General features: G+C 48.5%; 46 protein-coding genes, 1 pseudogene and 3 CRISPR repeat arrays (2 of these 50 running past the window's edge). Of the genes and pseudogenes, 14 read left to right on the top strand and 33 right to left on the bottom strand.

Going from position 1 to position 57,671, the window contains the following annotated elements; translation table 11 throughout:
- The 8 genes and pseudogenes from panS to ssb1 form a co-directional block, all read right to left on the bottom strand.
- Positions 1 to 694, bottom strand: the 5' portion of a protein-coding gene (panS, locus tag ACKPVM_RS07005) for a ketopantoate/pantoate/pantothenate transporter PanS (protein ID WP_409308093.1). Its footprint begins 230 nt before the window's first position; only the first 694 of its 924 coding nucleotides appear in the window; its start codon is at positions 692 to 694; the stop codon falls past the left edge of the window.
- A 322-nt stretch (positions 695 to 1,016) separates the two neighbouring features.
- Complete coding sequence (locus tag ACKPVM_RS07000; protein ID WP_409308091.1) at positions 1,017 to 1,775, bottom strand: IclR family transcriptional regulator; 759 nt, start codon at positions 1,773 to 1,775, stop codon at positions 1,017 to 1,019.
- A 526-nt stretch (positions 1,776 to 2,301) separates the two neighbouring features.
- Positions 2,302 to 3,339, bottom strand: a complete 1,038-nt coding sequence (locus ACKPVM_RS06995; RefSeq protein WP_409308089.1) for a hypothetical protein — start codon at positions 3,337 to 3,339, stop codon at positions 2,302 to 2,304.
- A gap of 151 nt (positions 3,340 to 3,490) precedes the next feature.
- Positions 3,491 to 4,189 (bottom strand): hypothetical protein, encoded by a 699-nt coding sequence (locus tag ACKPVM_RS06990; RefSeq protein ID WP_409308088.1) that lies wholly within the window; start codon positions 4,187 to 4,189, stop codon positions 3,491 to 3,493.
- A 191-nt stretch (positions 4,190 to 4,380) separates the two neighbouring features.
- The gene (locus ACKPVM_RS06985) at positions 4,381 to 5,499 is read right to left on the bottom strand and encodes a type IV toxin-antitoxin system AbiEi family antitoxin (protein ID WP_409308086.1); all 1,119 of its coding nucleotides are present in this window, start codon (positions 5,497 to 5,499) and stop codon (positions 4,381 to 4,383) included.
- Between the two features lie 151 nt (positions 5,500 to 5,650).
- Positions 5,651 to 5,803: pseudogene (locus ACKPVM_RS06980) on the bottom strand (IS1 family transposase); the annotation flags it as partial.
- A 6-nt stretch (positions 5,804 to 5,809) separates the two neighbouring features.
- On the bottom strand, positions 5,810 to 5,899 hold the full coding sequence (locus tag ACKPVM_RS06975; RefSeq protein WP_409308084.1) for an IS1 family transposase: 90 nt from the start codon (positions 5,897 to 5,899) through the stop codon (positions 5,810 to 5,812).
- A 258-nt stretch (positions 5,900 to 6,157) separates the two neighbouring features.
- Positions 6,158 to 6,703, bottom strand: coding sequence for a single-stranded DNA-binding protein SSB1 (gene ssb1, locus ACKPVM_RS06970; protein ID WP_409308082.1), 546 nt, complete (start codon positions 6,701 to 6,703; stop codon positions 6,158 to 6,160).
- A 244-nt stretch (positions 6,704 to 6,947) separates the two neighbouring features.
- Between ssb1 and uvrA the strand changes: the two genes are divergently transcribed.
- The 4 genes from uvrA to ACKPVM_RS06950 all read left to right on the top strand — a co-directional run bounded on the left by uvrA (position 6,948) and on the right by ACKPVM_RS06950 (position 14,200).
- On the top strand, positions 6,948 to 9,779 hold the full coding sequence (uvrA, locus tag ACKPVM_RS06965; protein ID WP_409308080.1) for an excinuclease ABC subunit UvrA: 2,832 nt from the start codon (positions 6,948 to 6,950) through the stop codon (positions 9,777 to 9,779).
- Positions 9,780 to 10,580: 801 nt separating this feature from the next.
- A complete protein-coding gene (locus tag ACKPVM_RS06960) occupies positions 10,581 to 12,245 on the top strand; it encodes a methyl-accepting chemotaxis protein (protein WP_409308079.1) in 1,665 nt (554 codons plus the stop codon).
- 205 nt (positions 12,246 to 12,450) lie between these two features.
- A CRISPR array of direct repeats spans positions 12,451 to 13,258; the repeat unit is 28 nt; unit sequence TTTCTAAGCTGCCTATACGGCAGTGAAC.
- A 301-nt stretch (positions 13,259 to 13,559) separates the two neighbouring features.
- A complete protein-coding gene (vapB, locus tag ACKPVM_RS06955) occupies positions 13,560 to 13,787 on the top strand; it encodes a type II toxin-antitoxin system VapB family antitoxin (protein WP_409308078.1) in 228 nt (75 codons plus the stop codon).
- Between the two features lie 11 nt (positions 13,788 to 13,798).
- Positions 13,799 to 14,200 carry a type II toxin-antitoxin system VapC family toxin gene (locus ACKPVM_RS06950; RefSeq protein WP_409308245.1) on the top strand — a complete coding sequence of 134 codons (402 nt, stop codon included), beginning with the start codon at positions 13,799 to 13,801 and terminating at the stop codon, positions 14,198 to 14,200.
- Positions 14,201 to 14,267: 67 nt separating this feature from the next.
- A CRISPR array of direct repeats spans positions 14,268 to 15,978; the repeat unit is 28 nt; unit sequence TTTCTAAGCTGCCTATACGGCAGTGAAC.
- 129 nt (positions 15,979 to 16,107) lie between these two features.
- Here ACKPVM_RS06950 and cas6f read toward each other — a convergent pair.
- The 6 genes from cas6f to cas1f are packed head-to-tail and all read right to left on the bottom strand — an operon-like array spanning position 16,108 to position 24,256.
- On the bottom strand, positions 16,108 to 16,662 hold the full coding sequence (gene cas6f / locus ACKPVM_RS06945) for a type I-F CRISPR-associated endoribonuclease Cas6/Csy4 (protein WP_409308076.1): 555 nt from the start codon (positions 16,660 to 16,662) through the stop codon (positions 16,108 to 16,110).
- Positions 16,663 to 16,671: 9 nt separating this feature from the next.
- Complete coding sequence (csy3, locus tag ACKPVM_RS06940) at positions 16,672 to 17,682, bottom strand: type I-F CRISPR-associated protein Csy3 (protein WP_409308075.1); 1,011 nt, start codon at positions 17,680 to 17,682, stop codon at positions 16,672 to 16,674.
- A 13-nt stretch (positions 17,683 to 17,695) separates the two neighbouring features.
- Positions 17,696 to 18,628 carry a type I-F CRISPR-associated protein Csy2 gene (csy2, locus tag ACKPVM_RS06935; RefSeq protein ID WP_409308073.1) on the bottom strand — a complete coding sequence of 311 codons (933 nt, stop codon included), beginning with the start codon at positions 18,626 to 18,628 and terminating at the stop codon, positions 17,696 to 17,698.
- Positions 18,625 to 19,959 carry a type I-F CRISPR-associated protein Csy1 gene (csy1, locus tag ACKPVM_RS06930; protein ID WP_409308071.1) on the bottom strand — a complete coding sequence of 445 codons (1,335 nt, stop codon included), beginning with the start codon at positions 19,957 to 19,959 and terminating at the stop codon, positions 18,625 to 18,627. Before csy1 ends, csy2 begins: the two co-directional genes overlap by 4 nt.
- Positions 19,960 to 19,982: 23 nt before the next feature.
- Entirely contained in the window at positions 19,983 to 23,279 is a 3,297-nt protein-coding gene (gene cas3f / locus ACKPVM_RS06925) for a type I-F CRISPR-associated helicase Cas3f (protein WP_409308070.1), read from the bottom strand.
- Complete coding sequence (gene cas1f / locus ACKPVM_RS06920; RefSeq protein WP_409308068.1) at positions 23,276 to 24,256, bottom strand: type I-F CRISPR-associated endonuclease Cas1f; 981 nt, start codon at positions 24,254 to 24,256, stop codon at positions 23,276 to 23,278. The genes cas3f and cas1f overlap by 4 nt, the downstream gene beginning before the upstream one ends.
- A 297-nt stretch (positions 24,257 to 24,553) precedes the next feature.
- Positions 24,554 to 25,964: direct repeats of the CRISPR family, unit length 28 nt; unit sequence GTTCACTGCCGTATAGGCAGCTTAGAAA.
- 160 nt (positions 25,965 to 26,124) lie between these two features.
- On the opposite strand from cas1f, the gene ACKPVM_RS06915 reads away from it, so the two are divergent.
- From ACKPVM_RS06915 to ACKPVM_RS06905, 3 genes are all read left to right on the top strand, one after another.
- On the top strand, positions 26,125 to 26,595 hold the full coding sequence (locus tag ACKPVM_RS06915; protein ID WP_409308066.1) for an Lrp/AsnC family transcriptional regulator: 471 nt from the start codon (positions 26,125 to 26,127) through the stop codon (positions 26,593 to 26,595).
- Positions 26,596 to 26,686: 91 nt separating this feature from the next.
- A complete protein-coding gene (locus ACKPVM_RS06910) occupies positions 26,687 to 27,880 on the top strand; it encodes an amino acid aminotransferase (RefSeq protein ID WP_409308064.1) in 1,194 nt (397 codons plus the stop codon).
- Between the two features lie 103 nt (positions 27,881 to 27,983).
- Positions 27,984 to 28,487, top strand: a complete 504-nt coding sequence (locus ACKPVM_RS06905; RefSeq protein WP_409308062.1) for a M48 family metallopeptidase — start codon at positions 27,984 to 27,986, stop codon at positions 28,485 to 28,487.
- A 609-nt stretch (positions 28,488 to 29,096) separates the two neighbouring features.
- On the opposite strand, the gene ACKPVM_RS06900 is transcribed toward ACKPVM_RS06905, so the two are convergent.
- From ACKPVM_RS06900 to dnaB, 3 genes are read right to left on the bottom strand one after another with little or no spacing between them, the layout of a single operon-like run.
- Positions 29,097 to 29,729, bottom strand: a complete 633-nt coding sequence (locus ACKPVM_RS06900) for a hypothetical protein (RefSeq protein WP_409308061.1) — start codon at positions 29,727 to 29,729, stop codon at positions 29,097 to 29,099.
- 29 nt (positions 29,730 to 29,758) lie between these two features.
- Positions 29,759 to 30,844: an alanine racemase gene (gene alr / locus ACKPVM_RS06895; protein WP_409308059.1), complete on the bottom strand. Its 1,086-nt coding sequence runs from the start codon at positions 30,842 to 30,844 to the stop codon at positions 29,759 to 29,761.
- A 33-nt stretch (positions 30,845 to 30,877) separates the two neighbouring features.
- Entirely contained in the window at positions 30,878 to 32,284 is a 1,407-nt protein-coding gene (dnaB, locus tag ACKPVM_RS06890) for a replicative DNA helicase (protein WP_409308057.1), read from the bottom strand.
- 126 nt (positions 32,285 to 32,410) lie between these two features.
- On the opposite strand from dnaB, the gene ACKPVM_RS06885 reads away from it, so the two are divergent.
- Positions 32,411 to 33,400: a quinone oxidoreductase gene (locus ACKPVM_RS06885; RefSeq protein ID WP_409308055.1), complete on the top strand. Its 990-nt coding sequence runs from the start codon at positions 32,411 to 32,413 to the stop codon at positions 33,398 to 33,400.
- A 368-nt stretch (positions 33,401 to 33,768) separates the two neighbouring features.
- Here the strand turns inward: ACKPVM_RS06885 and pspG are convergent, their stop codons facing one another.
- The 5 genes from pspG to ACKPVM_RS06860 form a co-directional block, all read right to left on the bottom strand.
- Positions 33,769 to 34,041: an envelope stress response protein PspG gene (pspG, locus tag ACKPVM_RS06880; RefSeq protein ID WP_409308054.1), complete on the bottom strand. Its 273-nt coding sequence runs from the start codon at positions 34,039 to 34,041 to the stop codon at positions 33,769 to 33,771.
- 211 nt (positions 34,042 to 34,252) lie between these two features.
- On the bottom strand, positions 34,253 to 35,275 hold the full coding sequence (gene dusA / locus ACKPVM_RS06875) for a tRNA dihydrouridine(20/20a) synthase DusA (RefSeq protein WP_409308052.1): 1,023 nt from the start codon (positions 35,273 to 35,275) through the stop codon (positions 34,253 to 34,255).
- 264 nt (positions 35,276 to 35,539) lie between these two features.
- Positions 35,540 to 36,244, bottom strand: a complete 705-nt coding sequence (locus ACKPVM_RS06870; RefSeq protein WP_409308050.1) for a tetratricopeptide repeat protein — start codon at positions 36,242 to 36,244, stop codon at positions 35,540 to 35,542.
- A 255-nt stretch (positions 36,245 to 36,499) separates the two neighbouring features.
- Positions 36,500 to 37,156 carry a DsbA family protein gene (locus ACKPVM_RS06865; RefSeq protein WP_409308048.1) on the bottom strand — a complete coding sequence of 219 codons (657 nt, stop codon included), beginning with the start codon at positions 37,154 to 37,156 and terminating at the stop codon, positions 36,500 to 36,502.
- Positions 37,144 to 38,025: an MBL fold metallo-hydrolase gene (locus tag ACKPVM_RS06860; protein ID WP_409308046.1), complete on the bottom strand. Its 882-nt coding sequence runs from the start codon at positions 38,023 to 38,025 to the stop codon at positions 37,144 to 37,146. The genes ACKPVM_RS06865 and ACKPVM_RS06860 overlap by 13 nt, the downstream gene beginning before the upstream one ends.
- Positions 38,026 to 38,131: 106 nt before the next feature.
- Here ACKPVM_RS06860 and ACKPVM_RS06855 point away from each other — a divergent pair, with 106 nt between their 5' ends.
- Positions 38,132 to 39,040 carry a LysR family transcriptional regulator gene (locus tag ACKPVM_RS06855; protein WP_409308044.1) on the top strand — a complete coding sequence of 303 codons (909 nt, stop codon included), beginning with the start codon at positions 38,132 to 38,134 and terminating at the stop codon, positions 39,038 to 39,040.
- A gap of 37 nt (positions 39,041 to 39,077) precedes the next feature.
- Here ACKPVM_RS06855 and ACKPVM_RS06850 read toward each other — a convergent pair whose 3' ends face one another.
- The 9 genes from ACKPVM_RS06850 to ACKPVM_RS06810 all read right to left on the bottom strand — a co-directional run bounded on the left by ACKPVM_RS06850 (position 39,078) and on the right by ACKPVM_RS06810 (position 49,028).
- On the bottom strand, positions 39,078 to 40,433 hold the full coding sequence (locus tag ACKPVM_RS06850; RefSeq protein WP_409308042.1) for an MFS transporter: 1,356 nt from the start codon (positions 40,431 to 40,433) through the stop codon (positions 39,078 to 39,080).
- A gap of 641 nt (positions 40,434 to 41,074) precedes the next feature.
- The gene (locus ACKPVM_RS06845) at positions 41,075 to 41,833 is read right to left on the bottom strand and encodes a DeoR/GlpR family DNA-binding transcription regulator (protein WP_409308040.1); all 759 of its coding nucleotides are present in this window, start codon (positions 41,831 to 41,833) and stop codon (positions 41,075 to 41,077) included.
- 137 nt (positions 41,834 to 41,970) lie between these two features.
- The gene (ydjG, locus tag ACKPVM_RS06840) at positions 41,971 to 42,951 is read right to left on the bottom strand and encodes an NADH-dependent methylglyoxal reductase (protein WP_409308038.1); all 981 of its coding nucleotides are present in this window, start codon (positions 42,949 to 42,951) and stop codon (positions 41,971 to 41,973) included.
- Positions 42,948 to 43,907, bottom strand: a complete 960-nt coding sequence (locus ACKPVM_RS06835) for a carbohydrate kinase family protein (protein ID WP_409308036.1) — start codon at positions 43,905 to 43,907, stop codon at positions 42,948 to 42,950. The genes ydjG and ACKPVM_RS06835 overlap by 4 nt, the downstream gene beginning before the upstream one ends.
- A 5-nt stretch (positions 43,908 to 43,912) precedes the next feature.
- Positions 43,913 to 44,749 carry a ketose-bisphosphate aldolase gene (locus tag ACKPVM_RS06830; protein WP_409308034.1) on the bottom strand — a complete coding sequence of 279 codons (837 nt, stop codon included), beginning with the start codon at positions 44,747 to 44,749 and terminating at the stop codon, positions 43,913 to 43,915.
- An 18-nt stretch (positions 44,750 to 44,767) separates the two neighbouring features.
- Positions 44,768 to 45,811 (bottom strand): NAD(P)-dependent alcohol dehydrogenase, encoded by a 1,044-nt coding sequence (locus ACKPVM_RS06825; RefSeq protein ID WP_409308032.1) that lies wholly within the window; start codon positions 45,809 to 45,811, stop codon positions 44,768 to 44,770.
- A 16-nt stretch (positions 45,812 to 45,827) separates the two neighbouring features.
- Positions 45,828 to 47,216, bottom strand: coding sequence for an MFS transporter (locus ACKPVM_RS06820; protein WP_409308030.1), 1,389 nt, complete (start codon positions 47,214 to 47,216; stop codon positions 45,828 to 45,830).
- Between the two features lie 28 nt (positions 47,217 to 47,244).
- Complete coding sequence (locus ACKPVM_RS06815; RefSeq protein WP_409308243.1) at positions 47,245 to 47,907, bottom strand: beta/alpha barrel domain-containing protein; 663 nt, start codon at positions 47,905 to 47,907, stop codon at positions 47,245 to 47,247.
- 47 nt (positions 47,908 to 47,954) lie between these two features.
- Complete coding sequence (locus ACKPVM_RS06810) at positions 47,955 to 49,028, bottom strand: zinc-binding dehydrogenase (protein WP_409308029.1); 1,074 nt, start codon at positions 49,026 to 49,028, stop codon at positions 47,955 to 47,957.
- Positions 49,029 to 49,348: 320 nt separating this feature from the next.
- On the opposite strand from ACKPVM_RS06810, the gene ACKPVM_RS06805 reads away from it, so the two are divergent.
- Positions 49,349 to 49,687 (top strand): DMT family transporter, encoded by a 339-nt coding sequence (locus ACKPVM_RS06805; RefSeq protein WP_409308028.1) that lies wholly within the window; start codon positions 49,349 to 49,351, stop codon positions 49,685 to 49,687.
- 41 nt (positions 49,688 to 49,728) lie between these two features.
- Here ACKPVM_RS06805 and ACKPVM_RS06800 read toward each other — a convergent pair whose 3' ends face one another.
- The gene (locus ACKPVM_RS06800) at positions 49,729 to 50,652 is read right to left on the bottom strand and encodes a LysR family transcriptional regulator (protein ID WP_409308026.1); all 924 of its coding nucleotides are present in this window, start codon (positions 50,650 to 50,652) and stop codon (positions 49,729 to 49,731) included.
- A 131-nt stretch (positions 50,653 to 50,783) separates the two neighbouring features.
- Here ACKPVM_RS06800 and lysA point away from each other — a divergent pair, with 131 nt between their 5' ends.
- The gene (gene lysA / locus ACKPVM_RS06795; RefSeq protein ID WP_409308024.1) at positions 50,784 to 52,046 is read left to right on the top strand and encodes a diaminopimelate decarboxylase; all 1,263 of its coding nucleotides are present in this window, start codon (positions 50,784 to 50,786) and stop codon (positions 52,044 to 52,046) included.
- 88 nt (positions 52,047 to 52,134) lie between these two features.
- Complete coding sequence (locus tag ACKPVM_RS06790) at positions 52,135 to 52,608, top strand: GNAT family N-acetyltransferase (RefSeq protein ID WP_409308022.1); 474 nt, start codon at positions 52,135 to 52,137, stop codon at positions 52,606 to 52,608.
- A gap of 98 nt (positions 52,609 to 52,706) precedes the next feature.
- On the opposite strand, the gene ACKPVM_RS06785 is transcribed toward ACKPVM_RS06790, so the two are convergent.
- Positions 52,707 to 54,359: a methyl-accepting chemotaxis protein gene (locus ACKPVM_RS06785; RefSeq protein ID WP_409308020.1), complete on the bottom strand. Its 1,653-nt coding sequence runs from the start codon at positions 54,357 to 54,359 to the stop codon at positions 52,707 to 52,709.
- 1,093 nt (positions 54,360 to 55,452) lie between these two features.
- Here ACKPVM_RS06785 and aas point away from each other — a divergent pair.
- Together aas and lplT are read left to right on the top strand one after the other, a co-directional pair.
- The gene (aas, locus tag ACKPVM_RS06780; protein WP_409308018.1) at positions 55,453 to 57,660 is read left to right on the top strand and encodes a bifunctional acyl-ACP--phospholipid O-acyltransferase/long-chain-fatty-acid--ACP ligase; all 2,208 of its coding nucleotides are present in this window, start codon (positions 55,453 to 55,455) and stop codon (positions 57,658 to 57,660) included.
- A protein-coding gene (gene lplT / locus ACKPVM_RS06775; RefSeq protein ID WP_409308016.1) for a lysophospholipid transporter LplT crosses the window boundary here: on the top strand, positions 57,657 to 57,671 show its 5' portion. 1,197 nt of this gene lie beyond the right edge of the window; the window shows 15 of its 1,212 coding nt (coding positions 1–15); the start codon lies at positions 57,657 to 57,659; the stop codon falls past the right edge of the window. The genes aas and lplT overlap by 4 nt, the downstream gene beginning before the upstream one ends.

Raw genomic sequence — 57,671 nt, 5'->3', positions numbered from 1 at the left:
GTAGGCCGATAGCATTGTGTAAGATGACCGCGATGATGACGACCAGACCAACGGAACCAATAAAGCTCTGGCTACCGGCAACCACAGCACTGATGATCAGCAAAATGCAGAGCATGGAAAATGCGGGTAGATAAGGTTCAATACGTTTTACTACCGAATTCATCGAGTGATGAATAATCAGGCCTAGTCCGATAGGAATCACCACAATTTTCACAATGCTGAGTAGCATACCGACGACATCTACCTGAATCTGCGTATCGACATAGAAGCGTGTCAGAAGCGGTGTCGCAAACACGCCAACCAGCGCTGATACCGATGAAATCGTTACTGATAGCGCGACATCTCCCTTTGCCAAATAGATCATGACGTTAGATGCTGTGCCGCTGGCAACGCTCCCCACTAAGATCATGCCAGCAGAGAGGTCGGGCGGCATCTGGAACAGTTTTGCCAATCCCCAGGCAGCTAATGGCATAACCAAATAGTGCAGAAAGGTACCCGCAATTACCGGCGCAGGTCGAACCAAGACGCGTTTGAAATCGCCAATATTTAATGTGACTCCCATACCAAACATAATGAGCATGAGCAATGAGCTAACCCAAGGGCCAATGCCAATAAAGGTTGTAGGAGAATAGTACGCAGCAACCGACAGTAAGACAGCCCACAGAGGGAACAGTCGGGTCATTTTGGCGAGCATGATCAGGATTCCTTATAACTTTGTTGTGTTTTATTTTGTGTCGCTGCCGATCTCCCGGAACGAGGGCAGACAGCCGACGAAGCATGGTACATGAACCTGATGAGAAAAAAGACCCAACCAGTGAAATTGACAGAGAAATGTATTGGGCGGAGGAAATAAAGAGGAGAGGGTAGAGGCATTTAGGACGATGTCAGGCTATCGATTATGCCAATATCGTGGAAGCACGGGATGAAGCACTTGTTGGCATCCATTCCCCTGTGCTTCTTGCGTTGATCACGATGAATAGGTTATTAGCCCGTTCAGTACAACGTGCCTAGTGATTTCAGCCTTCGTAACCCAGTCGCTGAGATAGTGCTTTGGAGGCGGTTTTCATTAATTCAATGTAATCGTTGAACTCTGTTTCAGAAACGCGATTAGTCAGCGTGGACATACTGATTGCCGCGATGATATGGCCCGCGTGGTTTCTTATCGGAACAGAAATACAGCGCACACCTTGCTCGTTTTCCTGATTATCTAAGGCATAGCCATTCTGACGTACAAACTCAAGTTCTTTCAGGTAGGCTTCTTTATTGAGAATGGTATTGGGTGTTTGTTGGGTGAAATTGTAATCTTGCAATAGCGTGTTAACTTCATTCTCAGGATTGAATGCCAGCAGCACTTTCCCAATGGCCGTTGCGTGAATAGGTAAACGTCGTCCAATGCGTGAGAACGTGATGACAGCCAGCTTGCCTTCCACTTTGTCGACGTACACACCTTCTTTGCCATCAAGGATAGCCAGATGCGTGGTTTGGCCGGTTTGTGAGGCGAGATCCAGCAGATAACTGCGTGCCTTTTCACGAATATCGATGGAGTTAACGACCAGATTACCGCGTTCAACCAACTTCATACCTAATCGGTATTTGCCATTTTCCCGGTTTTGATCGATATAACCCGCAACCTGTAATGTTTTTAGCAACGAATGCAGCGTACTTTTATGTAAACCCATCTGGGTACTAATATCGGTAATTTTGATCTCAACATTGTATTCGTCGAAAAGGTCCAGAATGCGTAAAGCTCGTTCTACCGATTGGATGATTGGCATAAGAAAACCAACTGCTTATGAGGGAAAAGGGAATTTTTGAATGGTACTACGTCAGTCTGGGTAAATCAATTTGCTACTTTTGGGCATTTCAGACCGATCGTGTCATTATCGAAACCGTTTCACGCTAAAATGATTCTATTTACGACACAAATCATTTAACCGTTATTGGTGATGTTTCCCATTATACCTTTCATACTTCAAGTTGCTTGTGCGTTGGCTGCGCTCATTACTCGGCTCATCCATGAGCCTCGCCCCGTTGGGGCCGCTGCAAGCCGCGTTCAAATCTGCTCCCGGCAGATTTGTCACCCGAATCACTTACTCAAGTAAGCTCATCGGGATTAAATGAGAGACATCCTGTCTCTCACCGAAGGCCAGCCAAAGGCTGGTCAAATTCGTTCCCGACGAATTTGTCCCTCACTTGCCGCGTTACAAGGCCATAAATGGGCCTTGCCCTAAAGGGTCAACGCAGAGCGTTGTTCAAAACGCTAACGTTTTGTCATGCAACTCGAATTATTTTGGGTATAGGCTAGGTTATGCGACGTATAATCTTTTCCTGATAATCGTCAGCCCGATGTTTATGCAAATAGTCCGTGACTTCTTGTTCCCAGGATTCACCTTTGCCAAGCACGGCACGACTATAGGTTGGGGCATAAAAATAGCGAGTATCATAGAGATTGATTAGCGTTTGATTGATGCCATCAATATTGCAATCAGGACGGTGTAACTGTTGTCTTTCTAGCGCTTGTAACACCCTTGTTTGATGTTCAGGATCCGATTTGAATGTTTGCTCACTGAACTCGCTGAGTACGAGAAACTGAGGCGGTATTTTCTCTTCAATGGCGGCCTGTAAACGATAGTGACCATCGAGGATAATAAATGATGCCAACCCTGCGATATACCATACTAAAATAGGCGGTAAAGTACCTTCTCTGCATTTTTTACGCCACCACTTCAGTCGTCCTGTTTCCTGTTTAATGGGGTATCGCCCAAGGAGTCGATCTTCACCCCACCACCAATCCACCAACGAAATACGTTCGGGAGTGGTGAGATCGGGAAAATTTTCACCGTAGAGTGTCCAGTTACAGTTGATATTATTTGTACTGGGTGGCGTTTGGAAATGCCAACGTTCGATTGGCTGCTTTTGTTCGAGGGGATATGGTGCAGTCGGCGTGACGGGAAACATGGGGCGTAACAACCAGCGTCTGGCGGACAGTAGCGGGACAGGAGCGTCCAGCAGACGACGAGCAAAATAACGACACCATTCGCTGCTCCATGCTGACGCGCCGCGACGTTGAATCCATTCTACGTCTTGTGATGTCACCGGCGGCAACAGCGCTTGCTGATCTGAATGAGCGTCGTTCATCACCAGCCAGACACCGGAATGATCATTCAGCATTGAGGCCCAGAATAACGGTATTTCACGAATGTACAGTGCCATACGGCCATTATGACCACTGCGCATTTCCATTGCCGATGTTGTTGCAGAATCGGCCTGTTTATACAGTTCTAATCCTTGCCAACGGTTATTTCGATCAAGAAGATCCTTCCACCAGTGGTGTGACATCAACTATTTTTCCTTATAGTTAAACCTGACGCGCTTCATTTTCGCTATCCTTTTTGAGGCCTACATCCATTACTCATTAAGGATGGGTCAGGCTTACGATAGACACACCAACCGTTTATAATTACCACGGGTTTCGTGGTAATTATTTGAGTTAGATTGCCCGTTGCCTCTCAATCTCGGCCAGTAAGCGCTGGACTAACCCTGCAGCAAAACGCTGACGACCAACAAGCTCATCTTCGTCTTCGTCGTCTTTGTCGTGGAAGCGTGCGTAGGCAACAGCCCCCACCTTCTCATAGCCTTCACCATGCTCGTCGTCCCCAAAGCGCCTGCCGAGCGCCGCTAGCCCGTCCTGCAAAGCCTCTGGGTGCTGCCCTGAACGAATACGCTGAACGAATAGAGCTGCGACTTCCTGTACCGAGCCTGAGTATCTGATCACGTGGATTAGGTCAGCAGCATCCTTCCTCTCCTGACGTTGATCCAGAGCTAGCGCTTTCAAAATGACAAATGCTGGTACGTCAGCAAATCTCACGATATCTACTGAGAGACCATCACCATCCAGCAACTGGGCAGAAACTGTCTTCTCCTGATACCAGTCGTGGACGATTCGGGCATGCTTAATTGTGAGTGCCGATACTCTTTCCCCATCGACGCTGATGGTCCGGCCTGGTTCCTCATCACCGGCATCCCGAAGAAGCTCAACAACTACTTCAATATGCTCATTAACCCTACGACGCCAGCGCCAGGATGCGGTATTTCCCTCTTCGCCCCCACGGGTGAAGCCCCGTGCTTTTAGCTGCTGCGCAAGGCTAGCGTATTCATTGCCAACTGCCAGTATTTCAAGGTTTAACACTATGTCTACGTCCGAAGTACCAGCATGCAAAGGAACATCGGGCGGAGTCGCTGGCGTGAGGTACCGAGGTACCAAGCCACCGACAAGTCTTAGCGTTTCCTTCAGATTCCCAAAGGCGCTTAGCAGTGTGAGCAATGTCCTCTCGCATGCCAATGTAACATTTTGATCGTATCCAGCCGCTGTACGAGGCTTCAATCCCGTTGCCATAAAGACTCCAATCGTTCTCTAATATGTTCCGCCAGTTCTTTGTTGCGGCCTCGACCATCCAATAAGTCTAAGTAAAGAATGTAAGGACTTGCGAAAAAGATAGGGTGGTCCGAGTGCATATCTCGGTAAAGCAAGCTCGCAGGTTCGCGCTCGATGAGAGTAATGTTCGCCCCTTTGCTCACTGGCTTCAGGCCTAACACATCAGCCATCCTCTCTGCGTAGCCCTTGGGGACAATGATTTCTGCCCCCTCAGTACTGGTCAGCAATGGGGCGTAAACATTAGCCGCTGCAGCACCTGTGAACGCCCACGGATAATCCACCTTCTGACGATCTATCCGTTCCGCTAGGTGGGCCAGCATATCCTTGGGATTTTCGACAAAGGTGTACCACTTTGACCTTTTTTCTTTGCGCTCCTGCCACTGCTCAGACCAAGCGTCCAAAAGCTTACCAGGGCGAGTGAGCATTCTGCGCTTGCTCGGTCCTCCACCAGTAGACTCCACCCACTCACGCAACGTCAGTTCCTGCAGCACGAGAGAGCAGGTGTATGGTGACGTTTCGGCTTGTTCGGCCAGCTCTGTACCAGTTAACCACCCATGACTATTCATCAAAAGCGCGTGTATTACACTTTCACGGGCCTCAGTGAAAAGATCAATGCCCTGAGTGTTCTTCTTGGTACGGTGAGAAGGCTTTTCGATGTTGATGAGCCAGCCGTCATGCTTTAGGTAAAGGCTGCCTCCCAGCTCGAATGAGGCGATATTCTGTTCCCTAAGCTCCTGCTTAGCCCCGGGACTCAATACGCCTGCAGCGAGCAGTCCAATAATAGCTTCGTGACGATGACGAGTTTCGTCCATGCTTCTGTGGAGCTGGTACACAGCATTCCTTAAGTCTCTTGGGTAGACCTCCCTTTTGACTTCGACGAATACCTGTAGGGTTTTACCCATAGCCTTGATCACGATCATGCCATCAAGCTCAACCCCACGAAGCTCGTGTGAAGCATCGAGCACTGAGGCTTCGGAGCCGAATGCTTCAGCAAGAGCCACCATCAGGGCATCCAGCATCTGCCTTTCGAATTCAAACCCTAAACTATGTGAGTAATACTCCATAATATTAGCCTCCAAATCATTATTAGCTGTACAGAAAATAATGCTATCTTAGCTAATATTAGACATTGTTGCATCATTAGCTGCGCAGCTAATAAACCAATTTAGGCTAATCTTTATATTTCCTACCTTGTATTGACTAGCACGCCTGTATGAATGAGGTGTATGGCTCCTTCCTCCCCTGACCGATAGTAAACGGTGTGAGCAGAGTCAGCAGTTCACGGCAGGTTTCATTGGTACGCGGCCCAAACGTATAAGCCAAAACGCCGCCTGTTTTGGTGTTATAGGCATACCAGCGCCAGGCTTGCGAGCTTCATAGGTATAGATGAGCAGACTGACAACGGGGACAATGGACAGTAACGTTGGCTATGAGAGAACCGAAAAAGCGGGCGTTATACCCCAATTCAACTAATTAGATGCATTACCGAACTATGATTCAACCAATCAGGCTTAACCCTATGGGACTTGCAATGGCTGGCGCAAAGTAGGTTATTTCCCCGCAACCAGCCTTTTCCTGACATGCTACATTCCCCTCCCTCTTTCGAGGTTCAAACCCATTACTGGATAAGGGTAAGTCAGGCTCGCAATAGGCATTCCAACAGCCTATGATTAACTCGATGATTTTAGTTAATTGATTGATTTACAAAACAAAATTTCGAACTTAGAACGGAATGTCGTCATCGAAATCCATCGGCGGCTCATTGCTGGCCGCAGGGGCGTTATTTTGCGCAGGACGAGCCGGCTGCGGTTGCGCGTTTCCGCTGAACTGGTTTCCACCCTGCGGTTGTTGAGGTTGTCCCCAACCGCCTTGTTGCTGACCGCCACCTGCGTTACCGCCTGCTGGTGCGCCGCCACCCTGGCGTCCACCTAACATCTGCATGGTGCCGCCGACGTTAACAACCACTTCGGTGGTGTAACGCTCTACGCCAGACTGATCGGCCCATTTACGGGTTTGCAGCGCACCTTCAATGTAAACCTGGGAACCTTTACGCAGATACTCACCTGCGACTTCAGCCAGTTTGCCGAACAGAACAACACGGTGCCATTCGGTTTTTTCTTTCTGCTCGCCAGTTTGTTTGTCACGCCAGCTATCGGACGTGGCCAGAGTGATGTTGGCAACCGCACCACCGTTCGGCATATAGCGAACTTCTGGGTCTTGCCCCAGATGCCCGACGAGAATCACTTTATTAACGCCTCTGCTGGCCATGCTCGTGTCTCCTGATGAATCAATTTATGACAGTCTAAACGATCGATTTTAGCATGATACACATTTGTCGCATACCTGCGAAATAGCTTGCGTAATGAAAGGAAAGCTTGCAGCGTTTGCAGAATAAATGGATCAAGCACTGTATATTCATTCAGCCTTGTTTGTGCCATAATTGCACGTTTCGTACCGGTTGTCTCCATCAGTGAGATGATGAAAAACTGCATTGATTCCGGGAAATGTGTGAATGGATAAGATCGAAGTTCGTGGTGCCCGTACCCATAATCTTAAGAATATCAATCTGATAATTCCTCGCGATAAGCTCATTGTTATCACCGGCCTATCGGGTTCAGGTAAGTCATCGCTTGCGTTTGACACGCTGTATGCCGAAGGGCAACGGCGCTATGTGGAATCCCTCTCTGCCTATGCCCGTCAGTTCTTGTCACTGATGGAAAAGCCGGACGTCGATCATATCGAAGGGCTATCGCCCGCTATCTCTATCGAGCAGAAATCCACTTCGCATAATCCCCGTTCCACGGTCGGGACGATTACTGAAATTCATGACTATCTGCGTTTGCTGTTTGCACGCGTGGGTGAACCGCGCTGTCCAGAGCATAATGTGCCGCTGGATGCACAGACGGTCAGCCAGATGGTGGACAACGTGCTGGCACAGCCGGAAGGTAAACGCCTGATGCTGCTGGCGCCGATCGTGAAAGATCGCAAAGGCGAACACAGTAAAACGCTGGAAAACCTGGCTTCACAAGGCTATATCCGTGCCCGTATCGATGGCGAAGTGTGCGATCTTTCTGATCCGCCCAAGCTGGAGCTACAGAAAAAGCACACGATTGAAGTTGTCATCGATCGTTTTAAAGTTCGTGACGATCTGGCTCAGCGTCTGGCGGAATCATTTGAGACGGCGCTGGAACTTTCCGGTGGTAGCGCTATTGTCGCCAATATGGACGATCCTACCCAGCCAGAGTTGCTATTTTCGGCGAATTTTGCCTGCCCGATCTGTGGTTACAGCATGCATGAGCTGGAACCTCGTATGTTTTCGTTCAATAACCCGGCTGGCGCGTGCCCAAGCTGCGATGGTCTGGGCGTCCAACAGTTTTTCGATCCCGCTCGCGTGGTTCAGAATGCGGAACTGTCACTCGCGGGAGGAGCAATACGCGGTTGGGATCGTCGTAATTTCTACTACTTTCAGATGCTGCGTTCGCTGGCCGATCATTACAAGTTTGACGTTGATGCGCCGTTTGAAAGCCTGAATTCAGCAGTCCAGAACGTGATTCTGTACGGTTCCGGTAAAGAGAACGTCGAATTCAAATACATCAACGATCGCGGTGACACCTCAGTGCGTCGTCATCCGTTCGAAGGTGTGCTGCACAACATGGAACGCCGTTATAAAGAAACGGAATCCACCGCGGTGCGCGAAGAGCTGGCAAAATTTATTAGCAACCGCTCCTGCGCCAGCTGCGGGGGGACGCGCCTGCGTGAAGAGGCACGTAACGTGTTCGTTGAGCAGACAACGCTGCCGCAGATTTCCGATATGAGTATCGGACATGCGATGACGTTCTTCCAGAATATGAAGCTCAGTGGACAACGTGCCCAAATTGCTGAAAAAGTGCTGAAAGAAATTGGTGATCGACTGAAATTCCTGGTGAATGTCGGGCTGAATTATCTGTCGCTATCACGTTCGGCGGAAACGTTATCCGGTGGCGAGGCACAACGTATTCGTCTGGCTAGCCAGATTGGGGCTGGCTTAGTCGGGGTGATGTATGTGCTGGACGAACCGTCTATCGGGCTACATCAACGTGATAATGAGCGCCTGCTGGAAACATTGATTCATTTGCGCAATCTGGGAAATACCGTGATTGTCGTTGAGCATGATGAAGACGCGATTCGTGCTGCCGACCACGTGATTGATATTGGGCCGGGCGCGGGTGTTCACGGTGGGCAGGTCGTGGCTGAAGGGACGATGGCTCAAATCATGGCGGTCCCTGACTCATTGACCGGACAGTTCCTGAGCGGTAAGCGCAAAATTGACGTTCCTGAGCACCGTGTTCCGGCCGATCCAACTAAAGTACTGAAACTGATTGGCGCGAAAGGCAATAATCTAAAAGATGTGACGCTGACGTTGCCTGTTGGGCTTTTTACTTGCGTGACTGGCGTGTCGGGATCGGGTAAATCTACGCTGATTAATGACACGTTGTTCCCTCTGGCGCAGCGTCAGTTAAATGGCGCAACCTTGGCGGAACCCGCTGCGCACCGTGAAATTCAAGGGCTAGAGCATTTCGATAAGGTCATTGATATCGATCAGAGCCCGATAGGGCGCACGCCACGCTCCAACCCGGCGACCTATACTGGGATTTTTACCCCGATCCGTGAATTGTTCGCGGGCGTACCGGAAGCGCGTTCCCGTGGCTATAACCCTGGGCGTTTCAGCTTTAATGTGCGTGGCGGACGTTGTGAGGCTTGTCAGGGAGATGGTGTAATCAAGGTAGAAATGCACTTTCTGCCTGATATCTATGTTCCGTGCGACCAGTGTAAAGGGAAGCGCTATAACCGCGAAACGCTGGAAATCAAATATAAAGGTAAAGGTATCCATGAAGTCTTGGATATGACTATAGAGGAAGCACGTGAGTTCTTTGATGCGATACCTGCTTTAGCTCGTAAGTTACAAACGCTGATGGATGTCGGTTTGTCATATATTCGGCTTGGGCAGTCGGCCACGACGTTATCTGGCGGTGAAGCACAGCGGGTCAAATTAGCGCGAGAGCTATCGAAACGTGGCACGGGCCAGACACTTTATATTCTTGATGAGCCGACAACCGGTCTACATTTTGCCGACATTCAGCAACTGTTGGAGGTTTTGCATCAATTACGCGATCAGGGAAACACCATTGTCGTCATTGAACACAACCTTGATGTCATAAAAACGGCAGACTGGATTGTCGATCTGGGGCCGGAAGGTGGGAGTGGCGGCGGTGAGATCCTGGTTGCCGGGACGCCGGAAACGGTTGCCGAATGTGAAAAATCACACACTGCACGTTTCCTAAAACCGATGTTGGCACGCAATTAAGGGTGAAAGCACTGTAATTATCTACACCGTGAGCGTTTCGTCTCATGGTGTAGCATTCTTCCTTAGTAATATGGGTTATCCATTATTCTTTCTTCACTTTTTATCTTATTGAATATCTATACTGTGTCACTGGTATGTATATGAAGGAAGTTCTTTCGATTAATATTGGTGGATCGTTCTAATTCAGTCGATGAAAATAGATTCATTTTAGCGAAATGAAGAGCAGATAAGCATTATATTGTAATTTGATTGTTTTTTGATCGATTTAATTGAGTCTTCTTTCCTTTTAGAATAATTCATTATTGGTTGACGTTACTATTTTTGTCGTCATCTTATTTTACCTATAAATAGTGATTTTGCCGATCGATTATTGTTTTTTGATAGTTTTCATCTATTATTTGTTTACTTTTGAATGATTTAAACGATCAATGGTATAAAGCTCTTACTTAGCCTGCCGATAAATACCTAACGATTAGGGGTTGTATCACTGGGAATAGAAAATATTGGCGCCTGATCATTACCGTCAATAGGATAAATAAAAAGAGACCGTACAATCTGGTGGCGCGTTATTTTAGTGCTTACTTGAGTCCGATCTGTACGCTTATAAATATTACGGTAATGTTCAACCATGAATATTATTTCCCGTCTCTGAAAATCCACTGTCTGGAGGTCGGTGTACGTTTGGTCGCGTTTTTTTATCTGGTGAGCATCATGGAAAATATCCTTTTTCTCCGGTTTTTCTATCGGCGGGGTATTTGTTTGGGATTTACATTAAACATGCGGTAAATAAAGGGATCGGTAATGCATATATATAATTTAAAAATTGGCTATCGTTTGGGCTCAGGGTTTGCCTTTTTAGTGTTAATGCTTTTTATCGTCAGCCTGCTTTCCATCAGTAAGTTATCCAGTTTTCAGGATAGCGCCAGTGATATCGTTAACGATGTTTATCCACATACGGTGGATGCCAACCAGTTGATTGATGATGTGAATAGCAGTTTGGTGGCTTACCAGAGGCTCTTACTGGTGACAAATCCCGAACAGATCAACAGTACGCTCGATATGATTAATGCTTTTAGAAAAGATATCAGCACGCTGCTTGATTCATTGAGCAAAGGTTTGAGTGATGAAAAATCACAAAAAGCGCTGGTTGAAGTAACGCGTCATCGTTCTCAATATATTGCTTCCGGTGACAAAATGATCAGCCTGATTAAGATTGGCGATCGGCCCGCAGCGGTAGAGGAATTTGCTAATAACATGAATGTTATTCAGCGGGAATATCGTGAAAGTGTGCGCAAAGTTGTGGGCTATCAGAATGAATTAATGAACGTTTCTGTTGATACGATGGCGGAAACGTATATTGAGATACGTAATATTTTGTTGGGCATTTTAGCACTGGGTGCTTTTGCCGGTGTGCTTATTGCCTGGTTCATTACCCGGAGCGTCACGCAACCGATTCAAGAAGCTCTGGCTGTCGCTGATAAAGTGGCGAAAGGCGATCTGACTTCCGTTATTAATACGACGAAAAGAGATGAAACGGGCTTGTTGCTGATGTCGCTGGATCAGATGAATAGCAGTTTGCGTAATATTGTCAGCCAGGTGCGTGATGGAGCAGAGACCATTGCGACAGCAGCTTCCCAGATTGCCGCAGGCAATCAGGATTTATCCGCTCGCACAGAAGAACAGGCTAGCTCGCTAGAGCAGACGGCGTCTTCTATGGAAGAACTGACATCCACTATCAAGAATACAGCGGATAACACGCTTCAAGCGACGGAGATTGCGAATAAGGCCTCGGAGACGGCGAAACGTAGCGGTGAAGTTATGTCATCGGTAACGCACAGAATGCGGGGTATTCGTGATTCTTCAGAGCGTATGGCGGAAATTATTGGTGTGATCGACAGTATCGCTTTCCAGACCAACATCCTGGCATTGAATGCCGCAGTAGAAGCGGCCCGAGCTGGTGAACAAGGGCGTGGATTCGCAGTGGTTGCATCTGAAGTTCGTTCTCTGGCTCAACGAAGTGCAACCGCGGCGAAAGAGATTAAAGAGCTGATTGATGATTCTGTTCACAAGATCCATGACGGTATGGGGTTAGTGGATACGGCAGAAGAAACCATGAACGGTTTGGCCGTGTATGTACAGGATGTGAACGCTATTATCAGCGAAATTGCACAGGCGAGCCGTGAGCAGAGTGATGGTGTAAACCAGATCAATCTGGCGGTCGGGCAGATAGATACCACGACACAACAAAATGCGGCACTGGTAGAAGAATCTGCGGCAGCGGCATTGTCATTGCAGTCTCAGGCGTCATCATTAACGCAAACGGTTAACGCCTTTAAATTGGGTGGTAACCCTGCGGGAGTTGACCCGTCGCGGGAAACGCTGGTGCTACCGGCCAATAGAACACTAGTCCCTGCGACGGTGGTGGGTAAAACAGCGACGCATACGCAAGACTGGACCTCGTTCTGATGAAGTTAAACGAAATGATCAGGAGAAAGCGCGAGACTGATTATTTCGCCAGCTACTGAATGGGGATTATTTTACGAGGCATCCCGGTGCTAGCACCGGGCTTTGCCGTCGCTATGGAAAAGCTATCCGGTTGAGTCAACTTGATTACCGGGATAACTATCACTGATTGGTAATGCGTTGGACTTTGTTATGTACTCATCCAGCGCTTGTATGCTGCCTGTACGGCAGTGAACGAAATGGCCGACGCAATGGATATGTTCTGTCATTTCTAAGCTGCCTATGCGGCAGTGAACTCGGGCGCTGACAACTGGAACAATTTCAGATATTTCTAAGCTGCCTATACGGCAGTGAACGCCGTCCGGTGACGCTCTATGAGTTCGTCCGATTTCTAAGCTGCCTATGCGGCAGTGAACAGGTAACAGCAAAGGCTCGATGCTGCTGATCTTTTCTAAGCTGCCTATGCGGCAGTGAACATGGCTCATTCACTACTACAGATGAAGCAGCATTTCTAAGCTGCCTATGCGGCAGTGAACAGCATGGCTTCATCAATTTGCTCGCGCAATCTTTTCTAAGCTGCCTATGCGGCAGTGAACGTCACCACTTCCTACTCTGTGGGAGGTACGAATTTCTAAGCTGCCTATGCGGCAGTGAACGATGGCGAAAATTTTGATTAAGGAGTTGGAACTTTCTAAGCTGCCTATGCGGCAGTGAACGGTGAGGGTGACGCCAGCAGTGTGCATCTGCTTTTCTAAGCTGCCTATGCGGCAGTGAACAACTTCTTTACGCAGTTGAGCTATTTCGAGTTTTTCTAAGCTGCCTATGCGGCAGTGAACTGCTGGTAAACGAACTTGAACCCTTCCGGCGTTTTCTAAGCTGCCTATGCGGCAGTGAACATAGTGCGATCGTTTCTGTCAGTGAAAATATTTTTCTAAGCTGCCTATGCGGCAGTGAACACGTCATCAGCATCACCCAGCGTGCGCACAATTTTCTAAGCTGCCTATGCGGCAGTGAACCGTTCACAGTTTACGGTAATTACCTAATTCTGAAAGGAAATAAACGATTTTTCACGAACCCCCCTTTTTTATCATGGTAGATAATAGAAATTAAAAATCAATGAGTTATGACGATACGTAAAAAAATGGTCATTAATGTATGGCAAAAATTTTATTTTTCGTCGATAAGCCTATGCTGGGTATCTGCATATGCTATGGATATACAATCGAGTGATTAATATCTATACTTAGCTTATGTTTTAGCCAGCAATAATAAATAGTAAGTGGCTGACTGAATTTTATATGAAGGAGGAGGTGCACCGTGCGTATTGTTTCGGTATTTAAAAATGGTAACAACCGTGCTATCCGCTTGCCGCGTGATATGGATTTTGAGGGTGTCAACGAATTGGAGATCGTGCGCGAAGGAGATACCATCATGCTGCGTCCAGTGAAGCCCAATTGGCATTCGTTCCTACAAGAAGAACGCGCTGACGCTGACTTTATGACAGAACGTCAGGATGTGATTGAAGAGGGGAGATTCGAACTGTGAACCGCTTGTTCATGCTGGATACCAATATCTGTTCCTTCATTATGCGTGAACACCCAGTGGCAGTGATTGATAAGTTGCAGCGGTGCACGTTACGACGTGATCGAATTGTGGTTTCTGCTATCACTTACGCCGAAATGCGCTTTGGAGCGGTTGGCAAAAAAGCGTCGCCACGCCATATGCAACTGGTTGATGCTTTCTGTCGTCGACTCGATGCGGTACTTCCTTGGGATAGCGAAGCGGTAGACGCGACGACGAAAATCAAAATTGCATTAGCCGCGGCTGGTACACCCATTGGCCCAAATGATACGGCCATCGCCGGTCATGCCATCAGCGCTAAGGCTATATTGGTTACCAATAATCTGAGAGAGTTTGAACGCGTGCCGGGATTGACGCTAGAAGATTGGGTTAAATAGTTGCTGATGGTGATATCTGCCTATCCGGCAGTGAACGAGGGTTATCCCGCCGGAAGCCCAGCGAAGCTTTTCTAAGCTGCCTATACGGCAGTGAACATTGAGTGCGGCACTGAAGAACGGCGAAACCCTTTTCTAAGCTGCCTATACGGCAGTGAACAGATCCTCAGTATCTCGGCACGAACCGTGTACCTTTCTAAGCTGCCTATACGGCAGTGAACGAACCCCCCTTTTTTGGAATAGCGTTTTTGTGTTTCTAAGCTGCCTATACGGCAGTGAACGCTTTCCATCTTGTTTGCCCATTCCTTGTTGTTTTCTAAGCTGCCTATACGGCAGTGAACGCGCCAGTCGTAAACGCATTACTTGACGACGCTTTCTAAGCTGCCTATACGGCAGTGAACTGGTCTGGGAAAAGCCAATATTGTGCCTTTAGTTTCTAAGCTGCCTATACGGCAGTGAACACTTGTGTGGCATGGCAAGGAATCGAGCCTGATTTCTAAGCTGCCTATACGGCAGTGAACCCCTCTTTCAGCGAAATAGATTTCCGTTTCATTTTCTAAGCTGCCTATACGGCAGTGAACACGGAATAAAACAAGCTGATGTTACTGCTATTTTTCTAAGCTGCCTATACGGCAGTGAACCAATGCGAAGGCCGTTGGTGATTTTGGTATTGTTTCTAAGCTGCCTATACGGCAGTGAACATCATATCCAGAAAGTCAGCTCTCGATATAGATTTCTAAGCTGCCTATACGGCAGTGAACGCGAACGTATCCCAGCTTGCCACCAGCTCATCTTTCTAAGCTGCCTATACGGCAGTGAACATGACAATCCAGCCCTCACGCCGTGCAAGTTCTTTCTAAGCTGCCTATACGGCAGTGAACCTCCGCGCCACTCGCTTTATGTAAAGCGTTTATTTCTAAGCTGCCTATACGGCAGTGAACTGTATCTATGACGCAGTAAGCGATGCTGCTATTTTCTAAGCTGCCTATACGGCAGTGAACAAATTAACTAACGCCCTAATGGGTTTGGAGATTTTCTAAGCTGCCTATACGGCAGTGAACGTGCATCAAGTCTGAAATTGATAACAGAGTAATTTCTAAGCTGCCTATACGGCAGTGAACAGGGAATGGTGTTCCTTCCTGCTCCCATTGACTTTCTAAGCTGCCTATACGGCAGTGAACTTTATCTGTATCTTTACCTCACAGCAGGACGCTTTCTAAGCTGCCTATACGGCAGTGAACAGAACTACCAGACGGCGGCGGATTGTCTGCGATTTCTAAGCTGCCTATACGGCAGTGAACTGGTCTGGGAAAAGCCAATATTGTGCCTTTAGTTTCTAAGCTGCCTATACGGCAGTGAACACTTGTGTGGCATGGCAAGGAATCGAGCCTGATTTCTAAGCTGCCTATACGGCAGTGAACCCCTCTTTCAGCGAAATAGATTTCCGTTTCATTTTCTAAGCTGCCTATACGGCAGTGAACATGTTTGCGCGCTGCGGTAGCGGCAAGAACATTTTCTAAGCTGCCTATACGGCAGTGAACGTTGTCGCTGCTGACGCAGTGCTCGCAGCAGTTTTCTAAGCTGCCTATACGGCAGTGAACTACCTCTTCGACCGTTGGATAAAAGATGTCGCTTTCTAAGCTGCCTATACGGCAGTGAACCAGTTCGATAGCTCTGGCTTTCTCCCAGCGCATTTCTAAGCTGCCTATACGGCAGTGAACACCCCTCGTTGATTGTGCCGATCACCTCGCCTTTTCTAAGCTGCCTATACGGCAGTGAACCGTTAAGTTTTTACACTAACGACCAGATTTTTAAAGAGAATGTGACTTTTTTGGCGAAAAACCCTTTTTCATTAAAGCGACCAACTGCAATTAAAAATCAATAAGTTACAGTTGGTCGCTAAAAAAGGGTTAGAACCACGGAACGGTGGCTTCTGCGCTTAAACCGTAGGAAGAGAAACGGCCAGCGACGGAGGTGTCCTGTAGCGGGCCATGTTCCACAAACACGAAAAACATCTGCCCGTTGGACAAGCTTTTGATTTGCACAAACGGCAGTGCGCTGCGTTTTTCCACCGCATCGGGAATTCGTGCTGCGGCTTCCGCTTCCGTTAGCCAGCCTTTTTTTACCGAGCGTCGGCGTAACCGTTCGGCGCTGCTCTTGAGCTGAACGCGGCGTACGGTGCGAAATTTCACGCCGTCAGGGATGGCTTTACACTCAGAAACCTGCGTGTAATCCCGCAATCCTTTCAGCCAGGCCGTTTGCTCCAGCGTAGAGAGCGCCTCTTTTGTACCGTGTAGCCGCAGGCATTCCCCCAGCGTTTTACCCACTTGGGGAAAGCTGATCCCAATCTTGCCATCCGCCACCTGTCCGAGCGCCCGGTGCAGTTTGGCAAACAGCGCGTTCAAGAGCTGCGAGGCAGTGAACTCGGGATCGGGCTGGACGCGAATATCAATGTAGTGATCCATACCGCCACCTTATTCGCCTTTTTCACCAAACACGCCGCCGCGAATCAGCGTGGCGATCACATAGTGCTGCTGCTCCGGTGCAGGAACATCGCCTTTAATCACCCAGTTATCCAACAGCGTGTAAAAATCCATTTTATCTTTGGGCTGGCGGTAGGCTTTACCGCGGCTGGTCACGGAACCGTAAGGCTCGACGGCAATCGGACCAGCTTCATCGGCGGCGGGATACCAGTCATCAACGGTGCGCAGCGCGTTACCGATTTTCTGCGAGTGAATGGCGGCGACGTCATTCACCTGATAGAGAATCTTGCTCTTGCCGTTACGCGCTTTTTCATCGAGCACCAGTTCCTGAGAAGGGAAGACCTCCTGCCCGTTGCCGAGCTGCACGTAGGCTTCCACGGTAAAAAGTGCCGAGGCGTCACCTGCCAGACCTTGCTCAATCGCCTGTGCTAATGCGGCAAGGTCACCCGTTGGCTGGCTGAATTGGCGCAGCGAATAGTCTTCACCATTGAATTCCCAACTCAGCTCACCTGTGGTAACCACCACGCGAATGGCTTCCGCCCCGACGCGGTTGCGCCACAGAAAACGACCGTTTGCGATGTTCTCCGCATAGCGTGCCGCCAGTGTGCCAAAACCTTGATCCTGAGCGTATCCGGTGATGATGTTACCCAGCGCGGTTTGATAATCCTGATCGTTACAGACCGAGGGCTGTGCCAGATTACCGAGTACCCGAAGGGTAAACACGACTTTCAGGGTATCGGCTCCGAAGGGAAGGGCGGCAACGTCTACGGTTTGCAGGTTGGCTTTCTGGATTTCTGCATCCAGTTTGGCTGGGTCGCTGGTGAGGGCATTTTTCAGGCGGTTGGAGATCGTCCCGCGCACCGATTTCTCCTGAATGGCAATAGGCGTCCAGTTATCCTGCTGCGTCCAGTTGCCTGCGTACATTACTGCGTCCGAATTCGCTAGCTTGCGTTCAAAAGCCAGTACCGATGCGGTTTTTAAACTTGTTGGTGCTTTTGCCATGATGTCGTCCTTTTTAGTAATCGAATTCGTAGGAAGTGTCTTCTGCTGCTGAATGGGTGTCCGCTAATTGGCGGCAGTGGTAATCGCCGTTCTGATAGTCGTACTCCCAGAGTATCTGGCGGATATCACTGATGCGGTGCGCGCCTTGCCATTCACCGATGCCGTAGGCGGCTTCGGCAAAACAGAATGGCGTGTGCGGATCGCGGGTTTTATCGACTTCACCGGGTGCATAAAGCGGCGAAATGGCGCGATAGCCGATCATTAGCGGGATCAGGAAGCCGCCACCACCGGGTTTGGGCTGGTATTGCCACTGTACATTGCTCCCGTTGGGATCACGCTCTGCCCGCATTTTTAACGCGGCGAAATCCAGCCAGGCATCGATCAGTTCCGCGTGCGGATTGTCCTGCTGTAGCGTCTGGAAATGGTCATGCAGTAGCGATGTGCGATCTTTGAGTACAAAGCCAGGTAACAAACGGCGCATAACTTTACGGGTTTCCGCTGCGTCGCTGGGTAATGACTGAATGGTGACGCGCTCGATATCGACAATCGTGCCGCCCGCCAGCCGCTGGCACTGTGCCTGCTGAGTGAGGAAATCACGCAATGCCGTGGTATCCGCCGGAATCTGTCCCTCGCAGCGGATTAGCAGCGAAACGGTCATGTGCATACGGCCTTCTTCATTGAAGGCAGCGGTTTTCGCCTCTTTGGTCAATGGGTTGCGAGTCAGAGCGAAACTCCGTTCCCAGCTAGAACCGTAGGCGTGTAGCTGGTGTTGATGGCTCACCACGCCACAACCTTCCAGCGTTAACCCGTGGCTGGACTGTAATTTACGCGACAGTGCATGGGTAAAGCCGAGAAAATGCGTAATGGCGGGGAAACCGTAGGTCAATCCGGCAATGGCGTTGGCGTTTTCGACTTTGATATGACGCAGAATAATTAACGTACTCATGCCAGATCCTCTTTCAGTGCGTTTTCCATTTCACGCATCCGGCGCTTGAACAGCGCAGCAGTAGACCATTCACGGCGTTCGACTTCGCCGAAGATCAATGCTTCATGCTTGAGTCGCAGATTCAGCCAGCGGCCAAAATCGTAGGCTACAGCCTGTTGCCAGTCTCCTGCTTCACGCTCGCGATGGAAAACTGTATCTGTTTTTGCACGATAGGGATCGAGCCATAGCTGCTGAGCGCGTTTCAGTTCAGACTCCGTGCTCCAGCCAGAAGGCAAGTTTTGTACGCTGGTAACGTAGAAGAAGAGCTGATCGATCAGCTGATCGAGGTAACGCAGGCGCTGTTGACGAATGTCGCGATTGTTTTCCACCGCTTTGACGCTGAGCAGAAAGCGCTGCATCTGCGTTAACGTCGCTCGGGTGTGATAGTCCACCTCGCCGCGTGGACGAAAAATAGATTCATGCTGCTGCGGTGGTTTTTCAACGCTGTTCCACTGCGGCGGTGCGCAACTGAGCAAATAGGAACGGCCGCTGCGGCTACTGTTTAGCGACGAGATATTTTGCGGCTTGGTGCCTCCCATATTCTGTACTGCCAGATTGGGATAGCTGATATCAAGCTGGTCGTGCCACAGATTATCTTTGCGTGCTTTGCGGATATCCTTAGCTTCATCACCAAAGCGCACGGCATTAACCCGCTGGTGGAGTGCATGAGCGAGTGAAGAAGAGTAAAGCGGGCTGAGCAGATGGTATTCACCATTTTCGAGTGGAAAATAGATCTGTTTGGCTAGCTTATGCGAGCTGGGCTGGCGATCGGTAAAGACCTGCTGAAACCCTGCCAGCCACTGCATGAGCTGTTCGGGGCTTTCTGCCAGCGCTTCTAATGCACTGTGGTCGCCGTGCTGTAAGGCAGCGACCAGCGAATCACCTTCGTGTTCGGTCTGTAGCAACTTGGCGACATCAAGGGCGGCCGCGTTGCCGACGGCATCAATAGCGGGTTGTGCCAGCGTCGCGGTGGAAAGTGTTTTGGAATCTGCTACCGTTTCAGCACTAAAGATGCTGCTGCCTTTGGCATCACTGTGGGTAAATTTCAAGGCGTGGGTGACCAGACTGATTTGTCCGGCGCGGCTGGCGGCATCGGTTAACCAAGCGCGAACCTCATGTTTTTTCTCGATCTCTCGCCGCTTCTCGGCCAGCTCCAATTCCTCTGCGGCTAACGCTTCACCGCTGAGCGCCGCGCGTTTCTTCTCTGCCTCTTTATCGAACGCATCCAGTTTGGCCTGCTTTCGGGTGCTGATGTAGGACACGATGAACTGTGTCAGCCTGTTTTCTTCCATTCCTCCTCCTGTTGTTATTTTTGTCATTGTGCAAACACCCCTAACAGCGGGTGCCAGAGCCAGTCTTTTTTCTCATCTTCCCGCAGGCGGATTTCGCCAAAGCGAGCACTGACCCAGCTTAGTTCCCACTGTTTTTCCTCCGCCAGTCGTTGATACAACGCGTGGTAGTCAGGATTGATCCAGGCACAAACGCCCTCTGCCATGTGCAGCGAAGTAGGGCGGATCACATCGCTTTGCTTCCAGCCACTGGGGCCATCGTCCTGCACCATGAAAACGGGTTCTTCGTCGTCATCAGCGATCCACAGAGTGTACGCTTCATCTTTCGCCGATTGACGAAACGGTGTGCGCCGTTGAAGTTCGCCATTCCAGTGCGGATGTGCTCGCCACCAGAATGCAGCGGGCGGGCGTTTCAGGTCATCGAGCTTTTGATTGGTGAGGCCAAACAGCGTTTTTCCTAATACCGCGTGTTCTAACGCTACCAGTGAAAACGGTTTGGTGAAGGCGGCAGGCTGCACAATACGCGGGGCGGCACTGAGGTGGCGATAGTCCTTCTCTTGCAATAGCTGACGAAGGTCGTGCGCATCCAGCCGGTCATTTTTCGATTCAAAACCGGGTTGACAGTACGCGACGTCTTCTCCTCTCAGCGCACGAATATTGTGGCTAAGTAGATAGATATTGGGGGTTTTAGGTACGTGCTGCTCATCCTGCCGATGGCGTAATATGCGTCCGGCAAGCTGGATAAGCGAACGCATTGAGCTAGGTTCGACTATTGCCCAGTCGTAATCATGATCTCTGCCGACTTCGGCGACCGAGGTCGCTAACACCACAAAGATATGATGCTGCTGCGGTGCGTTTTCTATCGCCTGACGAATTTCTGTTACCTGCCACAGCGCATTGGCGTCGCTACGCATCAGTGCGGCATCGAGCCGTTGCTCAATATAGGATCGCATCGCTAACGGGTGCTGACTGTGATAAACGCAGTAGTGAATACAGGTATCCGGCGGCGAGGGCAGAGCAAGCAATTGACGAGCGACGGCAATCAGCGGGTTGATATTCGCCATTCTAACCAACCCGAGTGAAACGGTTTTGCTGTTCTCATGCTGTTGGTGGTGTTGGGAATGTAAATCGAGCGCCCGTGGATGGATGGCCTGCGCGACGGCCAAATGCACATCGTCCGCATTTTTGCTGGGGCTGCTTATCGGCACGATAGTGGCGAAGCGTAGCGGGAGTTCATCTTTCGTCAGATTTTTCAGCCGCTGCTGCACGAACGCATCGTGTTTGGTCATGAAATTTTTCACGTCGCCGTATTGCTCATGCTGACAGTCAAATTCATCAAACCAGCCGCAGCACACATTCAATGGCGTATTCGGCGTGCCGTAAGCCTGTTGCCAGGCGGCACGGCCATCAAGATAGGCACCGAACAGCGCACGAATTAACGCCGGTGGTAATGTGGCTGAAGAAAGCAACACGCGTGAACCTAACATACCCGCCCAGTTAACCAAACGACACAGCGCGGGCAAGTCTTCCAGACCAAAATCATCCGGCTCATCCAGCACCAGATCGGAGGTCAAGAGACGTAGCATCGGGGCAATTTGGTGGCCGCCGCGCAGCCCTTCGGTGGCGGGCATCAGGTGGTCGATAGTGGTCACCAGCACGGGCGCACTCAGTAATTGATGCAGGGTGGGGCTACGTTCTAGCCATGTTTTTAGCCGACCATCATCCAGCGATCCGTCGTAACGAACATATTGATGTTCAGAGAACAGTGGAGCGGCGGATTCACTGCCTGTCTGCGGTGTATTCTTCTCGCGCTGTTCATTTTCATTGCGCATTTCATGGAGGTCTTGTACAGCTTGTGAGCCAATCAGCACTGCTAAGTCGTCTTCTTCCAGCATTAGGCGCTGCCGTAGCGCATCACCCGTTTGCAACGTCAGCGTTCGTAACCCTAACGCAACGGAGAAGCGACAGCCGATGGATTCGTCCGACAGGCCATACATGATTCGAGCGTTAGCGAAGGTTTTCCCTCGACCCGTCGATGCCATGTTGACGCCAAAGAAACCGTGCTGTTTGCTGGATTCACGAATAGAACAAGCAAGGTCGAATGCGCGATCTTGCCAGCGAAAGCGCGGGTGCGTGCTACGTTGCCGAAACCCTTTGTGACGGGTGATGGCTGGGAGGGTGTCACGTAGGTGCGGCAAGCTGCGTCCCAGCAGTAGGGCATTTTGCCCGACGCCGACGCAGTGTTCGTCCAGCTTCTGTTTATATTCCTTTGTCTTGAAATCGGTATTAGCCCAAACCCGATAAGCGGGATCCTGCCAGCCAACCGTTGGATCGCCTGCTGAATAATGGTGGTCCGCCAGCATGAGTGCGAGACGAGCCAGATGCACGGTCAACCGTTGATCTAATTGGCTGAAATGCATGAATGAAGGCAACTTCCGTGCGCGGCTTGCAAATTTTTTCGCCTTCTCGCGCCAGACCTTGCTGCGCAGCGGCGTGCCATGCGGAAACTGCCAGTTTTGCTCTTGTTCAGACGGCATCCAGTCGGTCTTGCAGTGGTTGAGTGCATTCCATTGCGGAGAAAGATGCTTGGTTAACCATGTTTCCACGAAACTTAACTGTGGCTTGATGCTGTTTGGTGCGAGCTGTGAGAACTCATTAAATACCGGCAAACGGTGGTGAGAAACAATGAGCCAGGCGACGGTTTGCGCTAGTGGCGGCAAGGAGAGAAATGGGCTATCGCTTAACGTTGGCTTATCCTGTTGCAACTCTGCCAGCAGTGCGGTTTCCGCTTCAGGAGTGATTGTACTGAGCGTGGCTAGCCAACTTTTGTCATCTTGCTCTCCCACGAAGGCCTGAAATAGTCGCAGTGATATCCACTCGTGCCGATACGGTTGACTGCGCGGGCCCGCGCCGCTCAGGCCCGCCTGAAATAACGCGTTGGCCTTGCCGATATCGTGAAATAACCCAGCAATGGCCGCCAGCAGGCTAAACACCTCGGCGCTGTGCCACGGGTTTTCATCTTTCGAGCGCAAAACATCCCGGCTGGTGGTGTTGGTTGGCACGCTCCCTTGGGCATTAAAACGCCGTAGATTGCCGACGATCCACAGTAGTTCTGTGTGGTTTGCACTGCGAACCCAGTGACAGGCGACGGCCGTATTACGCCGCGCCGTTTTGCGCAACAGCTTGCGTAGTGTGTTCAGCCCTTCCTGCGTGATGGCGGTTTGCCACGTACGTTCGCCCTTGCGCTCGGCAAACTGGTCCAGTACTCGGCGGGTTTCGACCAGCGCGCGCTTATTACATTCAGAAATCAGCAGAATGTTCATCGAGCTACCTGACTCAGGTTGCTGGCGACATCCTGCAAACTACCGATCATCACATCCAGCGCCTCGGATTGTTGGAACGCGGTCAGGCAGCGCTGACGAAATTCTTGTTCCTCTTCGCCTTCCATTGCGGCAATAAACGCCTGCGGCAGTACGAGTGCGTCCTTAATTAAATCGGCGACGTCGAATACCAGCCCGCCACGACGCGTTTTACCATGCAACACGGCTAATCCGTGCGGCAGACCCAGAACCCACGTCGAGACGGCAGCCAGTCCATAAGCTAAGTAGTTGCCGTGATCGAGAAAACGGTTAGCTAGATCGGTACCGCCGCCGCGTTTGGCGCGAGTAAAGTCGCCATAGCTCACGGCATTGGCGGCCAGTCTATACAGGGCTTTGGTCATCATCGCTTCTTGTACCAGCACGTCATTGCTGGTGTGGCAGTCGGTTAGCCCTTTTTCATAGCGATCAAGAAGTGCCTGAAGATGGTCGGCCTTAAAGGTAAAGCGGGATTCGCGGGACAGACGGGAACCCAGCCAGTGCTGACGAATCTGCGCTATCCGCACCTGCTGGAAAGCGATGGCAGCGGCCAGCCTTTTCTCGTCATCGAACCAAAAGCTCACCCAATCCTGTAAATATTCGGTTGGCCGATATTCGCTCTGTGGCGATAGCCAGGACACTGCGATTTCTGCTTCGTTAGCAGCGAACAGCGGAGTACCGCCGCCGCCACAAAAACCGACCATTACACCTGCTCTGGCAAATTCCCGCATCGCCGCCTGCGTAACCGAAGTGCCGGTTCCCAACATCACCACGCTGGTATTGGCGATGGGGATATTCCAGTACAAAGACTGATTCCCTTCTTCCGTGACATATTCGACACGGCCACCATTAACGAGAATACGACAATGCTGGAGGTAATAAACATTGGCACGTTTGGAATGCAGAATAGTTTTTAAGTCCGAAGGGCTAAAGACGTTATCCATAATGTATTTTCTGCTGCGAACGATAATAGGCGTTGACGCCAGCGAAATTAATCGCAGGCTAACTATTTAATAAATAAAAATATAATCTTCAGAAAACTAACGAGAATCAGCCTATCACAAATATTCTTAAAAAATGGTGACCGTAAGAAATATTACCCAAACTCAGACCCTTTTTATTTGGTTTATTTCACAGGCTTAACAATCAATGAGTTACAGATAGGCTGGAAAAAAGGGTTTTTACGGCAAAAACGGCAATTGCTACTAAGAAAACAAATCGTTAGAGTGATCGGGCTACAGGTTCACTGCCGTATAGGCAGCTTAGAAAACAAAGGCCGCCATTCGCGCAGGGTATAGCAAGTTCACTGCCGTATAGGCAGCTTAGAAAAGTACTGCGCGGTCGCTGACCAAAAGTGTTGAGTTCACTGCCGTATAGGCAGCTTAGAAAACTTGCCGCATTTTTACGGCTCTCGCTAACCCGTTCACTGCCGTATAGGCAGCTTAGAAAAGCGGGTGTCGATGTGGTTGGCGGAGGAATTAGTTCACTGCCGTATAGGCAGCTTAGAAAGATTTGAACAGTCGTTAAATAATGGCGTAATCGGTTCACTGCCGTATAGGCAGCTTAGAAAATCCGGTTTGCCGAGCGCCGATAACCTTCGTAGTTCACTGCCGTATAGGCAGCTTAGAAATCGCCGCTTTAATCCTATTGACGCACAGTAAAGTTCACTGCCGTATAGGCAGCTTAGAAAACGAACAGGAATTACCGAAGCTACAGGAAAAGGGTTCACTGCCGTATAGGCAGCTTAGAAAGTTCCGGCGACACCAGCCGCGCCGATCATTGCGTTCACTGCCGTATAGGCAGCTTAGAAATCAGCTCGCTGGATTCCTCTAGTATTGCATCAGTTCACTGCCGTATAGGCAGCTTAGAAATATAACGTCAACCTTCAGACAGCCGCCGCCGCGTTCACTGCCGTATAGGCAGCTTAGAAATCAAGCCGGATACCGTCACGAAAATCACTTTCGTTCACTGCCGTATAGGCAGCTTAGAAATCTTTTAGCCGAAACCGGAACATCGTCAATTTGTTCACTGCCGTATAGGCAGCTTAGAAATACAACGTGCAGCAATTCTATTTCCCTAACGTGGTTCACTGCCGTATAGGCAGCTTAGAAAATCATCGTTAATATCCGCAAGATAGGTAAACCGTTCACTGCCGTATAGGCAGCTTAGAAATGGACCCGGCGATCCCCACGAGATTGCTACCAGTTCACTGCCGTATAGGCAGCTTAGAAACAACCCGTGGACGGCCCTCCAAGATTGATTTGGTTCACTGCCGTATAGGCAGCTTAGAAAATGTAAACCGTATTAAAGAGGCCGCTATCGAAGTTCACTGCCGTATAGGCAGCTTAGAAATATTTGCCAATTAAAGCGGCAAAACAATACGCGTTCACTGCCGTATAGGCAGCTTAGAAAATTCTCGAAAGAGTGGCTTGCGTGGTCTAAATGTTCACTGCCGTATAGGCAGCTTAGAAATCAGTCTAAGCCCAGCTCTAGCCGGGTGCGTTGTTCACTGCCGTACAGGCAGCTTAGAAATTAAACAAACTCACTTGCGGTAAGCATACAGAGTTCACTGCCGTACAGGCAGCTTAGAAAGTGTCGCACCAGTTCCGGGTCTTTGAGGTCTTGTTCACTGCCGTATAGGCAGCTTAGAAAATCGAAAACTTTGGAGTTTCTGTTTCATTTAATTTCACTGCCGTTCAGGCAGCAAAAAACTAAAACGTCACGAAAATCGATGATAAAAAAGTCATCCACAACGTGGAGTAAAAAGCTGGTAGTCTGTTTGTTTATGGCCTGACACGGTTTAGGGAACGTGATGTATAACATTGATGACTTCGATCTGAAAATTCTGACGCTGTTACAAACTAACGGTCGTTTGACCAATCAGGAACTCAGTGAACTGGTTGGGCTTTCCGCTTCTCAGTGTTCTCGCCGTCGTATTGCGCTGGAACAGGCGCAACTGATTCTCGGCTATCATGCTCGTCTCTCTCCCAATGCGGTTGGACTGGAGTGTCTGGGATTAATTGAAGTGCGTTTGATCAACCATACCAGTGAATATATTGAACGTTTTCATCACATGCTGGGAGAGGTTGACGCCATTATTGATGCCTATAAAACCACGGGCGATGCTGATTACCTGCTCAAAGTCGCCGTTGCCGATCTCCCTGGGCTAAGTGCTCTTATTAGTCAGATCTTGTCGCAAAATAAGAGTGTGGCGCACCTGAAAACGTCTGTTGTTCTCAATCGACTAAAAGAAAATGGTCGGGTGGTTCCAGATACGCCATGACTTCCTATGCATAGGAAAAATTGCACCAGCCTTCTCATTCATGATAAGCATATTCATACGCTAAAATATTCGAGTTCGGGAGAACGACACTGTGTTTCAAAACGTTGAAGCCTACGCAGGCGATCCTATTTTGTCTCTGATGGAAACATTCAAACAAGATCCGCGTGCCGATAAGATTAATTTGAGTATCGGGCTGTACTATAACGAACAAAATATTATTCCCCAGCTTCGAGCGGTTAGTGCTGCCGAAGAAGTTCGACAGCCACTATTCAAAAAAGCGAGCTCTTATTTGCCGATGGAAGGCTTGCAATCGTATCGTACCGCCATTCAGCATCTGCTGTTTGGAGAAGACCATCCGGTTTTGAGTGCGAATCGCGTGGCGACTATCCAGACGCTGGGCGGTTCTGGTGCTCTGAAAATTGGTGCCGATTTTCTGAAACGCTATTTTCCGGATTCATCAGTGTGGGTTAGCGATCCTACCTGGGAAAACCATATTGCTATTTTTTCCGGTGCTGGTTTTAACGTTCATACCTATCCTTATTTTGATGTTGAAAGCTTGGGCGTGAAATTTGATGCCATGCTGTCAACATTGCAGGAATTACCGAGACACAGCATCGTGTTGCTGCATCCTTGTTGCCACAATCCAACGGGTTCAGATCTCACTAACGAACAATGGGATCGCGTGATTGAAGTGGTTATCAGCCGTGAACTGATCCCTTTTATGGATATTGCTTATCAAGGTTTTGGCGCGGGGATCGCAGAAGATGCTTACGCGATTCGTGCCGTCGCGCGTGCTGGTGCTCCCGCGCTGATAGCCAACTCGTTCTCCAAAATCTTCTCGTTGTACAGCGAACGTGTCGGCGGGCTTTCCGTTATTTGTGACGATGCAGATAGCGCTCAGCGTGTCTTGGGGCAGTTGAAAGCAACCGTGCGCCGTAACTATTCTTCTCCGCCAAATTTTGGTGCTCAGATTGTTTCCTGCGTACTAAACGATGAAGAATTGAATGCTAGCTGGCGTGCTGAAGTAGAAGAAATGCGCTCGCGCATTATTGAAATGCGTCAAACGTTGGTTTCTGCGCTAAAAACCGCGTTGCCTAATCATGATTTTGATTATTTGTTAACCCAGCGAGGTATGTTCAGCTATACCGGTTTTAGTCCAGAGCAAGTTGAGCGTCTGCGCGAAGAGTTTGGCGTTTATCTGATTGCTAGTGGTCGTATGTGTCTTGCTGGTCTGAATCACAGTAATGTTCAGCGTGTTGCCGCAGCGTTTGCCGCGATTCAGTAAATCGTAAATAACGGTCATCTTACTGGCTTAACCCGCTATTCAATGAAACATGGGTGAATTGGGTTAAGTCAGTCATCATGCCATTTCAACGTATAAAAGTACCATGATCCAACTACGCTATCTGAATCAGTACCCCTCAACCGTTGTTGCACAGGTTCAATCACTTCTTGATCAAGGTAAATTGGGCCTCTGGTTAGCAAACAAATATCCTGATCGTCATCATATTCAAAGTGATAAATCGCTTTATCACTATGTTGCCGAGCTAAAACAGCAATACCTGAAGAATGCTCCAGCGTTGTCCAAAGTGTTGTATGACAATAAGCAGAACCCGATAAAGGGAACGCTAGGAACCAATACGTTTGTGGCGCGTGTGCAGGGCGGGAAATTGAAGTCCAATAACGAAATCAGAATTGCGGCATTATTTCGTGATGGTCCCGAAGGCTTCCTGCGTATGATCGTGATACATGAGCTTGCTCATCTCAAAGAAAAAGATCACAACAAAGCGTTTTACCAACTGTGCTGCCATATGGATCCTGACTATCATCAGCTAGAGTTTGATATGCGAATTTGGTTGAATTGGAGAGAGATAAATGCAGGTTCTGTCTAATTTACCTTTCAGGTTCACTTTGCCTTAGCGTTGCGCCTCGGCGTTGTATCTGACGACCACTTTAACGAAAAAACAATAATCTTTTTAAATGTTAATAGTGCCAAATTTGAAGGTTTACACTCCTTCGATGAAGCTTGTTACAGACACTTTTCACTAAGAAGGTTATCAGTAATACGTTATCTAAGGTCTGTAACGTAGTAATGCAACCCTGTGGATGAACTGCCTGCACGGCAGTGAACCATCTGCTGGCGTCGGGTGCGTGTAATTAATCTTTCTAAGCTGCCTATACGGCAGTGAACAACGGTGCCGAACTGTGGCCGTTCGGCTGGCTTTTCTAAGCTGCCTATACGGCAGTGAACGTCGGATTTTGTGTATTCAGAGACTTCAGCCATTTCTAAGCTGCCTATACGGCAGTGAACTGTTGGCGTTTTATTCTAACGTTTAGATTTTTAAAGAAAATATCTTATTTTCTCTGGAAACCACTTTTTTATCCTTGTGAAGAATATTGATGTGAAATCAATAAGCTACGATATAGAGAATAAAAAAGGGTTGGGAGATGGTGAGTGATTCACTGAACTTTCTGTTCTAGCTTCGCCTGAACTACCGGTATCACTCAACAATAATCCGTTCGTCATCTGCCCCCAGGCATGCTGTGAGTTGCTGTCCTGTAGGGCTAAACGCGCAGTCCGGTAGCGGTTTGTGAATGTAGCTTGCTATTGGCCAAACGGCATAGATGAGGACAAGAAATAACGCAACCAGCGTTCTGAAAAATGGGAACGAATCTGGTCGAGTAGAACGGTAGATTCGACGGGCTTTAATGTATTTAATTGCGCCAAAAGCGGCCATGCCTGCGCCTATCAGCATGGAAAGATACAGATCGCCAGATTCTGGTGAAAGTATCACCTGCGGATCGCCATATTCATTCCAATAGCAAACACGCCAATAGACAGCGATGCCGATTTGTAGCAGCCCAACAATTATCCAGGCGATACGCCAACCGGAAAGCCGAAAAAGGCCCAGTAATACAAAACCAGATAAGGCGGTATGTAAAAGCGATATTTTCAGCATATATCCCATTTGTCCGCCGAATAGCGTACCGCTAATGTCGATCGGCCTCATGGTATAGAAATCTGTCAGTGTGAATATAATCAGGATGGATAATGCAGCAAACCAGCTTGCTGCATAGTAAAGATAAAGGCCACATTGTGAGAGGTGGCCAGATAAATAATGCGTTTTCACCATAAATCCCTTTGTGTGATGATTTTTATTGTTTATGACGCATTGTCTACGTATTCCCGACGAATACGCGACGTTAAGCGGGTAATCAGTTCGTAGGCACTGACGCCAGTATGTGCAGCTATTCTCTCTACCGGCAATGAGGGTCCCCATAGAATGGCTTCATCACCGACGTGATCTTGAGCGTTCGGTCCAAGATCGACGGTGATCATGTCCATGGACACTCGCCCGGATAGCGGGACTTCCCGTCCATTTATCCATACAGGTGTTCCTGCCGGCGCACTACGCGGATAGCCATCACCATAGCCTATCGCGACCACGCCCAGTTTGGTGTCGCGAGTGCTCGTCCAGATACTGCCATAGCCAACGGGTTCGCCTGCCTTATGCTCACGCACAGAAATCAGGTGTGATGTCAGCGTCATTGCCGGTAGAAAACCGAAATGGACTGCATTTTCGGTCTCAACCGGTGATACGCCGTACAAAATAATGCCCGGTCTAACCTGATCGCGGTACGCCTGCGGCCACAGCAGGATGCCACCTGATGCCGCGATGGATTGCGCACCGGGCTTTCCCTGCGCAAATGCGTCAAAGCACGCCAATTGGCGTTCCGTCACGCCGGATTCAGGTTCATCTGCACGGCAGAAATGACTCATGATATTGACGGGTTGCACGACATTCTGGCATGCGGTTAATCGTTGCCAGAAGGCATCCGCATGTTCTGGCAGGACACCCAGCCGGTGCATACCGGTATCGAGTTTCATCCAGACGCGAATCGGGCGGGATAAATGAGCATGTTCTAGCGCCGCGAGTTGTTCCGGGCTATGAATTGCGGTTTCAAGCTGATTATCTGCCAGTAAAGGGAGATCGTCAGCAGAGAAAAAGCCTTCGAGTAGCAGGATGGGTTTGGTTATTCCTGCTGCTCTGAGTGTGAGTGCTTCTGAGAGTCGCGCGACGCCGTAGCAATCGGCATCGTGAAAAATCTGTGCAGCTTCAATCATACCGTGACCATAAGCATCGGCTTTTACCACCGCGACCAATCGACTGTTGGGGGCTAGCTGGCGGATCCGTTGCAGGTTGTGACGCAAAGCACGGCGGCTAATGACGGCAGTTGCCGTTTTCATTCTTTATCCTTAACGCAGAGGGATTATTGTGCGCTATTCATCATCGTATTGTGGACCGGCATAGTTATCGAAGCGCGACCACTGCCCGTTAAAGGTCAAGCGCACGGAACCAATCGGGCCGTTACGCTGTTTTCCCAAAATAATTTCTGCAATTCCCTTCAGATCGCTGTTTTCATGATAAACCTCATCACGATAGATAAACATAATCAGGTCGGCATCCTGCTCAATAGAGCCTGACTCACGGAGATCGGAGTTAACCGGACGTTTATCCGCACGTTGCTCCAGGCTTCGGTTGAGCTGGGAGAGTGCGACAACAGGAACTTGCAATTCTTTTGCTAATGCCTTGAGTGAACGGGATATTTCCGCAATTTCCAATGTGCGGTTATCGGACAAGGACGGCACACGCATCAACTGTAGATAGTCGATCATAATCAGACTCAGGCCGTCATGCTCGCGGAAGACCCGGCGGGCACGGGAACGTACTTCAGTCGGTGTCAGGCCGGAAGAGTCATCAATGTACATGTTACGTTTTTCCAGCAATATGCCCATGGTGCTAGAAATTCGAGCCCAATCTTCATCATCTAGCTGGCCGGTACGGATGCGGGTTTGGTCGACGCGGGAGAGTGAAGCCAGCATACGCATCATGATCTGCTCGCCGGGCATTTCCAGGCTGAAGATCAGCACCGGTTTTTCCTGAGTCATAGCGGCATGTTCACACAGGTTCATCGCAAAGGTTGTTTTACCCATTGATGGACGTGCCGCAACGATAATCAGGTCGGATTTTTGCAGGCCCGCAGTCTTTTTATTGAGATCCTGATAGCCCGTATCCACGCCGGTCACGCCGTCGTGTGGCTTCTGATAAAGTTGTTCGATGCGGGAAACGGTATCTTCCAGAATTCTATCGATGCTTTTCGGCCCTTCATCTTTACTGGCGCGATTTTCGGCAATCTGGAACACGCGGGATTCGGCGAGATCGAGGAGATCTTCACTGCTGCGCCCCTGCGGATCGTAACCCGCATCCGCGATTTCATTGGCTACGGCAATCATCTCACGTACAACGGCTCGCTCACGCACGATATCAGCATAAGCGCTGATGTTTGCAGCGCTCGGGGTGTTTTTCGCGAGTTCCGCCAGATAGGCAAAACCGCCAGCGGATTCCAACTCGCCTTTTTGTTCCAGCGATTCTGATAGCGTGATCAGGTCGATCGGTTTGCTCATTTCCAGCAAACGTTGCATTTCAGTGAAGATCAGACGGTGTGCGCGGTTATAGAAATCGTTAGAAACGACGCGCTCCGCGACATTATCCCAGCGCTCATTATCGAGCATGAGCCCACCCAAGACCGATTGCTCCGCTTCCAGCGAGTGCGGTGGAAGTTTTAGCCCTTCCATTTGACGGTCACGGGGTTCGTTCGATTTATGGGTTGGTCTTTTTTCTGCCATGAAGCGAGTTCTTTACCGGTTGATTTGCCCTTGAATTAGGAGGCATTGTATATCTGAACGTATGAAATGACATACTGCAATCCGTATTATGGTAAGACAATGAACCTGTCACGGTAAGGAGATGATATGGCAAAACGTATTCAGTTCGGCACCCATGGGGGGCCGGAAGTGCTTCAATATGTCGATTTTACCCCAAACGATCCCGCCGCCGGTGAAGTTCAGGTAGAGAATCGCGCCATTGGTATTAACTTTATTGATACCTATATTCGCAGCGGATTATATGCTCCGCCGGCCATGCCATCAGGGCTAGGAACGGAGGCGGCCGGTGTCGTGACCAAAGTGGGGGCTGATGTTCATACCATTAACGTCGGCGATCGCGTTGTTTACGCGCAGTCCGCGCTCGGAGCCTATAGCGATGTGCACAATGTTGCACAAGATAGGGTTGCCATCCTGCCGGATGCGATCAGTTTTGAGCAGGCGGCAGCATCGTTTCTCAAGGGATTGACGGTCTACTATTTGCTGCGTCAGACCTATGAAATCAAACCTAATGAAACGTTTCTGTTTCATGCAGCGGCAGGTGGCGTGGGATTGATTGCGTGCCAATGGGCAAAAGCGCTAGGAGCAAAGCTGATTGGCACCGTGGGTTCTGATGAAAAGGCACTACGCGCTAAAGCGGCGGGGGCCTGGGCTACGATTAACTACCGTACTGAAAATATTGCTCAACGTGTCGTGGAACTGACCAACGGTGACAAGGTTCCGGTGGTGTACGATTCGGTGGGGAAAGATACCTGGGAAGCCTCTCTCGATAGTCTGCGTCATCGTGGATTGATGGTGAGTTTTGGGAATGCATCGGGTCCGGTAACCGGCGTTAATCTGGGGATACTCAACCAGAAAGGTTCGTTGTACGTTACCCGTCCTTCCTTGTTTGGCTATGTGACGAATCGTGCCGAATTGGAACAGGCAAGCAGCGAACTCTTCTCGTTGATTGCCAGCGGAGCGATCAATGTCGATGTTGCGCCAGAGCAGATTTTTTCCTTATCCGATGCACAGGCGGCGCATCAGGCGCTGGAGAGTCGTCGTACTCAGGGATCTTGTCTGTTGATACCTGCACGGTAACGGGAATACGTTGTCGGTTTAAGAAAAGAGAAAAGCTAAAAAGCAGAAGGCCTTCCGTGAGGAAGGCCTTTGCCATTGCGCTGATTTCATCAAGCTGTATGTAGGGTACAGCGGATGCGTCGTCATGAAGGTGCCACTGTGTGGCTATTATGTCTCCTGACGCTGATGAAACTGTTTTTGCTAATGCACCCGCCGTACTTCACGTTGCCTGTACGTTGACACTGAAAAACAAATGCCTGCGAGGTCGAGCAAAAAATTGTGGCGACATCCTAGCAGCCGTTATCGGGAAAAAATATCTGTCGGCGCACAGTTTTGATTAAATTTGGATTGCTGTGCGCGGTTTAGACTTGTTTCTCCCTACGCTATGTTTACCACTCGCGGCCTCTGCGATTGCGGTAGGTATATTGGCGATAAGCATGGCGGTGAGTGTTATACACCGGACGTCCCTGAAATCGACGCCATACCCAAACGACGGCGATAGCCAGCAATAACCATGGGAGGACTTTAAGCGTAACGACAAAGAGTCCGCCAATCAGCATAAAAATCGATGCGATAAACAATGCGGCGATCACACCCAATAGCGAAACGCCGGTGACCATCAGCATAATAAAGAATCCAATAACAAAGAAAATTTCTAACATAGTGCGCTCCTGTGGCCTAATTACCGTATGGCGGTTATCTGGATCGTTTGTGATGCCATCACGTCATTACAAGAATCATGCCAAAACGTATCGCTGATAACCTATTGATGTATCAGCAATAGCCGGAAGAGCAATAAATGGAAGTTAGTCAAAAAGACGAATAGTTAGTTTTTTTATGACGAACTGCGCTATTCGTCCCTTTCTCAGTGTGTCACGAAGGATTGACCAGACATAATGCACGTTCGACGACGCTGGCATCCGCGCCGGGTTTATGCGCATTTTCGCTCAGATAACGCCGCCATTGGCGTGCTCCCGGTATCCCCTGAAACAAGCCAAGCATATGACGGGTAATATGGCCTAAAGCCGCCCCATTTGATAATTCGCGTTCGATATAGGGGTACAGGGATTTGACGACGGAAACGATATCCGGGTTGGCCGCCTGTTCGCCAAATAGCTCTCGATCTACCTGCGCCAGGATGCCGGGGTTCTGGTAGGCTTCACGTCCCACCATCACGCCATCCAAATGTTGTAAATGTGTTTTAGCTTCTTCCAGCGTTTTGACGCCGCCATTGATGGCGATGGTTAGCGCGGGGAAGTCACGTTTTAGCTGATAAACGCGCGGGTAGTCCAGTGGTGGGATTTCCCGGTTTTCTTTGGGACTCAGGCCAGATAACCAGGCTTTACGTGCATGGACGATAAACGTATCGCAGCCGCCGCGTTCGGAAACCGTTTGGATAAAATCACACAGGAATGCATAACTATCTTGATCGTCGATACCGATACGTGTTTTCACCGTCACAGGGATCGACACCCGATCTTTCATTGCCTTGAGGCAGTCTGCAACCAGCGCAGCTTCTCCCATCAGGCAAGCACCGAAACGACCGTTTTGTACCCGATCGGATGGGCAGCCCACATTCAGGTTGATTTCATCGTAGCCGCGTTGTTCCGCCAAAGACGCACACTGCGCCAGCGCTTGCGGATCGCTGCCGCCCAGTTGCAGTGCTAACGGATGTTCTTCCTCGCTATACGCCAGATAGTCCCCTTTACCGTGAATAATCGCACCGGTTGTCACCATTTCGGTGTAGAGCAAAGTATGTCGGCTGAGCTGGCGGAGAAAATAACGGCAGTGGCGATCCGTCCAGTCCAGCATGGGAGCCACGGAAAAGCGATTAAGGTTAGCAGTGCGGGAGTCGGTTGATATTGCGTTGTTTTTACCTGATTTTACGTCGGTCATAGCTTGTCAGTCATCGTTTCATGTGTTTCTGGCGGTGTGGCCGGATTGGCGCATTGTCAGCATCCCTGTAACCTTTTTGTCTCAGGTCCCAAACTGGGAGTACAGTCCACTATAACATAGCGAACGGATTTCTCGCTGAGGGCATTATTCATCATGGCTATTCTGTGGGGATAGGGTGGGGTGGGTGTTGTATCAGCAGGCAACAAAAAAGGTCGACTCATGAGGCGACCTGTAAACAGACAAACGGTTTGTCAACGTCGTGCGTTATTGTTCGTTATTCTTGTGCTTACTGATAAATTCGTTCTGTAAACGCTTAGATTCCTGAAGCTCGTTTTGTGACATGTTTTTTTCTATTTGCCGTGTTCTTTCCTCAAGTATCTGAATTAACTTTTTTATTTCTGGGTGTTCGAGCAATTCGTTATTTTTTTCACCTCTATTGAATATGGCGAACCAAAAATAAGTCTGTGCATCATTCTTATTAACCCCAATCCCATCGAGATATAGTCCTGCTAACGCAAGCTGTGCGCCTTGCAGATTGTTCTCCGCCGCGTTTTTTATGTATGCAAACCCAGTCTTATAGTTTGGCGCTGTACCAAATCCATTGATATACATAGTACCAAGTCGAAATTGTGCATCAGCATTGCCTTGGGCTGCGGATTTTTTAAACCATGGGATCGCTTTAGCTGATTCTTGTTCGTCAAAATACATGGCACCAAGTTCATATTGCGCATCGGCGTTGCCTTGCTCCGCTGCTTTCATGTACCAGGCTTTTGCCTGCTCGTAATTTTCCTCCACCTCATATCCTTGATAGTACCTATCGCCCAGTGCCAATTGTGCGTCTGCATTCCCTTCATTCGCAAGCTGCTGTATTTCTGCGAGGGACTTATTCTCAACGTCGTTGGCTGCGGCGTATGCCGTGGACAGCGAAAGTGAGAGTACGGTGGCAAAAAATAACGAGATGAATTTCATGTGTAATCCTTCACATTTTAATAAAAAAGCGCCGATAAGGCGCAACGAATAAAAATAACGGTTCTTAAACAATCTGTTCTTAACGGCCATATTCGCGATACCGATGAATCGTGCACGCGGTAATGAGTTGATTGGCTACGAGGAATATTTTAACGGAATAACTCGTTAATTTAAAATGATATAGGGCAGCATTGGGAATGAGAAAAAGGGAGCAAGCTTGTCGGCTTGCTCCCTTGAGAAGGCTGATGAGAACGCTTATGCAGCGGAGTGGTTGACCATCTGTGTCAGCACGCCACGCCACGCGTCTACCTGACCAAGGTAGTGTGCCGCTGGGATTGTCTGGACATTCCCGTTGGCATCTTCCAGTACAAAAGTAGGGAAGCCTTGTCCACGTACTTTCGCCAGCAACTCCCGGCTGGCACCGATATGTTTTGACAATGCGTCTGCCTGAATAAAGGCGAACTCCGTGCTGAAGGCGTCACCGTCCAGACCGATCTCCTCCGCACATTGGCGCAGCACGGTAGTGTCGGCGATTTTGCGTCCGTCAACATAGTGTGCTCGTTCGATCTGGTACAGCATTGTCATACCTTTGTGAGCCATCGCTTCCGCTGTTAGCACCGCAGCGATCGGCGGGGCAGAGTCCAGCACTACGCTGGTATCCCGCAGTAACCCTTCGTAATAATTATCGCTGAAGGGTTGCCCAGTCATCTGTGCGATACGACGATCGTGAGGGATCACATAATCGTGCCACTCTGGCGTGATCGTCCGGCTGTTACTACCGGTCATCATACCGCCGCCGTGGAGGATCAATTCCAATCCAGCGATTTCCTGAGCGGTTAGTGCCAATGGGGCGGCGCCATAGCACCAGCCGCACAAAGGATCATAAATATAATGCAGTTTTACTGTGGCCACTTCATTTCGCCTTTCAGAACTTTGGCCCCGAGTTCAAGACCTGATTCTTCTTTCAGAGTAGGGTAGTGTTTTTTCATCACGTCGATTAATTCGGCAGCATTCTTCGTTTTTACCAACTCTTTTTCCAGTGTGTCCAAGTATTGCAACGTGAACGTCACGTTTTTCAATGTGTAATCCGTTGGTGCGATGAAATGGCCTGGTACGACAGTCGTCGGTTTCAGCGCTTCAATTGATTTCAGCGTGTCGCGCCAGTGAACGCGAGATTCCGGCGTTTGGGTATCCGCAACCCACACATGAATATTGGCAGAGACTGGAATGCCGCCGACAACCGCTTTAAGCGACGGGATCCAGACGTAAGTACGATCCGGCGTGGGGCCTGTCAGGCCTTTCACTTCCAGCTTTTCTCCGTCAACGGTAAAACTGTCGCCTTCTAGTGGTTGCGGGACGATGATCTCTTTTGGCGCATTTTCTTTCAGAACCGGTCCCCAATGTGCGACTTTCCCGTCTTTGCTAGCGTTAATGGCATCAATCGTTGCTGGTGTTGCAATAATTTTGGCATCTGGAAATGCGGCTTTAATGACGTCCAGACCGAAGTAGTAATCAGGATCGGAGTGGCTGATGTACACGGTGGTTAGCTTTTTGCCTGTTGCTTTGATGCGTTCAACCAGCGTTTGAGCATCGTTACGCTGGAACTGAGCATCGATCAGAACCACTTCTTTTTCGCCGCTGATAATTTCAGAAGATACTGGGAAAATGCTGGCCTCACCTGGATTAAATACCTCAACTTTTAGCGTTGCTGCGTTTGTCGCTGACGCCAGACCCATCAATGCGGTGAGTAGGGAAACGGTAAATAAAGTAGATTTAGACATATTAGGAACCTCTGGGTATGTAGGAAGTGGGGTTTATGTTATGTTGCATTAATCGTGCGAAAAACCGCGAAATGGTGAATTGTTTGTTGCATAAATCGAGCTAATTATGGATCGTCTGACGGCGGCTGAAGTGTTTGTGACTATCGTTGAACGTGGCAGCATGATTGCTGCCGCAGAAACCATGGATATGTCCCGGGCCATGATTACCCGCTATCTGGCGGAGATGGAGCAGTGGGCAGGGGCTCGTCTGTTGCATCGAACAACGCGTAAACTCAGCCTGACGGACGCGGGTGAAAAAGCGCTGGCTCGTTGCCGTGCAGTGCTGGCACTTACCGCAGACATGCATGCCGAAACGCAGACGGAAGCGGCGGAATTAAGCGGTTTGCTACGTATCAGTTGTTCGCAGTCTCTGGCACAAATGGCACTGGGCGTAGCCGTCACTGAGTTTTTGCATCGTTATCCTAAGGTGGCGATCGATCTGCAAATGAGTAACCGTGCCGTAAATTTGGTTGAGGATCGTATTGATCTGGCGCTGCGTATTACCAACGCGCTGGATCCGAATTTAATTGCCCGCTCATTGGCTTGCTGTGAATCGGTATTATGTGCGTCTCCCGCCTATTTAAATACACACGGTATACCGAAAAAACTCACTGATTTATCTATTCATAACTGCCTTACCTATACCTATTTTGGTAAAAGCCTGTGGCATTTTTCGCAGGGGGAAGAGAACTTCACTATCCCGGTCAGCGGCAATCTCAGTGCCAATGAGTCACAGGTTCTCTTGTCCGGCGCATTAGAAGGTGCAGGCATCACGCTACAGCCTCGTTATTCCGTCTCCCACTATCTTGCCAGTGGTCAACTGGTGATGCTTTTACCGGAATACCATCCCCAGGACATGGGGATTTATGGCATTTACATGTCGCGCCGCCAGATGCCTGCGACGCTACGTGCTTTACTGGATTTTCTGGTGGAATGGTTTGCGCACGACCCACGCTGGCGGACGATGACGCAGTAGGACGAATTGTTACCTGTTGCACCATGTATATCGGTCATTATAAGTTGGCGATTTCTTCCAATGAGACCATTCTCGTTTCGACGCCAAAGAACAGTATGATCACTGAACAGGTGACGAGTAGTGTTCCCAGAATTATAAAAACCATGACAGAGCCGTAATGTGTTAATAATGCAGCCACCCCGTAAGGTGTGAAAACCGCGATGATGCGGCCTATCGCATTAACAAGGCCTGAGCCTCTCAACCTCATATGTGTCGGCCATAATTCTGGAATATAAACGGCTGAAGCGAAGCAGACATACATATAGAGGAAAAAAATCATGACCAGGCCATAGAGGATAATGGCGGTATCGGTTTGTTGCAGTGAATAAATGTATCCCAATATAGCGATAATAATTAATAAACAAGAACCGAACCATTTTCGCGGTAGTTTATCAATAATCAATGTTGTTACGAATATACCGGCTGGTGCGCCAAGCATGATAACCGCCGTCATAAAAATAGAATGTGTTACCTCTATACCAGAATTGACAAAGATTGTTGGGATCCACACGGTAATCGTATAAAGCGATATATTCATGGCAATAAGTACCGTGATCGCGACTAATGTTCTTTGTAACATGCTGCCCTTAAAAAGCACCCAGAAAGAGTCATCACTGTCCTCTTGAGGTGAAGGGCTGACCGTTACATAAGGGGCATTCAGTATGATTTTCTTTTCTTCTTCAATACTTTTTTCTATTCTCAACATACTGGCTTCTGCTAAATCGCGTTGCCCTTTTTTTGCCAGCCATCGTGGTGATTCAATAAAATAAGTGGAAGACAGCAACCACGCTACTAACATGGCGCAACCGCCTAACAAAAACATAATACGCCAACTGAGAAATGAAATAACGACAACGCCAATAGCCGCAGATAAAGGCGGAGCCCAATTACCAACAAAAGAGAGTCGGGCAGACCACTTCCCTCTGATCGCTGCCGGAATGAATTCGGCGAATGATGCATAGCCAACCATAATTAATGCGCCCATACCAGTTCCCATCAAGGCGCGGAAAAAAATAAGCCAATACATATTGGGTGAAAATGACGCAGCCGTGGCGGAAATACCGACGATAAGTAAATTAATACGGAAGGCCTTACGTCTGCCAAGACAATCACCAATAAAACCCGCGCTCAATGAGCCGACAAAATAACCAAACATCATGGCTGAGGTAAACGCGGCATTCAGATAATTGTTCGACCATCCGTTACTGATGAGTTTGGCCAGAACGACATTGCCAGAGTAACTCAAAAACCCTGTGGTGAGCAGGGCAGTACCGATAATGCTAAAAATTTTGTAATGGAAACTAGAAATAGGTAACCGGTCGAGTCTTGCTCCAATGTTATCATTATTATTCATGATCATTGCCTCATGGTGTAACCTGGTAAGATGTAGGTTTTTAATATATCCACGGTACTTCACGTTGCATGTGCGTAACTGTGCTCGTTACTCGAATGAGTAATGGCCTAAATTAGAAATAATATTTTTGTTTTATATAGTGAAGCATACCGCCATTCATTATTAATAATGGTGGGTGATAATATTGATTAAAAAACACTTGAGAACGCATTGATGCGTTGTTGTACTACCTCTTAGTTAAGTGTTCAATTAGATATACCCGTCATACTTCAAGTTGCATGTGCGTTGGCTGCGCTACTCGGCCCGTCGTGGGCCTCGCCCTAAAGGGCCGCTGCAAGCAGCGTTCAAACCTGCCTCTGGCAGATTTGTCAGTCACCCGAATCACTTACTTGAGTAAGCTCATCGGGATTAAATGAGAGACATCCTGTCTCTCACCAAAGGCCAGCCGTTGGCTGGTCAAATTCGTTCCCGACGAATTTGTCCTTCGCTTGCCGCGTTATTCGGCCTTATGGCCTCACCCCTTCGGGGTCAGCGCAAGCGCTGTTCAAAAACGCTTTGCCGTTTTTGTCCTGAAACTTGAATTATTTTGGGTATAGATATAATGTTATCTATCCAATTAAGAAATATACCATCATGATTTTCTAGAATATCAACTTGATTCCTTTTTTTTCACAGAGTGAAATCCATTTATCATTTGGCTTGATATCAGTAATGATATAATTAATATGCTCAAGCTCAACCAGACGAACAAATGCTTTTCTGTCAAATTTTGAGTGATCAATCAATAACGCCACCTCTGTTGACTGACTGACCATCGTTTTTTTGATTTCCGCTTCTGCCTCGTTGGAATCAAGCGCTCCATTTTGTATATCTAATCCCTTACAACTCATGACCATAATATCAAGGTGATATTTAGCGATCACTTCTTTGGTGATCATGCCTTGTAAAGAGAGTGTGTTTTTATTGAGTTCTCCTCCAGTAGAGACAACGTTAATGTCTGACTGTGCCAGTTCATGAAACGCCTCTGCTGAATTGGTTAATAGGGTTAGATCACTTCTGTCTTTTAATAATTTCAGAAGCTCCATCACCGTTGTACTTGAATCAGCAGCGATAGTTGTTTTATTTTTAATAAAAGGGAGTGCTTTTAGGGCGATAGCTTTCTTTTCCTCCAGAAAGGACTTCGCCCTTTTATAGAAATGCACACTATCAGACAAGTTACTGGTGTTGAGAACGGCACCGCCATAGGTTCTTGTGACAAATCCTTCACCTTCCAGTTTCTCAAGATCCCGGCGAATCGTTTCTTCCGTAACCTTAAACATGTGACTTAAGTTAGCAACCGTAACCTTCTTATCGTTGGTGACCATTTGCTTAATTGTCTGATGACGATCTCTGGCTGACACGATGTTTACCCTTGTTTTCATCTATTTTATGACAAGCGAATAGTATGTCATACGATATCTTTATCTCCAAAGAATTATGTCTGAATCACAGTATTTGACTTGCTTTTACGGAGAAAAAAGGCAAACGATCTGTGATATCAGCGATCAAGTGCTTCCGCCATTCTGCGTATTAATAAAATATCTTCATCAGAAAGACGTAATGCTGTTGCTGCTACGTTTTCTCTGACCTGTTGTGGCGATGTCGCGCCGCTCAATAAAGAAATGTATTTGTTTTGTGCCAGCGTCCAAGCCAGCGCCAGCGTTGGGATCGTACAGCGATACTTCTCGCACAGCGGTTGCCATTGCGTAAGCATGTCGATGACCCGACACATTTTTTCTTTCTGGAACCATTCTTTATTGGCACGTGCGCCAGTTGGAAGATAATCCTTGGTTATGGTTCCCGTGAGTAATCCTTGTTCGAGCGGTGAATAAACCTGCAAGACAATGCCATGTTTGGCACATAGCGGCAGAATATCCTTTTCAATTTTGCGATCCAAAAGACTGTATTTGGCCTGAACGATATCCAGATCGCCATATTGTAAATAGCTCTCTATATGTTGGATATCAACATTTGCCGCGCCAATAGATCGAATTTTCCCTTCCTGTTTTAATTCATTCAGCACCTTCATGGTGTCTGAAATCGGTGTGAAATAAGGGGGGACGGACTGCCAATGCGTCATATAAATATCGATATAGTCGGTATTAAGACGCGCCAGGCTCTCTTCGATTTCTGCCCGGATAGATTCGGGTGTCAGGTTTTTATAGAGTTGCCGATCGCCAACTTTATTAAACAGGCTCCCTTGCCGTTCCCACACGATGCCGCATTTGGTTTCAACAATAATTTTCTTACGATCCAGATGCTGAATCGCCTGACCAACAATAACTTCACTATTACCGAAATTATATCCTGGGGCCGTGTCAATAAGATTGACTCCGCAACGATAGGCTTCATGAATAGTATCAAGGCAAACCTGTGTATCCAGATCGCCATTCCAGGCAGGCCCGCCACCAATAGCCCAAGTGCCAAGGCCAATTTGAGAAATTTCCAGCCCCGTTTTACCCAATGGTATCATTTTCATTGATGTTCCTGCCCCTCATAGCATTTTAATTGTTCTTCAACCTGTGCCCGATGTTTAACGCCTGTCGTTGCGCCGACGCTTTGTACTGAAATAGCCGCAGTAGCGTTTGCAAAACGGGCACATTCAATCAGTGTCTTGCCTTCTAAAAGCCCTGAAATAAACCCAGAAGCAAAATTATCGCCGGCACCAATGGTATCGATAGCCCATATCCCTTTAATTGCTGGAATGACGAACTCGCCTTCCTGGTTCTTAATGAAACAGCCGTGCTTACCGGTTTTGATTACGACGGTTTTTACGCCACATTGCAGGAAACGATCGGCAATTGCCGTTAATTCTGTTTCCCCCGTTAATAAACGAGCTTCGTCATAATTGGGGAACAAATAATCTACGTAACTCAATGCATCACGAATATCGTCCAGCGTTTCTTTCAGTCGTGGTTTGATCATGTCTGCACAAATAATCAAATTCTCTGCTCTGGCTTTTTTAAATATCCTGACTAATGCTTTACCATCCAAAAGCGGGCTATTAAAGATACTGGCCATAGAGAGAAGTCGCGCATCGGCGAAACGGGAGAAATCCACATCGTCGATATTCAGTTTCCACAGACTGCCGTTACGATTGGTCACAAAAGTTCGTTCTCCGTCCTCTGTCACCAGGCCCACATTCATTGAGGTATCAATATGTTCATCCTGTTTCAGATTCAGCGTATCAATCCCTTCTCTGCGGCAGGCAGTTAGAATAAAACTGCCCGCCGCATCTTTGCCGATCCGACTCATCAGCGCCGTTCTGTGTCCTAATCGGGAAATGATCGTTGCTTCATTGATTGCATCCCCGCCGATTGTCATGGCAATCCGCTCAAGCGGATAGGATTCGATTTCAAATATATTTTTATTGACCGGCTGCAAGGGAATATCAACAATTGCTGCGCCGAGACAAATAACATCGATCTTTTTCATTAAAACTATTCCGCTTTGCCATCAGAACCAAACAGGCGAATTTTTTCGAGCGCCCGTTCTTTTATTGCTTTTCTCACTTCTCTTTCGAGGTGTAAAAAAGGTTGTTGCGCGTTTTCTTTTACCGCGTCCATGGCGGCTAGGCACAATTCCGTGTGGATATTAATTTTTGCGATACCGAGTGAAATTGCGGTGCGAACATCGGCATCGCTAATGCCCGATGCACCATGTAATACTAATGGTACGGATACGGCATCACGTACTTTGGCAATCACATCAAAATTGAGTTTTGGCTCTGAAGTATAAACACCGTGCTGATTGCCGATGGCGACCGCTAGCGAATCACAGCCGGTTCTTTCAACAAATTCCGCAGCCTGATTGGGATCGGTATAGTGATAGGTTGCTAAGGCTTCTTCGTAGACGGTTTCATTACCGACATGTCCTAACTCTGCTTCCATTGGAATACCGAGCGGATGAAAATAATCGACAGCTTCTTTGGTTAAGCGAATATTCTCTTCAAAATCAAATGCCGATGCATCCCTCATTAAAGAGTTCATGCCATGCAACCAGGCATTTTGAATAATTTCCATGCTCCGGCCATGATCCCAATGGGTAATGACGGGAACCGTGGCTTTTTTTGCCATCGATACCATCATGTGAGAGAAATCTTCAAATGAAGTATTACCCACAAATCCTGTACCGAAAGAAATAATGACCGGAGACTTAGCTTCTTCCGCTGCATCAATGACACCCATCAGCATTTCCGCGTTCCAGACATTAAAATGCGGTATGGCGTACTGCTTATTTTGGGCCTGGTTTTCCCAATATTGAATATTTGCCAACATATTTCATTCCTCTTCTTTTCAATCGGTGATCTTAATTACGCCTTTGATGATGTCTTTTTTATTATTTACCGACTCTTCAAAGGCACGCTGTACATCCTGATAATCGTAAATATTCGTCACCATTGATTTCACATCGAATTTCCCTGATGAAATCGCGTCAATGGTTATGGGATAGCGATTGGCATAGCGAAATACAGTTTGAATGGTGACTTCGCGATTAATTTTGAGAAAATTAATCGGTGAGTCTCCCGGTACGGTACCGACAATCATGATTTTTCCACCGCGCATCACAAGATGTGGCGTTTGTTTTACGGTGGTTAGCGAACCGGCGGTTTCAAAGACAATATCCGCCCCGGCGTCGCCAAGAATGGTTTTACTTTTCGTGATGACATCATCTTTGCTGCCATCAATGACGTCCCGTGCACCTAATTGGCGCGCCATTGCCAATCTTTTTTCCAGCACATCGACAACCACAATGTCAGATGCACCCATACAACGGCAGGCTTGCAGTGTCATCAGGCCGATACAGCCTGCGCCCAGAATAATGATTTTCTTTCCTGGCTTGACGTCAGCCAGCATGGCCGCGTGAATACCGACCGCCGCCGGTTCAACCAGCGCGCCTTCCATGGTGTCCATATTATCCGGTAGCTTGTAGGTAAAACTTTCCGGGTGACAAAGATAATGTGTGAGTGCGCCTCGATAGTTTGGCTGCGTTGCCATAAAGTCGACATCAGGGCAAATATTGTATTTACCTTCCAGACAATAATGACATTTCCCGCAGGGGACGCCCGGTTCAATATTGACTCTGTCGCCTACTTTGAATTTAGTGACTTTACGTCCAATGGCGGCGACCGTTCCGGCACACTCATGTCCTAAACCAATTTCCTGATTAGGATCTTTGGGAGGAATAAAAGGACCTGATTCAAATCCATGAACATCAGAACCACAAATACCGACATATTCTACTTTTAATAATACTTCGTCATCTTTAGGGACAGGAACGTCAGCCGGAATAATTTTCATCGTGCCCGGAACTTTTAAAATTGCTTTGGTATTGTTCATCTTTCATTCCTTATTTTTATGCTTTCTTATTAACGACTGCATCAAACCCAATGGTTTCTACTGATGCACCCTTTGTTTCGATACCGATTACTGCAATTACCATGGCGACAATGACGGAAACTGAACCAAGCAGGACGAATACGCCGGAAACACCATAGTTATCTAATAGCACGGCGACGGCGTAAGGCGCGGCGATACCACTAACGCGACCAACCGCATTGGCTAACCCAGAACCGCGCAATTTCGCTTCCGTCGGCCATATTTCAGGGACATAAACAGCCGAGGCATAACAGACATACATATAGACAAACGTAATCAGGAAGAAACCAATAAGGGAAATCATGAACATGCTACTTTGCTGGGCGTAGATATAGCCCAATAGCGCAATTAATAGCAGTAGGCCGACCCCCATGAATTTTCTGGATATTTTATCCATGACTAACATCGCAATAAAAATACCAAATGGTGCACCGAACATACTCATGGTATTAAGCACAATCGAATCTTTCAGATTGATTCCCTGAGTCATGAAAATAGTTGGCAACCAGTTAATTAACGTATATTGAACAACGTTCATTGCGATGAGAACGAATGATCCAAGAATGACACGTTTTAATAATACGCCGCGCAATAAGGCTGAATACGGCACAACTTTTGGTTGATGCGCTTCCGACATCGTTGTTATTGGCGGGAGCGGTTTTCCGGTTTGCTGCTCGATTTTATGTTCTATGGTAGAAATGATTTTTTCTGCTTCTTCATATCGCCCCTGAGTTTCAAGCCAGCGCGGTGATTCCGGGAAGCTCTTATACGCAATATAAGTGGCGATAAGAGATAAGACGGACGGTATAACTAATTGGATACGCCAGTTCCACTCTGCGGCAATGGCTGGCGTCATCGCCATAGCGATCAGAGAACAGAGTGGATAGGACCAGTTACCGATGAACGATACCCGACTTGACCAGGTTCCCCGATTGCGGCCTGGCATATATTCGGTATAGCCTGCAAATAGGGTGACCAGCAATGCCCCCAGCCCAAATCCCATGACGAACCGGCAGGCAATTAAAAACATCATATTGGGGGAGAGCGCACCGACCAGCATGGCAACAATATGAATCGCTTCATATAATAAATAACCGTTTCGCCGCCCGATTTTATCACCAATAATTCCGCCGATAAGTGCACCAGCGAACATCCCTGCGGTGGTAATAGCAGAAAACGTCGCGCTGGTGCTGTTATTTGTCCAACCAATTTCTTTTAGCTGCGCCAGCATTAATCCACCGACGGCATTACTCCAACAAACGAGTAATCCAAATGCAACCATCCCGAACATAGAATAATGCCATCGGCTATCAGGAAGACGATCGAGCCTGGCCCCACAATTGGGCTTCTTAATTGTATTTCCCATGAAACGACCCTCACGAAATAATGAATTGTTAGTTGTTATATTCTTTTATTCCCGCTTCAACTTCTTTTTCCATCATATTCCATGCCACTTCGATATCTTCATGTAGGTTCCATAATGCAGGTGGTCCTAATACCACCATGTCTGCACCTGCATGGTATAGTGGACCATATATTTCCCGGCACATAGAACCATCGGCTTCAATAATGAAATCTAACGCCATATCTTTTCGCCATTGCACTAGGGTTCTGATTTTTTCATACATCTGAATAATCGGTTTTTGCCCAGGGTAACCAGCATCAACAACCATAATGGTGACTTTATCTAACAGAGGAAGATAATATTTAATACTTTCAAGTGGTGCGGCCGGGTTTAATGCTATCCCGGCTTTACATCCCAGACGCTTAATTTTATTGATAGTGATAAATGCATCTTTTTCAATGCAATCTGTATGCGGGGTAATATAAGTTGCTCCGGCATCGACACACGCTTCAATAAAATCTTGTGGGTGCGCGACCATCAGGTGCGCATCCATGGGTTTAGTGACAACATGTTTAATGGCATTCAGAAAATCCGGTCCTATGCCAAAGGTTTTGACATAGTTGCCATCTTTAATATCCATATGCAGAAAGTCAGCATGCTGATCGATAAAACAGATTTCTTTTTCCATTTTAAAAAGATGGCAGCATCCCATTGAGGGCGCTAATAAGAGTTTTCTTTTCACGATATCCCCCGGATTTGCTAATCGTAGTCATAATGCATAATGACTTTAATTGCCGTTTTATTTGCCATCGCTTCAAACCCTTTTTCCCACTCAGACAGCCCAATACGGTGTGTAATCATGGGCTGAACCTGAATGGCTCCACTTTCCAGCAATCGCAGTGCATTGCGCCAGGACGTAGAGTCATATGCCATATGACCAATAATGCTTTTATTCCAGGCGGTAATATCGTTGATGGAGAAATCCAGTGGTTTAAATCCCATGCCGACCCGAACGACCTCTCCATTAGGACGGAGCATTTCGATGGATTGTTTCAGGGCAATATTTGCACCAGAACATTCGATCACCAACCCGAGGTTGTCTTTCCCACAAATTTCCTGGCAACGTGCAACCACATCTTCACGAGAAGCATTGACCGCCGCTGTCGCCCCCAGCGCTTTTGCTACGCCAAAACGGACGCTAACATCCTCTTCCAGTCCAACGACAACAATATTGACTGCGCCCATAATCCGGGCCATTTGTACGGAGAATAAGCCCAACGGGCCAGTACCGATAACCACAACATCTTGACCAGGAAGGAATTTTGATTGCTGTGCAATGGATTTGTAAGCATTGCAAATGGGATCGAGCACCGCTGCCTCTTCATATTGAACATTGGCAGGAATTTCCCACAGCGCATGGCGATGAATTTTGAGAATTTCACCTGGAACGAGGCAATATTTTGAAAAACCGCCACCCCAGGTATTGTTGTCCAAGCCCAGATTTACTTTTTCTGTACAACACAGAAAATCACCCTGCTCACAGGCTGGGCATACACCACATACGTGGCCGCTATTATCAGAGACGACACGCTGGCCGATTTTCCAGTCTTTAACGTTTTGACCCACTTTGACAATCTTACCTGCGAATTCATGCCCCCGGATTGAGTTTAGCTCTTCGGAGCCGTTATCGACCTTATAATGCTTCATATCTGCTCCGCAGATCGCCGCCGCTTTGATCTCCACAACCACATCATCAGGCCCGCATACGGGTTCGGGAACATCGATCATTTTATAGCCGCCAAACGGTTTGCCGAATCGTGCTAGTGCTTTCATAAAAACGCTCCTCAATGGTCACTTGTCATTCATTGAGCCTAATAGTTCTACACCGAACATTTGAAATCAACATAAAATCTTTGAATTGGATATTTTAATTTTTATTTCGCAGACTTGATCACATATTGAAGTCGCGGTGAAACCTGATTTTTATAAATATCTTTTATTATCAATTTATTAGTGTTTTTTAGACGACATTAAGAATGTGTTGAGGGAAAGAATGGTTAGGAAATGCTGACGATAAGCGGCGTGTGGAGCACGACAAGAGGCATTCACTGAATCGCTGTGGTAATGCTATCCTCCCCAAAAAAGGAGGATTAATGAATAGCGTTAGCGTGTTATTTTTATCTATAGCGATAGTGATGGAAGTGATTGCAACAACCGCGCTGAAGGCGTCAGATAGCTTCACTCGTCTTATGCCGAGCATCATCACCTGTGTTGGTTATGCCATATCCTTTTGGTGCTTATCGGTAACCATGCGTTCAATGCCGACGGGGATTATTTATGCAATATGGTCCGGTGTGGGAATTGTATTGATCGGCGCAGTAAGTTGGGTGGTGTATGGGCAAAAACTCGATGTCCCTGCGCTTATTGGCATGGGCATGATTATTGGTGGTGTCGTTGTCGTGAACCTCTTTTCTAACACGGTTGGTCACTGAATCGTTCGAAGAGGGGGACGGGGAACGTCGCCATCCCCTGATTATTGTAAAATTTGTTGTAAACGTGCGGGAATTTCTGCGGCATATTGACTGAGTTGTTCTGCAACAATGTCCACTAGCGCGGAAGCCGGGCGATGCAACGGGCGAATCAGGCTGACGGTAAAAGGTACATCAATGCTAAATGGTCTTACTGCAATACCACCGGATGTTGCATAGTCCAATGCCGTCAGCGGGTTGACAATGGAAACGCCGACACCCGCGCGCACCATCGTGCAGACCGATGCTGCACTGTGTGTTTCCAACACCATACGCCGTTGTACTCGTTCTTCCTCAAACCGTTTATCCAACAACTGGCGATAGCTGTCAGCGCTAGACAAACTGATAAACGGCTCATCGGTAAAATCTGCTGGAGTAAGCACGGTTTTTGTCGTGAGTGGATGTCCGGTGGGCAATACGCAAACTTCGTTTAATTGCATCAGCGTGTGTCGTTCTGTACCCGCTGGTGTGATGTTGTTTTCTGTCAGCCCCAAATCATGCCGCTGGGCCGATAGCCATTCTTCCAGCAGGGGGGATTCCTGTGGAATGATATGTAGGCTCAGTTGTGGATAACGTGCCAGCAGCGACTTACATACTTCTGGCAGCAATGATTGTGAGAATACCGGCAGGCATGCGATGGAAAGTTGTGCCTGCTGGAAACGACGAATATCGCTGGCGGCGTTGATGATTCTGTCCAGCCCGTAATAAGAACGCTGCACTTCCTCAAACAGCTGTAGCCCTTGAGCCGTAGGATAAAGCCGACCACGTACTCGCTCGAACAGAGTCATTTGAATCAGCTTTTCAAACCGCGCCAGCTCGCGACTAACGGTCGGCTGTGATGTATTTAGCAGCGTTGCGGCTTCGGTTACATTGCCGGTCGTCATGACCGCATGAAAAATCTCAATGTGTCGTAAAGATATTGCTGCCATATCGCCCCCTAATAAAATGCCTTAATCCATATCATAAATGAATAGACTCTGCTTAAAACGATATTTGTTTACTATTTAGGTCGTTTTTATAGTGGCATCTCATCCTATAGTGAGAATTGGGTAATAACGCGATGCCACACGATCTGAACGACATGACCCACGCATTGAATGCACAAAGCCTGCGTGAACTTCCTACCCGTTTTGGTTGCCCGGTCTGGGCTTATGATGCGCAGATTATCCTCGAGCGTATTACGCAATTACGCCAGTTCGATACCATTCGTTTTGCGCAGAAGGCCTGTTCCAACACACATATCCTACGTTTAATGCGCGAGCAAGGCGTAAAAGTGGACTCGGTGTCGCTGGGGGAAATCGAACGTGCCCTGGTTGCCGGGTTTGTCCCCGGTACGGATGTGCATGAGATCGTGTTCACGGCCGACTTGCTCGATCGTCCAACGTTACAGCGGGTCGCTGAATTGGGTATCCCCGTCAATGCCGGTTCAGTGGATATGTTAGAACAGTTGGGGCGTCAGTCACCGGGTCATCCGGTTTGGTTGCGTGTCAATCCGGGTTTTGGTCATGGTCATAGCCAGAAAACCAATACCGGTGGAGAAAACAGTAAGCACGGCATCTGGTATGGCGATCTGCCGATGGCATTGGCACATATCCAGCGTTACCAACTACAGCTGGTAGGCATTCACATGCACATAGGTTCAGGCGTGGACTATGGCCACCTGGAACAAGTGTGTGACGCGATGGTTCAGCAGGTGATCGCGTTGGGGCAGGATATTCAGGCCATTTCTGCCGGTGGTGGCCTGTCTATACCCTATCGTGAAGGTGAAGAATCGATTGATACCAAACACTATTACGGTTTGTGGAATGCGGCTCGTGAGAAGATAGCAGCCCATTTGGGGCATCCGGTGACGTTGGAAATTGAACCGGGGCGTTTTCTGGTGGCGGAATCCGGCGTGCTGGTTGCTGAGGTCCGTGCTGTAAAATCAATGGGGAATCGCCACTTTGTGCTGGTAGATGCCGGGTTTAACGATCTGATGCGTCCGGCGATGTATGGCAGCTATCACCATATTTCTCTATTGCCTGGCGATCTGCGTGACGTGTCGCAGTCAGCGCTGCGTGACAGCGTGATTGCGGGGCCGCTGTGTGAATCCGGTGACGTATTTACCCAGCAGGCGGGGGGGGGTATTGAAACCATTGCGCTGCCAGACGCGCAAGTGGGTGACTATCTGGTATTCCACGATACCGGGGCCTACGGAGCATCAATGTCCTCCAATTACAATAGTCGACCGCTGCTGCCTGAAGTGTTGTTTGAGAAAGGTGAACCTCGTTTGATCCGCCGTCGGCAAACATGGGAAGAACTTGTGGCGCTGGAGTCGATTTAAGTGAATGGTTCTGCCGGGTGCGTTATACCGTCGCGGCTTGGTGATTCGTGTTTTTAATCGTCGCGTTTCAGGAAAAGCGAGAGGGATAATGGCTAAGGTAGTCTGTCTGGCGGAATATCCGCAGTACCAGGAACAGGTGATTGATTGGCTATGGCAGGCATTTGGCAGCGATAATAGCCGAGAATTTTTTGCCAGCATTGTACGCCATAGCCTTAACCCTCCCGCGTTGCCAGTGACGTTTATCGCCCTTGACGCGTCGCGGTTGGTGGGAACCGTTGGACTATGGCGCTGTGATTTAATCAGCCGTCAGGATTTAACACCCTGGTTAGCCGCGCTTTATGTTGATGAAAGCCAGCGATCGACTGGGGTGGGTCAACAATTGCAGCGACACGTGTTGGATTATAGTCGATGCGCCGGGTTTAAAGATTTGTATCTGTACGCCACGTTTCGCGGTTATTACGAAAAATTCGGTTGGCAATATATTGGGGATGGGCTGGATTATCCTGATAAAACGGTGCGACTTTATCACCAGACATTATCGTCCATGAGTCGCGATGAATAATACATCGCCATGTTGGACGTAACGTGCTTTGGCGAGATGCTCGAATAAGAAGCAGGGCTATCGCCGCTGCTTCTTGATCTGACGTTCTGAAATTGTATTCAGAATGATGTCCAATCCCCTTCATTCGTTGACGCTTTTTCCCCACGAGGCGCAGCCAGCGCGGGTTTTAACGCTAACGGCGCTGGCGTCGGTCTGTTGGATAAAGCCTCGTGATGCCCTATCTGGAAGATGCTTACCGTCTGTGCTAACTGTGCCGCCTGTTGTTGCAGCGATTGTGTTGCCGCAGACGCTTCATTCACCAACGAGGCGTTCTGCTGAGTAGTCGCTTCCATCTGATTGACCGCAACGTTTACCTGTTCGATGCCCATGGTTTGTTCGTTGCTGGCTGAGCTGATTTCGCCCACCAGATCGCTGACCCGACGTACGCCGCTGACGATCTCTTGTATGGAAACGCCAGCTTGTTCCACCAGACGGTTACCTGCTTCGACGGTCTGAACGGAATGGTCGATCAATTCCTTAATCTCTTTGGCGGCAGAGGCGCTGCGCTGTGCCAGGCTCCGTACTTCGCTGGCAACCACGGCAAAACCACGGCCTTGTTCGCCCGCCCGCGCGGCTTCGACTGCCGCATTCAGCGCCAGGATGTTGGTCTGGAAGGCAATACTGTCAATGACACCAATGATATCCACGATCTTTTTAGATGATGAGTCGATCGCGCCCATGGTTTCGACCACTTCTATCACCAATTGCCCACCTGACTGAGCCTGTTTGGTAGTTGACTGGGCGAGTTGATTGGCCTGTCGAGCATTATCGGCGTTCTGCCGCACGGTTGAACTCAGTTGCTCAATGGAGGCTGCCGTTTCTTGCAGAGCGCTGGCCTGTTCTTCGGTACGGCTGGAAAGGTCGATATTACCAGCGGCAAGCTGTGACGATGCGCCAGCGATAGATTCCGAACCTTGACGCACTTCCCCGACGATATTACGCAAACGAACGGTCATATCCTGCAAGGCGTGAAGTAACTGCGCCGCTTCGTCACGCCCTTCCGGCTGTACGGCATGTGTGAGATCGCCAGCGGCGACAGCCTGTGTAGCCTGGACGGCGCGCTCCAAAGGATGCACGATGCTGCGTGTCAGCACCCAGGCGATCAGTGCACCTACAACGGCGCTTAACAACCCCATAATACCGAGGAACAGGTAGCCCTGACTGGCACTCTGATTAATGTTTTCGCCCATCTGATCAATGCTGGCGCGCTGGTGGTCACTCAGTGCTTCAACACTTTTCAGGTAGCCATCTGACGCCGGTATGAATTCTTTTTCGAATAACTCGATTGCTTTATCAAACTGACCTGATGATTTTGCAGCGACGATGGCATCGCGTTGTTTAATATAAATCTGACGATATTCACCAACCTTATCGAATAAGGCTTTTTCTTCCGGCGTCGAAATCAGGCTGGCAAATTGTTCCTGTCGTTTACTGCTTTCTTTGCTGGCCGCCGCGTTTGCCGCAGCAAACAATTGTGCCAGAGAATCATCGTTACTGCGTGCAACCGCCATGCTACGTTGCACACCGGCGACCAGTGCCGCATGCCAATCCGATGCTAAACGTTCTTTACGAAGGGGTTCCTGCATCATTTGTTCTGTACTATGAGAGACCTGGTTTAGTTGATAAATACCGCTTGTTAGCATCACCAGAGAAAAAATGATAAGTAACCCAAATCCCGCGGCTAATCGAGTACCGATCTTGTAATTCTTCATTATTTTTTATCGACCTTTAAATGAGAGTAAAAATCTGCCCCCTGACAGACCTGTTCGATATTACGCCTTGTTTTCTTATAGATTCGCTGAATAAACGGCTTAATTAGCGGCTATTTCAAGAGTTATTAAAGGAAAATATAAAATGGATGTTTAATTAGGGCATGAACCTCTGTTTTACTTATTATGTAATCGAAAAATCTTATAAATCAGATAAAAAGATTCATGAGTAATACTTATGATTTATGATGAAAAAAATATACTGTCATATGTCACGTTGCGTGATATTCCGCTCCCGAAATTATCGATTTGAGTTGGTTGATGTACCCAATAATTTAAGTTTCAGAAATACAACAAGGGCGTGACATATTTGTTTTCTTCTCGTGATGCATTATTTCAATTGACGATATGTTGCTTTGCCGTGCGAATGATTCAGGGCATTATCGCGGAGTGCGTTATTTTTGGAGAATGAAAACATGGTGTTCTTACAGGATACGGCAGAATTTTACAGTTGGTTTCACTTAGAGTAGAACTCTTGCGATTCTGAGCTGGTTTATTCACTGCGTGCTCTCTAGAGTATCAGATCCCAGAGGTATTGATTGGTGATATATCGATGTGCTCTGTACATTGAACCATTTGATTACACCAACCTACGCGGATGCGTAGGTTTTTTTTTGCCTGTCGTTTCCGAATGCCTATTGTTTCTGAATACCTATTGTTTCTAAATACCTACTGTTAATGGCTATCTTAAGAAAGCGGTCTCACTGAGATCTCCAAGGTCCTGTTGCCGTCACCTCCTGATGTCATACGCGCAACATGCCGCATCTCGAATCTGTCCATATCATCCCCGCTTTTCAGTGAGTGGCGTTGGAGTCCTCGTTGTTCTGAGAGGAAAAAGTCCTATTGTTTTCTGTTGCTCTGGCGATGAGCGGGTCGCTAAGGTATTTTAATACCGCGTATTTTTTATGACGGGCGATTTCAGCCTGCCACTCTTGGCCGCCGTTAGCGACGTTGAAAAACGCGCCGGGTGCTTTTAGGGCCAATGGATCTGTTTTGTTAAGCAGGTCATACCGTTCATCTGTCGATTGGAGAAGACATGATTTATACCCTGTTACGTTGGGTGTTCCGCCGTCTGTACCGCATCCGGATCGAGGGCGACAGCAGCAATTTTCAGCAATCAAAACTGTTAATTACGCCTAACCACGTATCTTTTCTTGATGGCGTATTACTGGCGCTATTCCTGCCGATAAAGCCCGTCTTTGCCGTCTATTCTTCGATTTCAGAGCGCTGGTTTATGCGCTGGCTGAAACCTTACATTGATTTTGTCCCGCTGGACCCAACCAAACCTTTAGCGATCAAAGGACTGATTAAGGTCATTGAGCGCGGGCAACCCGTCGTGGTTTTCCCAGAAGGTCGAATTACGGTGACGGGTTCGATGATGAAAATATACAGCGGCGCGGCGTTCGTGGCAGCAAAATCGGGTGCCACGTTGATCCCTGTGCGGATTGACGGCGCGGAGCTATCGACGTTTAGTCGCTTAAAAGGTGTTTTTAAGCGTCATTGGTTCCCGCAAATCACCATTAGCTACCTGCCACCAACGACATTGCCAATGCCTGAGGCTAATAGCGCGAGAGAACGCCGTATTTTAGCGGGCGAGCATTTGCATCAAATTATGATGGATGCGCGTATGGCGACGCGCCCACAGCAAACGTTATATCAGGCATTTCTGACAGCGCAGCAGCGTTATGGCCGTGGTTCGCCTTGTGTTACGGATATTTCATTTAACGAAGACAGCTATCAGACGTTGCTGAAAAAATCATTGGGTGTATCGCGTATTTTGCAACGCTTCACGCAGGCCGATGAGTATGTCGGCATATTATTGCCTAATGCCACTGTCACCGTTGCCGCCATTCTGGGCGCAACGCTGCGTAATCGCGTTCCGGCGATGCTGAATTATACCGCTGGCGCGAAAGGCATTCGGAGCGCGATGACAGCCTCGACCATCAAAACGATCGTGACGTCGCGTCAGTTTTTGGAAAAAGGTAAGTTGACCGACCTGCCCAAACAGGTGAGTGAAGCCAATTGGGTTTATCTGGAAGATTTAAAAGATACGGTGACGCTAGCCGATAAGCTGTGGGTGCTGTTCCATCTACTTTTTCCTGCCAAAGCGATGTTGCCGCAAAAGCCAGATGATGCCGCGATTGTGTTGTTTACGTCGGGGTCGGAAGGGAACCCGAAAGGCGTGGTACATTCACATAAGAGTCTGTTAGCTAACGTTGAACAGATCCGAACGGTGGCGGATTTTACCCCGCTTGACCGTTTTATGTCTGCATTGCCGCTATTCCATGCCTTTGGCCTGACTGCCGGGTTGCTGACGCCGCTGATAACCGGTTCCCGCGTTTTCCTCTATCCCAGCCCGTTGCACTATCGTATCGTGCCGGAAGTGGTGTATGACCAGAACTGTACCGTGCTGTTTGGTACGTCTACCTTCCTGGGGAACTATGCGCGTTTTGCTCATCCTTATGATTTTGCCCGTTTACGTTATGTAGTGGCCGGTGCGGAGAAACTGTCTGAACCTATTCGCCAGATATGGCAGGATAAATTCGGTATTCGCATTCTGGAAGGGTATGGCGTAACCGAATGTGCGCCTGTTGTTGCGATTAACGTGCCCATGGCGACAAAACTGCATACCGTGGGACGTTTGTTGCCGGAGATGGAATCTCGCCTGATTACCGTACCGGGGATTGAGCGCGGTGGCCGTTTGCAACTGCGTGGGCCGAATATCATGAAAGGCTACTTGCGTGTCGAAAACCCCGGTGTGCTGGAAGCGCCTGCGGCGGAGAACGCGCAGGGCGAGTTACAAATGGGTTGGTATGATACTGGCGATATCGTCGAGTTGGATGATGAAGGCTTCTGTACCATTGTCGGGCGTGTGAAACGCTTTGCCAAGCTGGCCGGTGAAATGGTCTCACTGGAAAGCGTTGAGCAATTGGCGCTCAGGATCTCACCTGATGCGCAGCATGCCGCCAGCGCGAAAAGCGATAGCAGTAAGGGGGAAGCGTTGGTGTTGTTCACGACGGATCATACCCTGACTCGCGATAAATTACTGGCGCAAGCACGAAGCAGTGGTGTGCCTGAACTGGCGGTGCCGCGTGATGTTCGCTATGTGAAAGCATTGCCGTTGCTCGGCAGTGGCAAAACCGACTTTGTCACGCTGCGTCAGATGGCGGAACAGTCTGTTTCAGAACGATCTGTTTCAGAACAATCTGTTTCTGAGTCATCGAGCACGGAGCAGCTATCATGAGCCATATACCG

Source organism: Pectobacterium hainanensis (assembly GCF_046237015.1).
In the GTDB taxonomy this organism is placed as follows: Bacteria; Pseudomonadota; Gammaproteobacteria; order Enterobacterales; family Enterobacteriaceae; genus JBJYIN01.
Note: the sequence above shows the minus strand (reverse complement) of the source record. Positions and strands in the feature narration are given on the sequence as shown.

Excerpts from the sequence above, each read along its gene's own strand:
- ACKPVM_RS07000 (WP_409308091.1), bottom strand. The coding sequence starts at position 1,775 with ATGCCAATCATCCAATCGGTAGAACGAGCTTTACGCATTCTGGACCTT.
- ACKPVM_RS06995 (WP_409308089.1), bottom strand. The coding sequence starts at position 3,339 with ATGTCACACCACTGGTGGAAGGATCTTCTTGATCGAAATAACCGTTGG.
- ACKPVM_RS06985 (WP_409308086.1), bottom strand. The coding sequence starts at position 5,499 with ATGGAGTATTACTCACATAGTTTAGGGTTTGAATTCGAAAGGCAGATG.
- ssb1 (WP_409308082.1), bottom strand. The coding sequence starts at position 6,703 with ATGGCCAGCAGAGGCGTTAATAAAGTGATTCTCGTCGGGCATCTGGGG.
- uvrA (WP_409308080.1), top strand. The coding sequence starts at position 6,948 with ATGGATAAGATCGAAGTTCGTGGTGCCCGTACCCATAATCTTAAGAAT.
- ACKPVM_RS06960 (WP_409308079.1), top strand. The coding sequence starts at position 10,581 with ATGCATATATATAATTTAAAAATTGGCTATCGTTTGGGCTCAGGGTTT.
- ACKPVM_RS06950 (WP_409308245.1), top strand. The coding sequence starts at position 13,799 with ATGCTGGATACCAATATCTGTTCCTTCATTATGCGTGAACACCCAGTG.
- cas6f (WP_409308076.1), bottom strand. The coding sequence starts at position 16,662 with ATGGATCACTACATTGATATTCGCGTCCAGCCCGATCCCGAGTTCACT.
- csy3 (WP_409308075.1), bottom strand. The coding sequence starts at position 17,682 with ATGGCAAAAGCACCAACAAGTTTAAAAACCGCATCGGTACTGGCTTTT.
- csy2 (WP_409308073.1), bottom strand. The coding sequence starts at position 18,628 with ATGAGTACGTTAATTATTCTGCGTCATATCAAAGTCGAAAACGCCAAC.
- csy1 (WP_409308071.1), bottom strand. The coding sequence starts at position 19,959 with ATGGAAGAAAACAGGCTGACACAGTTCATCGTGTCCTACATCAGCACC.
- cas3f (WP_409308070.1), bottom strand. The coding sequence starts at position 23,279 with ATGAACATTCTGCTGATTTCTGAATGTAATAAGCGCGCGCTGGTCGAA.
- cas1f (WP_409308068.1), bottom strand. The coding sequence starts at position 24,256 with ATGGATAACGTCTTTAGCCCTTCGGACTTAAAAACTATTCTGCATTCC.
- ACKPVM_RS06915 (WP_409308066.1), top strand. The coding sequence starts at position 26,125 with ATGTATAACATTGATGACTTCGATCTGAAAATTCTGACGCTGTTACAA.
- ACKPVM_RS06905 (WP_409308062.1), top strand. The coding sequence starts at position 27,984 with ATGATCCAACTACGCTATCTGAATCAGTACCCCTCAACCGTTGTTGCA.
- ACKPVM_RS06900 (WP_409308061.1), bottom strand. The coding sequence starts at position 29,729 with ATGGTGAAAACGCATTATTTATCTGGCCACCTCTCACAATGTGGCCTT.
- alr (WP_409308059.1), bottom strand. The coding sequence starts at position 30,844 with ATGAAAACGGCAACTGCCGTCATTAGCCGCCGTGCTTTGCGTCACAAC.
- dnaB (WP_409308057.1), bottom strand. The coding sequence starts at position 32,284 with ATGGCAGAAAAAAGACCAACCCATAAATCGAACGAACCCCGTGACCGT.
- ACKPVM_RS06885 (WP_409308055.1), top strand. The coding sequence starts at position 32,411 with ATGGCAAAACGTATTCAGTTCGGCACCCATGGGGGGCCGGAAGTGCTT.
- pspG (WP_409308054.1), bottom strand. The coding sequence starts at position 34,041 with ATGTTAGAAATTTTCTTTGTTATTGGATTCTTTATTATGCTGATGGTC.
- dusA (WP_409308052.1), bottom strand. The coding sequence starts at position 35,275 with ATGACCGACGTAAAATCAGGTAAAAACAACGCAATATCAACCGACTCC.
- ACKPVM_RS06870 (WP_409308050.1), bottom strand. The coding sequence starts at position 36,244 with ATGAAATTCATCTCGTTATTTTTTGCCACCGTACTCTCACTTTCGCTG.
- ACKPVM_RS06860 (WP_409308046.1), bottom strand. The coding sequence starts at position 38,025 with ATGTCTAAATCTACTTTATTTACCGTTTCCCTACTCACCGCATTGATG.
- ACKPVM_RS06855 (WP_409308044.1), top strand. The coding sequence starts at position 38,132 with ATGGATCGTCTGACGGCGGCTGAAGTGTTTGTGACTATCGTTGAACGT.
- ACKPVM_RS06850 (WP_409308042.1), bottom strand. The coding sequence starts at position 40,433 with ATGAATAATAATGATAACATTGGAGCAAGACTCGACCGGTTACCTATT.
- ydjG (WP_409308038.1), bottom strand. The coding sequence starts at position 42,951 with ATGAAAATGATACCATTGGGTAAAACGGGGCTGGAAATTTCTCAAATT.
- ACKPVM_RS06835 (WP_409308036.1), bottom strand. The coding sequence starts at position 43,907 with ATGAAAAAGATCGATGTTATTTGTCTCGGCGCAGCAATTGTTGATATT.
- ACKPVM_RS06830 (WP_409308034.1), bottom strand. The coding sequence starts at position 44,749 with ATGTTGGCAAATATTCAATATTGGGAAAACCAGGCCCAAAATAAGCAG.
- ACKPVM_RS06825 (WP_409308032.1), bottom strand. The coding sequence starts at position 45,811 with ATGAACAATACCAAAGCAATTTTAAAAGTTCCGGGCACGATGAAAATT.
- ACKPVM_RS06820 (WP_409308030.1), bottom strand. The coding sequence starts at position 47,216 with ATGGGAAATACAATTAAGAAGCCCAATTGTGGGGCCAGGCTCGATCGT.
- ACKPVM_RS06815 (WP_409308243.1), bottom strand. The coding sequence starts at position 47,907 with ATGGGATGCTGCCATCTTTTTAAAATGGAAAAAGAAATCTGTTTTATC.
- ACKPVM_RS06810 (WP_409308029.1), bottom strand. The coding sequence starts at position 49,028 with ATGAAAGCACTAGCACGATTCGGCAAACCGTTTGGCGGCTATAAAATG.
- ACKPVM_RS06805 (WP_409308028.1), top strand. The coding sequence starts at position 49,349 with ATGAATAGCGTTAGCGTGTTATTTTTATCTATAGCGATAGTGATGGAA.
- ACKPVM_RS06800 (WP_409308026.1), bottom strand. The coding sequence starts at position 50,652 with ATGGCAGCAATATCTTTACGACACATTGAGATTTTTCATGCGGTCATG.
- lysA (WP_409308024.1), top strand. The coding sequence starts at position 50,784 with ATGCCACACGATCTGAACGACATGACCCACGCATTGAATGCACAAAGC.
- ACKPVM_RS06790 (WP_409308022.1), top strand. The coding sequence starts at position 52,135 with ATGGCTAAGGTAGTCTGTCTGGCGGAATATCCGCAGTACCAGGAACAG.
- ACKPVM_RS06785 (WP_409308020.1), bottom strand. The coding sequence starts at position 54,359 with ATGAAGAATTACAAGATCGGTACTCGATTAGCCGCGGGATTTGGGTTA.
- aas (WP_409308018.1), top strand. The coding sequence starts at position 55,453 with ATGATTTATACCCTGTTACGTTGGGTGTTCCGCCGTCTGTACCGCATC.